This is a genomic window from Acinetobacter sp. V91_7 (assembly GCF_031799075.1).
Taxonomy (GTDB): Bacteria; Pseudomonadota; Gammaproteobacteria; order Pseudomonadales; family Moraxellaceae; genus Acinetobacter; species Acinetobacter calcoaceticus.
Map to the genome: position 1 here is coordinate 1 of NZ_JAVQNT010000023.1, position 42582 is coordinate 42582.

Sequence of the window (42582 nt, forward strand, 5' to 3'; positions counted from 1 at the left end):
ATCTGCATCACCGCCGATGGATGTGCATTATAGAGGATTAATAACCCTTTGCAAGCGAAAATTAAAAACTTATGACTTGAGCGTTCATTTTTAAAACAACAACCACACTAACCAATTGTTTTATATCAATAATTATTTTAATTATTTATTTTTGACTTAAATAAGCCAGTATCATGCTCGATAATTCTTGTTTAAGTTGTTGTTCTGAGATAAGAAAATTGTTCTGACTAACATATCTCATCATTGTAAAAAGCGTACTATTGATGATTACAAAGGATTTATGCTTCACCTGTTCGAAGTCCCATTGATGGGGATTTCTACTAAATGTATATAGTCCAACTTCAAAAAAATGTTTTTCTAAAATCTGAGCAGCTTGCGAATGACTATAGTCATGCCAATGCTTCAGTACCTCTATAAAAAAACCATGATCGGCTTTTAATGCAGCAAATCCTAGTTCTATTGCTAAGGGGATAAGGATATCCAAAGGAATATTTCCTTGCTGCATAACTAATTCTTTGAGTTGTTGCCCCAATAGTTCGCTTTTACGGCGCAACAGTTCTTCTATGATTTGATCTTTATTCTCAAAATATTGGTAAATTGACCCAACACTTACTCCAGATCTCTCTGCAATTTTAGGAGTCGTGGTATGGAGCAATCCATATTGGGCAATACAGTGCTGTGTCGCCTCTAAAATATGGTCAACAATAATTTTTGAACGCTGTTGCTGTGGGGCTTTTCTCATTGGTTTTTTATTCTTTAAATGTGAATTGAATGCGAATAATTATTCATATTAGCCTATTTATTATTCAGCTCAATAAGTAAGTGACAATATGCAAACAAGTAGCCCGACTCGACTTGCCTCTTTTAATGACATGCAAGACAGTAATTTCTTTACTCAGTTTTTAAATGTCTGTTGCGAAAAACCAGCACAGCCAAACTATGCAGAATATGTTTCTTTACAACGTGCTCTTTATGAAGGGGACGTTGAAATGGATAAAGTAATTGATTGGGTTATGCAAAATCCAAAAGATCACCGCATGATTTTTGAGAAGATATTATTTCAAGGCCGTGATGACTTATCTAAGCCCATACCTACTGAGTTAGAAAGTTTCTTTAATTACATTGAACAAAAGCCTGAATGGCTAGATCAACATCAAATTGATGAGGCTATTAAATTTACTCATCGTTTAGGAATAAATAATGGTTTTATTCTTAGAGATTTATCTTTAATGGCGGGATATTTATATCCAGGGTTTAATCAACCTTTAATTTTAACTGGCGCATTGAAGAAACAAGCAGGAACACGTTTAGCAGAGACTACCAAATGGTGGGTTGATATTACTGAACCTCAAGGGCTTTATCGTTTGAGTTCAGGCTTTACCTCAACCATTTATGTTCGCTTTATTCATGCACTTGTTCGCCGACAATTAAAAAAGTCTGATCGTTGGGATAGCGAAGTTTGGGGAATTCCTCTTAATCAGTTTGATTTAGCAATGACCAATTTAGCGTTTAGCAGTGTGGTTTTGTTAGGAATTCGAGCTTTAGGAATATGGCCGACTAAACAGGAAACTAAGAATTTTTTACATTTTTGGCGTTATGTTGGCTGGTTGATGGGTATTGATGAAAAATGGCTTATTCAATCTGAAACTCAAGGCTGGCGCTTACTTTACTGGATGCAGTTTGCTCACCCGCGCTCCGATCACAGCAGTATTGAATTAGGATCGAGCTTATCTAAAGAACCTTTTGAGAGAAAATATCAGCATTTACGTTCTTTGCAGCAGAAGCTTGCTTATCGACAACATTTAGAACTTACTCAATTTTTTATTGGTAAGAAAAGAATGAGATTACTCGGATTACCTCAACAATCTGCTTCGTGGTTTGCTTATTATCTAATTTTGCGTAATTCATTACTTTATAGTGGTGCAAAGCTTTCGCCAAGAATTGAAAACTTCTTATCTAAATCAGGGCGTAATATACAAAAACTTGGTCTAAGTCTTTATCAGAATCAAGGTAAAGCAAAAACCTTAGCGAGTATGCATCAATAATTTCCCAAGCCTAAAAATAAAGAATGGAAGTCTGGATATCAGACTTCCATTTTTAAATGTTAGGAACTTATTGAGGCGATGAACTATGCATTTCAGCGTGGCTCATTTGCTCGTGTGACTCCACCATTTGCTTCTTTTTTTGACTTGGCATGTAGTCAGGCTCGTTGTTGATCGCCAAGTAAAAAATGATCATAAACAATAAACTCAAGATAGAAGCCACAATAAGTAACTTCCATCCCCACCAAGACTGTTCAGGCGATAATTTATTTGTCATTTGATTTCTCTCGTTAAATTAATATTTTCAGTTCATTTAATTCGCTAAAGCTTATTAAAACTTCATACTCATACGAACCCAGTAGTTTCTTCCGATATTATTGAACTGCTCTTCACTCGCAAATCCAAAGCCTGCACTACCCGCTTTGTTTAAGTGTTCGGTATAGGTTTTATCTAATACGTTATCGATGCCGACAGAGACATCAATATCTTTAAGAAGGTTGTAACTTCCGTTTAGAGAAAGAGTTGAAAAACCTTTACTTGGTTTTAGGTCATATCCCACGATGTTACCTTGATGCAGACTCACGCGGTTTTGCTCAGCAACAGCTCGCCACAAGAGACCTAAATTATATTTGTCGGCCACATAGCGAACATTTAGTCGACCTTCTAAAGGTGAAATTTGGGGTAAAGGTTTATCATCTGTGGTGTTTTTACCCCATGCATACATAGCACTTAAATCTGCCTGAATATGGTCGGTAAATTGATAGCCAATACCTGCTTCTGCACCTGCAATGGTCGCATCGACATTTTTGGCACCCGCAGTAATATCATGGCTCATATCATGTCCCCCCATTCCCGTGCTTGGGTGGTGGTGGTAACTCATTAAAATGTAGTCATCTACTAAACCTACATAGGCAGAAGCCCATGTATTTAAAGCGCCATGTTGTTGCTGAAAGCCCAGATCCAACTGTAGTGTTTTCTCAGGATTTACACCGTTAAAGGTATTGGTTGAGCCAGCATTACCATGTTTAGGCGAAAAAAGTTCCCAATAATCAGGCATACGTTCTACATAACCTAAACCGATATAGCTCTTTAAGTCATGCTCAAGATGTTGATTTTCCCAGCGGACAAATGCACTTGGTAAAGTCTTTTCAAGTTTAGTATTAAAGCCTTTTGCTTGAGAATCTGCGCGCTCATCTTCAACTGTTACTCGGTCTAAACGCACACCTGTAACCAGTTTATTGAGATCGTTCCATTGATAACCGAGTTCACTAAAAGCACCATATGATTGAAAACGCATATCTTGACGATATGGGATATTCATAGAAGGCATCGTTGGTGATGACATGCTACCGCCATGTTTATTGAATTGAGAATCTATACCTGTAATCAGGCTCCATTGATTCCATTCAGAGGTCATGGCTAAGCGCGAGTTTAGTGTACGGCGCGTCACTTGCATTGCCATTGGATTCGGCATCAGCATCGTCATACCACCATGTGTCATTTCAACTAATGGCGGTGTACGCAAGCTAAAGTTATCCATAATATGGTCGTTATAGCTGTAGTTCACCTGCCCTTCTATTTTCTTGATGACATTAGTGATGTTTTTCTTTTCAAAACGTAGACCTAAGCTTTCACGCGCAAATTGTGAACCATCCATTGAACGTCCAGCATAAAGCGATTCGCCATCAGATTTTCCACCAGTGAGTTCAACCCAAGTGTTTTCATCTGGAGTGAAACCAATCGCCACATCAGCATTCCATTTTTCCCATGCTGAAGGTACGGTATTGCCGTCACCATCTTGATAACTGTTCGACTCAGAACGATTAGCATTTAAACGAATATATTTCTTTTCATCACCAATTGCAGCTTCAACATTATGGTCAATACGTCCATATGAACCCAACAATACACTCGCTTGCCCTCGATAAGGTTTCTCTGTAGTGAGCTTTTCAGGCTGACGTTCAAAAAGAACAGTCGCTGCCGAACCCGTATTGGCATATTGAACCGTTTGCGGACCTTTAATGACAGAAATACGGTCATAACTTTCTGGTGAAATATAAGAAGTTGGGGCATCCATACGGTTTGGGCATGCGCCTAAATTTTCAGTCCCGTCAGTTAGAATTTTGATGCGTGAGCCAAACATGCCTCGGAATGTTACATCGCCATTTGTTCCACCGCTTTGTATTGAGTTAAAACCCATAATACTTTGCAGGTAATCTGCACCATCTGTAGCAGGTACTGGCTGAATCGGTTGCTTTGGATCTGCATGAACAATCAGACCATTTGCATCATTGCCTTGCTGTGCTGTAACAACGATAGGTGCCAATGAATGAAGTGTTTTGGTAGCGACATCATTTTTTTGGGAATCAGCAAAAGCTATACCCGAATGAGAGACAGCAAACATCGCAACCCATAAAGGTTGTAATAAGAATTTAGAATGTGACATTTTTTATATGCTCTAAAACATAAATAAAGTGATATTGAAGTCAATCAAGACCCCAACAAAAAATTGCTTTTATTTATGCAAATAGAGGTGGTGCACGCCCTTGTGGGAGTAGGAAAAGTCGCTGTAGCGCAAAATAAACATGTTTGAATGCTTGTTGATAGGCGACTAAGCGAACTTGTATGCGAACTAAAACTTCTTTTACGCCGAATTCAGGCGGTAAAACCAGATTGGCATAGACGGTACAATATTGACATTGATGGTTTGCATCATGATGATCATGTTGACTAGCAGTTTGAGCCTGTTCAATATGATGTTCATGATGTGAATGCATGGTATGTGACATGGCTTCCGTCTGTGCTTTGGGCTTCAGCAAAGCACGGGTAATAGTTTCACAGACCGGAGCAATTTGATATTGCTTCGGTAATAGCGGCTGTAGAAATACCGCAACCTGTAAAAATACTGCTGCACATGCAAGCAGTAAACCACTACGAAAAACCAAAAATCACATCCACACTATATTAATATTTGAAGAATAGAAATTTTTAACGTTTTACTGCAACTTTTTCACGCTCACGTTGACGAACAACTTTTTCGACTTTTTCACGCGCACGCTGACGTTTAAGTGGCGACAAATAATCCACAAATAATTTGCCATTTAAGTGATCCATTTCATGTTGGATACAAACAGCGAGAAGTCCATCAGCTTCTATCTCAAATGCTTGACCTTCAAGGTTAATTGCCTCAATTTTCACACGTGACGGGCGCTCAACTTTGTCGTATATTTGTGGCACCGATAGGCAGCCTTCTTCGTACTGCTGCTTATCTTCTGTCAGTGGAGTGATTTTGGGGTTAATAAAAACCAAGGGTTCATCTTTAGCTTCAGATAAATCTATAACGATTAACTGAATATGACGATCTACCTGTGAAGCTGCTAAACCAATACCTGGTGCGGCATACATGGTTTCAAGCATATCTGCTGCAAGTTGACGAATTTCATCAGTAACTTCTTCAACAGGCTTAGCAATGGTACGAAGACGGGGATCAGGAAAACTTAAAATAGGTAATAAGGCCATACTGACGTCCTCACTTATGCCATTGATTGAAAAACCAAATGAAGGAAATACTTCATCGAAAAATTGTGTGTAAGCTGCCTATTATAACGCATCTGCACGCATAATTTTTAGGAATTATCATAATGAAAAAGGTTTTTAACGGCATGGTTGAATTTCATGCTTTGGGGATAAAAAAGCATTTACTTGCTTTCGCACTTTTTACAGGGGTTGCAATGGGTACAGTAGCAGAGGTTCATGCTGCTAGTCCGAACCATAATCCACCCTCTCTAAAAAGTAATGCACCACATGTCTACGTTGTAAAACGAGGAGATACGCTGTGGGATATTTCTGGTCATTTCCTAAGTAAACCTTGGCGCTGGCCAGAAATCTGGGCAAGTAATCAGCACGTCAAAAATCCACACTGGATTTACCCGGGTGACCGCTTATTATTATGCAGTTTAGCTGGTCGACCATTGATAGGTAAAGATGAGGGAGATGGTTGTGTCGGCATTATTCGTCGCTACACAGGCCAAACAGCAAACTTACAACCTCAAGTTCGTGTGGAGTCGCTCAACGATAATGTGCCTGTTATTCCACTTGAACATATCAAACAGTGGTTAGAACACAGCACAATTTTGCCAGCCGATGCAATTGAACATACGCCTTATATTGTTGGCACTGCCGATCAACGTGTACTTGCTGCAAAGGGCCAAACGATTTATGCACGCGGACAAGGTTTAATTGATGGACAACGTTATGCAGTCTACCGTGAAGGTGAACCGTACTATTTCATGGATAGTAAGGGTAAAAAACACAGCCTAGGTATTGAACTACAACAAGTTGCTTCAGGTATTGCGATTTCTTCTGAGAAAGACATAACAACACTTGAGCTAACTGATAGCTACAATTCCGAAGTGCGTCGTGGTGATCGGGTCATGCCAGAAGAAGATGCGACTTTGCCCACTCTATTTTACCCAGTGGATGCTAAACAAGTGACGGATGGTGGCAAGATCATCCGTGTGATGGGTTCAATTGGTAGAGCAGCCAAAAATAGTGTAGTGACTTTAGACCGAGGTACGGCTCAAGGTATTCAGGTGGGTCAAGTCTTTGATATTATCCAACAAGGTGAAACCATTCGAGATCCTAAAACCAAAGAACCAATACAGTTACCTGGTCAACAAATTGGTAGCCTTATGGTATTTAGAACTTTTGATCAGCTCAGCTATGCCTATGTATTAGAAAGTGACTTACCTATTAAAGTAGGTTCAAACATTCAGCCACCTCGTTTTGATGATTAACGCTGGATATACACTTTACAATGCTTACTCAACTTTCTTCACACCATTACCACACCCTTAAAGTGTGGTATTTGGTTCAGCACTCTTTAGTTAGCTTTAAAAAAATTGTCGACTACTTCGGTAGCTGTGAAACGGCTGTCAAACCTGCTGGGTTGGCCCAATGGTCTAATCTCGGTTTACATGCCAATCATTTAAAACGCGTAGATGAATTTCAAACTGCTCAAGGTCAGGCTCATTTTGAAAAACTGATTGAGCAGATCCAGCAATATACTGACTTTATTTTAACGCCAGATGACTCTGGCTATCCTACGCAATTGTTACCTTACACAGATCATCCGCCCATCATTTTTGGAAAAGGCCAAGCTCAAGCTTTGTTGCAACCACAAATTGCGATTGTGGGTAGTCGAAAACCAAGCCCACATGGTCGTCAGGTTGCTTATGATTTTGCCTATTACTTAAGTGAAAAAGGATTTTATGTGAGTAGTGGTTTGGCATATGGAATTGACGAAGCTGCTCACCAAGGTGCATCTGCTCATCAACGAACTATTGCTGTCACAGGAACAGGTCTAGACAGCACCTACCCTGCTCAGAATAAAAAACTTGCAGAACAGATCTTGGCTCAAAACGGCGCCATCATTACTGAGTTTTTACCCGGGACACCACCATTACAGCAGCATTTTCCACGTAGGAACCGAATTGTTAGTAGTTTGAGTTTAGGCGTGTTAGTGGTAGAAGCTACTTTAAAAAGTGGCTCTCTGATTACTGCCAACAAAGCTGCTGAGCAAGGTAAAACGGTATTTGCTATTCCCGGCCATATTTATAGTGAATTTCATCAGGGCTGCCATCAGCTTATTCGTGAGGGTGCAATCTTAGTCGATCATCCTGAACAGATTGTTGAGGACCTTGCTCTTCCAACCCAATGGCAGAGTCAGCAACAAAGTCAAAGTGAGACAGCTGAAACTGGCGCGCCAGAAATTCCTGAACATTTAATTAAACTGTATCAATCTTTAGACTGGGTCGGTCAAGATATTGACCAGCTTGTCGTGCATCACTCACAACCCGTTGCAGAACTCACCTCTTCACTCATGGAACTAGAACTACTTGGTTTATGTATGCAACAATCAGGGCTGTATTTACGTTGTCGCTCTTAGTATGGGAGCACACAATAGCAATTCTGTCTGATTGAAAGGAAGAGTATTACCATGATTACCACCTCAGTTACCGAAGCCGCCGAAAGTTTACATCAAGGTCAAGTCTTGGCGTATCCAACTGAGGCAGTTTGGGGGCTAGGTTGCGACCCTTTTAACGAACAAGCTTTTCAAAAAATTCTAGAGCTGAAACAAAGACCAATTGAAAAGGGAGTCATTTTATTAGCCGGCCATATTAGCCAAGTTGAGCACCTGTTAACCTCTTTACCTCAAACAACCCAACAAGAAATTATTGATTGCTGGACGAATCACCAACCTTCAGAAAGAGCCACAACTTGGCTCTTGCCTGCTGGTGAACATATTCCTTCATGGATTAAAGGTGAACATCCTCTTGTCGCTGTTCGAGTCACCACACATCCTTTGTGTGTGGCATTATGCAATGCTTTTCATGGTTTTATTGTCTCGACTAGTGCCAACCCGAGCGGGCAAGAACCTGCTCATTCACTACAAGATGCCTGCCAATACTTTAGTTCACAATTAAACTATCTCAATGGTGATTTAGGCCAAAGTCAGCAGCCAAGTAGAATTATTAATGCTCTCACAGGCGAGATTATCCGCGCCTAATTTCAGACAAAAAAAAGCTCAGTTATATAGGGATAACTGAGCATAAAAAAGGATGGGTATATACCGCATCCAGAGGGTTTGGATATCTCTGCAACGAAAGATAATTTGCCAAAAAGAGCGTCTTTCGTAGTGGTCGCTATTATGTGGCAATAGACTAAATGAGAGAAATATATAATTTCTCTAAAAAAAGCATGAAAAGTGTAGGGAATTTACGGTTTTTCGCTTAAAAATTAAAATTATATTAATATTTTTATTCGGCTTTTTTAATATTTATATTTCAACCTAGTTTTATAATCTATTTATAAATCATATAGAAAAGCTTTAACTAATAAAAAAATGGCATATTTTCATTAATTTTTTTCAAAATATGCCATAGTTTTTTTAGTGGTCTTAGTTTTGCTCTTGTATCAGCTCACTCTTTTTGGAACTGACCTTCTTTTGAGCCATGATGATACCAATTAAAATTATTACACCACCTAGTGTGTGATAAATGGTCCACTGCTCAGATAACCAGACACTCGCAATAATTGCTGTAAACACAGGAACTAAGTTCATAAAGATACTTGTTCTATTAGGCCCTAATTGCTGAACAGCCAACATCCAAACTAAAGGCGCAATGAGTGAAGCAAATACTCCTGCATAAATAGCACTCGGAGCATTTTGTGCATTTAAAGCATCTAGTCCGAACCAGAAAATCAAAGGAAGGTGAAATATTACAGAAAAACCAATCTGGACATATAAGCTCGTCATGATTGGAAGGGGCAACTGCCATTTTTTAAGAAAAACCCCATAAAATGCATAAAAGAACACAGCGATAATCATTAAGGCATCACCAAGATGTCCACCAGAACTTAATAAGTGGCCAATATCTCCTTGGGACATGACATAGAGCAAACCTGCAAAAGACAAAATACTGCCAAAAACTGCAAAGCGGTTAGGCACATCTTTTAAAATGGCAAGAGAAACGAAAATCGTAAAGATCGGAATAAATGCATTCACAATTCCCATATTAGTTGCACTGGTATAATGGGCAGCCGTATAAGCAAGTCCTTGATAAAGCACCATTCCAAATGCACTTAATACTGCTAATTTAGGCAAATACTGTTTTAATAAGTGTCGCTGTTTCCAAACCGGTAACAACATAAATGGGGTTAAAATAATAAAGGCGATTAACCACCGGTAAAAACTGATACTGACCGGAGAGATATAATCAGAAACATAGCGGGTAACTACAATATTCAAAGACCAAATCAGTACTGCCAAAATGGGAAATATAAATGCCCATTTATGATATTTCATGACCTGACTCATAGTAATACGCCATCTGTAAAAGAGAGTTTATTTTGAAGAATGTCTTAATAAATTGAAATATCGTATTTCCGACATTGATATTGAACTTAGGACATCATCCGTTTTTTAGAATAATGTCCAAGTCTTCATGGCATGTTCCACAACTTTGTGTAATTGCTCGGTACTCGCCCCATCTCTTGCCTGAATCGTTAACCCTTGAATGACAGTTGCATAAAAGTCTGTCATTTCCTGTAACGGTGCATTCGAAGACAAATCACCCTGCTCTACACCTTGTTGAAGACGTTTGAATAATTTTTCTTTGGTTTTTATTCTTTTATCGAGAAGATTTTGCTGCACATTATGAGTAGCGTCAGAACAATTCATAGCTGCAACAACGAGCATACAACCAGCGGGCTTATTTGGCTGGACGAGTCTTTTAACGTTATCGTATAAATAAAGTTCAAAAGCGATTTTTGCTGTTTTTGCTTCTAAAAAGATGGTTTCAATAGGGCATGCTTCATGAGCCAAGTAGTAATCAATACTTTGATAAAACAGCCCAGCCTTATCTCCAAACGCACTGTATAAACTTGGTGCTGTAATTTCCAAAGCCTGTGTTAAATCACTGATCGACGTTGCTTCATAGCCATGCTCCCAAAAAAGCAACATTGCCTTTTGCAAAACCTGCTGTTCATCAAAGCATTTAGGCCGCCCACGCTTTTTTTTCAGCGTGTCTTCTGCAGCGATCAAATTCGTTTCATGCGTATTTGTCATAAAGATCACATCTATTTTTATAACAATCGTTATTAAATTAATTGACGTTCGATTTTTTATCAACTATTTTATTTTCATAATGATCGTTAGTTAATTAATAAATTGCCTTTCCTCACTCCAAATTTAGCCAAGTAAGGATTTCCTATGGACCAATCTTCTATCTCTAAAGCGCGACCCACGACCTCCCCACAGGGAAGCTGGTTTGCCATTTTGGCCGTTGCCATTGCAGCATTTGCATTAGTAACAAGTGAATTTTTACCTGTTGGTGTTTTAAATAGTGTTGCAACAGATTTAAATATTTCTGTAGGTACAGCCGGTCTTATTATTACTGTACCCGGCATTATGGCCGCGATTGCTGCCCCCTTATTACCAGTTTCAGTGAAACAACTTGATCGACGCTATGTTCTCATTTTACTGACAGCAATTATGGTTATTGCCAATACCATTACTGCTTTTGCTGAAAACTTTCATATTTTATTACTCAGTCGCTTAATCTTAGGCATCTCAATTGGCGGGTTCTGGGCCACGGCAATCGCTTTAAGTGGAAAATTAGCTCCCCTCCATCTCCCTATTGCCAAAGCAACTGCTGTTGTAATGGCAGGTGTAACTTTTGCGACAGTTTTGGGTGTTCCTATTGGAACATGGTTAAGTGAATTTTATGGCTGGCGCAGTGCTTTTGGAATTACAGCAGGAATTGGCTTAATTGTTTTAATCTTACAATTAATCTTTTTACCTAAACTTGTTCCAGACTCGCCAATCCATATGAGGGACTTACCAGCATTATTACGCACGCCTAAAGCACGTAGCGGCATGCTGATTGTCTTGCTTATCGGTCTTGCTCATTTTTGTGCATATAGCTATTTAGCACCTTTCTTTAAGAATATTGCAGGCTTTAATGGTACAACGATTAGTTCATTATTATTGCTCTATGGAATTGCAGGTATTTTCGGAAATGCATTTGCTGGATATAGTGGTAATTTGAATGTCCGTTATACGCTTGCCTTTGTTAGTGCTTGCTTTGCAATTGTATTTTTTGGATTCCCGCTTTTTGCCATTCATGAATTTGGTGCTATTGTCCTAACTGCTTTATGGGGCTTCGCATTTGGTGCTTTTCCTACCTCAGCCAATATCTGGATGTTTGTACATGCGCCACATGCAGTTGAAAAAGGTATGCCTCTTTTTGTAGGTATGTTTCAGGTCATGATTGCCACAGGTTCATTATTAGGCGGTTATGTGGTTGATCATTTCAATGAAAATACCTTAATTTATGGCGTATTAAGTTTTGTTGCTTTAGCACTCGTAAGTACTTTTACCTTAGCAAAAGGCTTAAACAATCCTAAAGCGACCTGTGAAAATTAAAATATTAGTCTGAGTACAAAGATGAACAATGAGGACCAACAATTTTCTTTATTGAACAGTATAGTAGTTCATGAATTTCTATATCAAAAAGAAGATATTGTTCGTCCTCATGCCTCGCTCTGGGGAGATTTTAATTTCAGCTTAAATGGTATTTTAGAAATGCAGGTGGAAGAACAGCTATATCTGTCTCCACCTAGTTATGGACTTTGGATTCCACCTCAAACGGTTCATCAATCGACTGATATTGATCACGAAATTCACTATATCTGTATTCGTCTACATCCCCGCCTATGCTCTGTTTTAGGAGATGTCTGTCAGTGTTTTAGTATCCAGCCCTTTTTTCGGACGTTAGTCCTCCAAATTCTGGAACAACAGAAGCAGAATAAAAAACCTGAATATTTAGAACATCTTTTACAAGTTTTATTCGACCAATTACAACAAGCCCCAGCCTATTCGCATTATTTGCCTCAAACGCGGCATCCAGTTTTATTGCCTATTTTAGAAAAGCTTTCCGACCCATTACTTTTTGATCACTCTTTACAACAGTTACTCCAAAATTTCTCGGTAAGTGACCGTCACCTGTTACGTTTGAGTCAACAAGAGCTACAACTCTCTTTATCTGAATGGAGAAATCGAGCCAAAATTGTTTATGCAATTCATCAAATACGACAAGGGACACCCATTAAGCGTTTAGCATATGATTTAGGTTATCAACATAGCTCAAGTTTTATTGAGTTTTTCAAACGTTATACTGGACAAACACCTATTCAAATTAGAAATAACTAGAATTCAGTTTATCTTTTAAAATCTTTTTCTTTTTTGAACACGAATATTATTGCACTACCCCTCAATAGCAGTTAAAACAAATGCGTTACTTGATATCAACTACAATCTTTAGGAAATACTCATGACACAATCTGTATATCACATTCCAGTAAAAGCTATTTCAGGCGAAACGGTTGACCTTGAACAATATAAAGGTAAGGTTTTACTTATTGTAAATACTGCTTCTAAATGTGGTTTAACTCCACAATACGAAGGCTTAGAAAAGCTTTATCAAGCAAAAAAAGATCAAGGTCTTGAAATTTTAGGTTTTCCAGCAAACAACTTTAAAGAACAAGAACCAGGTTCAGATGAAGAAATTCAACAATTCTGTTCATTAAATTATGATGTTCACTTCCCTTTATTCTCTAAAGTGTCTGTTGTCGGTGAAGATAAGCACCCACTCTATGAAACTTTGACAGCAGCTCAACCAGAACGTACTGGTGAAGGACCTTTCCGTGAGCGTTTAGAAGGCTTAGGTATTCCAACTAATCCAGCTCCAGAAGTTTTATGGAACTTCGAAAAATTCTTAATTAATAAAAATGGCGAAGTAGTGGCTCGTTTTGCTCCAAACCTAACTGCGGATGATGAACAAATCGTTAAAGCAGTTGAAGCAGAGTTAGCAAAATAACGTTTAAAAACGTAAAAAAGAGCGTTTTCTACGCTCTTTTTTATTATCTGGTCAAAATGTTGTTTGTTTGCAAAAATACAATCTTTCTCCATATTTTATGCCTATAGTACCTATTTGCTTTATTTGATGTTGTTTGTAGTTATGAAAAAAGTTTTACAGGGTGCATTTCTTCCTTTTGTAATTTTTGCCTCAGGCATGCTTTTACTCGGGTGTGATCAGGCACAAGACCATGCTACTGAACAAGAAAATACTGAAATAACTGAAAAGGCGTCCGATCAAGCTATTGAACGACAAGAGTCAGATATTGCTCCAAGCAAAACTGAACTTAAAAGCGGCAATATTTTTTATATGGTTCGAGATGCTGCTAATTTACAGCTTAAAGCTGGAGATTATGTTGAACAACTTAAAGACACTCAACTTGACGTTGAACAAGCTATTCAAGATAAAAATCAAAATGAATTAAAAACAACTGTTTCAACTTTAAAACAGCAATTACAAGGTTTAAATCAAGCTCTTCTCACCTTAGATATCAAAAGTCAGGAAATTGAGAATATTCGCCAAAGTTTATTACATGCCAATCAACAAGCTCTAAGCATGCCTTTACTAAATGGGAAATTAGATCAAATCAATTTTGAACAAATTGAAAAACAGCTGAATACCATTCAAATGGATATGGTTAAACTCGCAGCTATGATTATGGCTGGAGATGAAAAACCTGATCCAAAAACTGATTCTTAAGTTATATCCAAATAATAAAAAAGCCACCTTACGGTGGCTTTTTTTGATGAACACTGCACAAATTATAATGCGCGGTTCTTCATCTTACGGATAGTTTCAAGCTGACCTGAAATCTCTGATAGAGATGCCAATGCAGCAGCTGAGTCCAAATCGCTCTTTTGGTTCGCAAGCAATTGTTCAGCATTTTTACGTGCTTCTAAAATTGCAGCTTCATCCAAGTTGTCAGCACGGATTGCAGTATCTGCAAGAACCGTTACAACATGAGGTTGAACCTCTAAAACACCGCCAGATACATAGACGATTTCTTCTGTACCATTTTCCAACTGAACACGAATCGGGCCCGGTTGAAGCAAAGTCACAAGTGGTGCGTGTCCTGGCAAAATACCAAGTTCACCACCTGCGCCTTTCGCGATTAACATCGTTACTGCGCCAGAGTAAATAGACTCTTTAACACTTACGACATCACATTGCATAGTCGCCATGAGATGATCTCCTTAAATTAGAGTTTCTCAGCTTTAGCAATCACTTCGTCAATACCACCAACCATATAGAACGCTTGTTCTGGGATGTGATCGTATTCACCAGCTAATAGACCTTTAAAGCCACGAATCGTTTCTTTAAGCGATACTAATTTACCAGGAGCACCAGTAAACACTTCAGCTACGTGGAATGGTTGAGAGAAGAAACGTTGGATTTTACGCGCACGGTAAACAACCAATTTATCTTCTTCAGCTAACTCATCCATACCCAAGATTGCGATGATGTCTTTAAGCTCTTTATAACGTTGCAAAATGTTCTGTACAGAACGCGCAATTTCATAATGCTCTTGACCAACAACTAATGGGTCTAACTGACGTGAAGTTGAGTCAAGTGGATCGATCGCTGGATAGATACCAGAAGATGCGATGTCACGGCTCAATACTACTGTTGCATCTAAGTGAGCAAATGTAGTTGCAGGCGATGGATCTGTTAAGTCATCGGCAGGTACGTATACTGCTTGGATCGATGTGATCGAACCAGATTTAGTAGACGTAATACGCTCTTGAAGAACACCCATTTCTTCTGCAAGTGTAGGCTGGTAACCTACTGCAGATGGCATACGACCTAACAATGCTGATACTTCAGTACCTGCAAGAGTATAACGGTAGATGTTGTCGACGAATAATAATACGTCACGACCTTTACCATTTTCGTCTTTTTGATCACGGAAGTATTCAGCCATAGTCAAACCAGTTAACGCTACGCGTAAACGGTTACCTGGTGGCTCATTCATCTGACCGTAGACCATTGCTACTTTGTCAAGAACGTTAGAATCTTTCATTTCGTGATAGAAGTCGTTACCTTCACGAGTACGCTCACCAACACCAGCAAACACAGATAAACCTGAGTGAGCTTTCGCGATGTTGTTGATCAACTCCATCATGTTAACGGTTTTACCAACACCAGCACCACCGAATAAACCAACTTTACCACCTTTTGCAAACGGGCAAAGTAAGTCAATTACTTTAATACCAGTTTCTAAAAGGTCAGTAGAAGCAGCTTGTTCAGCATAAGAAGGCGCTTGACGGTGAATTGGCAAACGTTCTTCAGTTGCAACTGGACCAGCTTCATCAATTGGGCGACCCAAAACGTCCATGATACGACCAAGCGTAGCTGGACCTACTGGAACAGAAATCGGTGCATTTGTGCTAGTTACATTAAGGCCACGTTTAAGACCTTCTGTAGAACCCATTGCGATGGTACGAACAACACCATCGCCAAGCTGTTGCTGAACTTCTAATGTAGTTTCAGTACCGTCAACTTGGAGAGCGTCATAGATCTTAGGAACGCTATTGCGCTCAAACTCGACGTCGATAACCGCGCCGATGATCTGAATGATACGACCGCTACTCATTGCTGTCTCCTCAATTCAAACTTAATAATGTTAAACGGCAGCGGCACCGCCAACGATCTCAGAAATTTCCTGAGTAATCGCGGCTTGACGCAGCTTGTTGTAAATGAGTTGTAGGTCTTTAATCAGTTGTCCTGCGTTGTCTGTCGCTGCTTTCATCGCGACCATACGAGCTGACTGCTCACATGCAACGTTTTCAATCACACCTTGATAAACCATAGACTCGATATAGCGAACCAACAAACCATTTAACAATTGTTCTGCTTCTGGTTCATAGATATAGTCCCAACCATAAGTACGGTTGAGATCATCGCCTTCTTCTGCTGGTGCTAAAGGAACAAGTTGTTCTACTTTAGGCTGCTGAGTCATTGCATTAATGAAGCCATTTGATACGAGGTAGATACGATCTAATTCGCCCTTATCAAATGCATCAAGCATAACTTGGACTGAGCCAGTTAACTGTTCCAAACTCGGCGCATCGCCAAGTTGGGTAGTTGCACCAAGCACTTTACCGCCGTAATTCTTAAAAAACGAAACCGCTTTTTGACCAATTAAAGCAAATTCAACTTCAATTGACTGCTGTTGTTGTGCTTTGACATGCTGCACAACTTTCTTGAACAAGTTAATGTTCAAGCCACCGGCCAAACCACGATCTGAAGACACTACGATATAGCCAACGCGCTTAACTGGGCGGTCAACCATATAACGGTGTTTGTATTCAGGGTTTGCTTGAACCAAGTGAGCAATTACACGGCGCATATTATCGGCATACGGACGGCCCTGAGCCATGCGCTCTTGCGCACGACGCATTTTAGAAGCAGCTACCATTTGCATCGCGCGAGTAATCTTTTGCGTGCTCTTGATACTAGCTACTTTGGCGCGAATTTCTTTTAAATTTGCCATACGCTTAACCTAGTATTCGAAAGCCCTTTCGAGCTTCCGAAGGTTGATCCGTGAACCAAACTTAACTAAAACTAAACTTAGTAAGTTTGAGTCGCTTTAAAGCTTTCAATACCTGCTTTGATTGCTGCTTCGATGTCTTTGTTGTAATCACCAGTTTCATCGATTTGTTTCATCAACGGAGCATATTCTGAGCGGAAGTAAGAGATTAACGCAGCATCAAAGTCTACGATTTTCTTAACTTCTACGTCAGCCATATAGCCTTCGTTAGATGCATAAACAGAAACAGCTTGGTCAGCAATTGAGTAAGGAGCATATTGCTTTTGCTTCATTAACTCAGTTACACGTTGACCATGTTCAAGTTGCTTACGAGTTGCTTCGTCAAGGTCAGAAGCGAACTGAGCAAACGCAGCCAATTCACGGTATTGTGCTAAAGCAGTACGGATACCACCAGACAATTTTTTGATGATCTTAGTTTGAGCAGAACCACCAACACGAGATACAGAGATACCCGCGTTCACAGCAGGACGAATACCTGCGTTGAATAATGATGTTTCTAAGAAGATCTGACCGTCAGTAATCGAAATTACGTTCGTTGGTACGAATGCAGATACGTCACCTGCTTGAGTTTCAATAATTGGCAATGCAGTTAAAGAACCAGTTTTACCGGTTACTGCGCCATTAGTGAATTTCTCAACGTAGTCAGCAGATACACGAGAAGCACGTTCAAGAAGACGTGAGTGAAGATAGAATACGTCACCTGGATACGCTTCACGGCCTGGTGGACGACGTAAAAGCAATGAAATTTGACGGTAAGCAACAGCTTGCTTAGACAAATCATCATAAATAATAAGAGCGTCTTCACCGCGGTCACGGAAGTATTCACCCATTGTACAGCCAGAGTACGGAGCTAAGTACTGCATTGCAGCAGGATCAGCAGCCGCAGCAGCGACAACAGTTGTATACGCCATAGCGCCAGTTTCTTCTAGCTTACGTACAACGTTTGCAATTGTTGATTGTTTTTGACCAATCGCAACGTATACGCATTTAATGCCAGAATTTTTCTGAGCGATAATCGCATCGATCGCCATCGCTGTTTTACCAGTTTGACGGTCACCAATAATCAACTCACGCTGACCACGACCCACAGGAATCATGGTATCAACTGATTTATAACCAGTTTGAACAGGTTCGTCTACAGACTGACGCCAAATTACGCCTGGTGCTACTTTTTCAACAGCATCAGTTAATTTCGCATCAATTGGGCCTTTACCATCAATTGGGTTACCCAAAGCGTCGACAACACGACCAAGAAGTTCCGGACCAACTGGAACTTCAAGTACACGACCTGTACAACGAGCTTTTTGGCCTTCTTGAAGGCTTAAGTAGTTACCTAAGACAACGGCACCCACTGAATCCTGTTCTAGGTTCAGTGCCATACCAAATAAGCCGCCGTCAAATTCGATCATTTCACCGTACATTGCATCAGCAAGACCGTGAATGCGCACGATACCGTCGGATACCATAACAATGGTACCTTCGTTTTTAGCGGTCGCGCTGGTGTCCAGATCGCTGATACGCTGTTTAATGAGCGCACTGATCTCGGATGGATTCAGTTGTTGCATTGCGCTATTCCTCAATCTTTTAATAGTTCAGTCTTCATCATTTGCATTATGCAAGAAGACGAGTACGCATTTTTTCAAGCTTGTTAAGCGCAGAATCATCTATCACTTGATCGCCTGCACGAATCACAACACCTGCAATAAGCTCAGGTTTAACTTCAACTGAAACAGTTACAGTACTGTTAAAACGCTTTTCTAAAGCAGATTTCAACAATTGCTCTTGCTCAGCAGTTAATGGGAAAGCCGATTCAATCACGACATCCACATTGTTGTTATTCTGTGATTTAAGCTGTTCATATTCTGCTTCAATTTCAGGTAACAACATTAAACGATCGTTATCTGCAAGAAGTGTCAAAAAGTTAGACACTGCTTGAGACTGATCTTCACCTAAAACTTTAGCAAAAAGCTTCACTTGCTCCACAGGAGTAAGTTCAGGGCGATTTAAATAAGCGGAAAATGCTTCGTCTTGCACCGCAGCACTGAGCACTTGTAACGCATTCGACCAATTGTCTGTTGCACCTTGCTCAGAAGCATAAGCAAATGCTGCTTTGGCATACGGACGTGCCAACGTCAAGAGTTCAGCCATGATTCGCCTCTCTTAAAGTTTAGCAGCCAGCTGAGACAGCATGGCGTTATGAGCTTCTGCGTCAACTTGCTGGTTCAGGATTTTTTCTGCGCCAGTTACTGCCAAAGCAGCTACTTGTTGACGTAATTCTTCGCGAGCAGAATTGATTTCTTGATCAACAGCTTCTTTAGCCTGTTGACGAATACGCTCACCTTCAGCCGCAGCTTGTGTACGAGATTCTTCGATCAATTGTGCTGCACGACGGTTCGCTTGTTCGATCAATTGAGCCGCTTGTGCTTTAGCTGCATCAAGCTCTTGCTTTACTTGCGATTGTGCATCGGCAAGCTCAGCTTTCGCTTTTTCTGCTGCATTTAAGCCATCAGCAATTTTACGCTGACGCTCACTAATCGCATTGATTAGTGGTGGCCAAACAAACTTCATGCAGAATGCAACAAAGAATGCAAACGCAATCGCTTGACCAATCAATGTGAGGTTGATATTCATTGCAATTCCTCAAATAGTGGATTTAGGAATTAAGATGATTAACCTACAAATGGATTAGCGAAGATGAAGAACAAGCCAATACCAACACCGATCATAGGCACAGCATCAAGAAGACCCGCGATTAAGAACATACGAGTTTGAAGTTGTGGAGCCAATTCTGGTTGACGAGCAACAGCTTCTAGAAAGCGACCACCCAAAAGACCAAAACCAATCGCAGTACCTAAAGCACCGAAAGCGATCAAGATAGCAGATGCAATTGCAACTAGACCTAAAGTGAGTTCCATGAAAAATTCCTCAGAGGTTAGGTTATTACCAAATTAAATTAAAAAAATTCAGCCCAACCATCGTTTGATAGTTAGGCAATACCATTAATGTTTTTCGCTTGCCATGCTCAAGTAAACGATGGTAAGCATCATAAAGATGAATGCCTGCAACGTGATTACAAGAATGTGGAAGATCGCCCAAGGCACAGATAACGCCCATTGAATCCAGAACGGCAATAAAGCAATTAGGATAAAGATCAGCTCACCTGCATACATGTTACCGAATAGTCGGAGAGCTAATGAAATCGGACGAGCAAGGAATGTTACCAATTCCAAAATCAAGTTCACTGGAATAAGCAACGCTTTTGCAACTGGATTACTTGGGTTAAATGGGTTAAGTGCCAACTCGCCAACGAAACCACTAACACCCTTTTCGCGGATGCTGTAGAACAAGATAAGTACAAATACAGATAAAGACATACCTAAAGTAATGTTTGGATCTGTAGATGGAACGATCTTGAAGTAAACGTGGTGAGGGTTCATACCAAATACGTTTGCACCCACAAATGCTGCAACTTGAGGAATCCAGTCAACTGGGAACAAGTCCATTAAGTTCATGAGGAAAATCCACACGAAAATAGTTAATGCAAGCGGAGCGATTAAACGTGATTTGCCATGAAAGGTGTCACGGACACTTGAGTCAACAAACTCAATGATCATTTCAATTGCAGACTGGAATTTAGTTGGAACACCTGCATTTGCAGCTTTCGCAACCATCCAGAATAACAAACAGAAAATAACACCAAGGCCAATTGACCAACCCATTGAATCCAAGTGAATTGCAGTGAACCCCATCGAATGAGCTTCTTCAGCAGTCTCAGCCAATTTCCATGTACCGTCTGGCATTTTGCCATAGGTCATATTGGTCAAGTGATGCTTGATATACTCTGTCGAAGTGAGGGCATGTTCTTCAGCAGCCATAAATCACACCTGGTCAATGTCAATTACTAAAAAGAAGGGTTACGAACATCGGCGTACTGTCGATATCTCGCCACCCTCCAAAAAATCTTCAATTCTTCTTGTTTCTATACCCGTTTTTCTAGACGTGACACCCAAAATGGAGCGACCCACGACATTGCCTGAACGAGAATAAAACCAAACAGCAATGCTAACGGTGATAAAGGTTTAACATTGCTCAAAATCAAAATAAATCCAACGATCATGATTGCAAATTTGCCTAACATGCCCCTATACATGTTAGACAGCACTTGTTTTGATGCTCTCGCACCTGCTGTTCTGAAGGATTGCCACGAGAAATAACTCATAGCAAGCCAGCAAACCAGTGCACCAAGTGCCGCACTTAATGCTGCTGTCATGTCTTTTATGCTCCACGCCACGAGGGCGGAAACAGGGATCATACATGCTTGTAAGAAGACCAAAGCTTTTGCTAATCGTCGGTCAATCAAGCGACTAGTTCGGCTCATTATTTATCCACTCACAGCATAAATGCTTGACAAGTTTAGCTGATGATCGCTTTTAATCGCAGGCATTATAGAGTTACACCCCTGAACATGCAATCTTTTCCCGACTTTAGTCGGGGTTTTTCATGACCGGTGGTGCTGACGCTACAGTCAGCCTTTGTTTATTTTTTATCTTACTTTTGCGTACTTAATACACATTTATCTGTTTTTATAGCCAGTTTCTTCCATGCAGTGACGAAATCATCCTCGTTATTCATGCTCTCGTCTACTGGCTGAAAAGTAATGTTACCTAATTTTTGATACTGACTTTTAGTGGTAAAACTTTCTGCGAGCAAACACATCTGATTTTTCGGTCGATTATCATTAAGATACTTAATTTGAGCTGCTGTTGGTGCAACATGCGGATCATCCGTCAAAGCACCTGCGAACTTTAAGTTTAACGAGCGCTCTAAATATTGATAGGCATCATGATATGACCAATAGGGCTTACCATTACTTGTACTGTCGTAAACTTGTGCAGCCTGAAACATCTTACGGGCAAAGATATTGGCATTATTCCAATATTTAGCCTTATTTTCAGGATGCTGCTGAGAACGTAAAGCAGCAATAAAGAAACCGATTCGGACTGCGTTGTTTGGTTCTAACCACACATGGGTGTCTACTGTATTAGGTAAAGCTACACCGCGTGTACTACGCAGGGGTAGAACAGAAACTATGCCACTATCTAATAAGGCAATCGCTTTCTTATTATTACCTAACAATTTATTTAGAGGTGCTTCATGAGCCTTACCCAACCAGATCACTAAAGATGCATCATTAATTGCTTTACGGTGAGCCGGAGTCAACTGTACGTCATGACCGGTCTGACCTTTAAGTAAAAGCTGAGGTTCTTCAACACCCTGAGTGATTTCTTTTGCAATCAGATAAATCGGGTGTGTAGAAACCACCAAACCCTGACTCCACCCTAACGTACTCAAAAGCGAGAACATACTGAAAACAAAAAAACGGAACATGCTAGACCATCAATTTAAATTAGCTTGAAGCATGTTATAATATAACAAAGTTACAAAAATACCTAAGATTAATCGAATGAAGCATCGCTTCATGCTAATATTCCGTTAAAAATTCGAGGTTATTTCTATGAGTTCCTGCTCGCATGAACATCATGATTCTTTGCATGGTGTGCATGATCACCATAATGTCGCAAACCGTTTAGCTGAAGCAGAAAATTTATGTTCTGCGACTGGCGCACGACTTACGCCTTTGCGCAAAGAAGTTTTGGAACTCATTTTAAACGCTTCAGGTCCAATGGGTGCATATGACTTACTCGCACGTATAAAAAGTCAAACTGATCGCCCGGCTGCTCCTCCAACTGTATATAGAACTTTAGATTTTTTATTAGAAAAGGGTTTGATCCATCGCCTAACTTCTATTAATGCCTATATTCCCTGTTGCCACCCTCGTGAAGGCCATCAAGCAGCATTCTTGATTTGTACCGAATGCCACATGGTTAAAGAAGCCTCTTCTCAAGGTTTAACTCACCAGCTTGACCAACTTGCAGCGTCAGATGAGTTCGTGGCTCAACACAGCATTATTGAAATTTCGGGGAAATGCCAACAGTGCCGCACAACTCCTTAAATCCTGTATTAATTCAGCTTGAGCAGGTTTCTGTTCATCGCGATAATCGGGATATTTTAAAAAAAGTTGATTTTGCTCTACATCAAAATGAAATTGTGTCTTTGATTGGTCCCAATGGTGCAGGCAAATCAACACTTATTAAAGTTCTACTCGGTATTCTCCAGCCGAGTAGTGGCCGAGTTATCCATCATAAAAAACTTAAAATGGCTTATGTGCCACAAAAGTTCAATCCTTCACACAGCCTACCTTTGCGTGTTCAGGATTTACTTGATTTAGAAAAATGTAACCCTGCCCTGCGTCAGGAAATTATTCAAGACACAGGCATTTCCAAGTTACAACAATCAAAAGTACAACAACTTTCTGGTGGAGAGCGCCAACGGGTACTACTAGCGCGTGCCTTACTTCGCCAGCCAGATATTTTAGTTCTTGATGAACCGATGCAAGGCTTAGATATTCAGTCTGAGGCTGAACTTTATGAGTATGTCCGCAGTTTGCCGGAACGATATAACTGTGCAATTTTAATTGTTTCCCATGACTTACAATGGGTGATGGAAGGAACACACCGTGTAGTGTGTTTAAATAAACATATTTGCTGTAGTGGACTACCCGAGAACATTCAACAACATCCTGAATATCAGGCAATATTTGGAACTCAACGGGTTTTCTATCAACATCATCATGATCACTGTGCTCACGGTGATGCTGCACACCCCTGCCCTCATAATGACCGCCCTCACATCCACCCAGAACCGGAAGCTTAAGCCATGATGGAATGGTTACAATTATTGTTGCCCGCATGGATTATGGGAACCTTGCTGGTGTTTTTGACTGCACCTCTTGGTTGTCTAATGCTTTGGAGACGGATGTCTTTTTTTGCTGACACCATGGCACACGGCACCCTACTTGGGGTCGCTATCGCAGGTGCTTTAAGCCTCCCACTTTGGCTTGGTGTGGCAGGTACTGCCATTTTATTGGTCGCAATTTTATGGGCGCTACATGACAATCGCTTACCCAATGATGCTCTCTTAGCCTTATGTTCAGCGACATTACTGTGTAGCGGTTTATTGTTTATTCAACATGTACCAAGTTTAAGACCAGAGCTTTTAAGTTATTTATTTGGTGATTTGCTGAGTATTGACTGGCCTGACTTACCGGTTTTCACTTTAGTTATTGCGATATCACTCGTAATTCTTTACCGCTTTTGGCAGCCGCAAATACAGTTTGCAATTGATCCAGACATTGCAGTCAGTGAAGGGGTAAATGCGAACTGGCAACGTCTTATTTTTATGCTTTTATTGGCTTTATTTACTGTCTTAGCTTTGCGTGCTGTAGGTTCTTTACTTATGGGTGCATTACTCGTAATACCTGCTTTAAGCGCTCGCTTACTAGCAAACTCACCAAAGCAAATGGTTATTTGGGCATTCGTGTTAGCCCAGCTTGGTGTGAGTGTCGGCCTATGGTCAAGCGCAGCACTGAATATCTCTACAGGCTTGAGTATTGTTTTATGTATGGCGTTAACTTTTGCCATTATTTTTATAACTCAAAAGCTAAAAAATCAAACACAGGCGGCCTGAATTAGGACGCCTGATGAACTGTACTTAATAATAAAGCAGCACAGCTAAACATAACAGCAAACCCCCTATTCAAATATTTTTGCTGTTTAGGGGAGCGAAGTAATCTTAGAACCTTTGATGCTAGCCCTGTATATCCAGCCATGACAACCAAATCAATCGTAATCATTGTTACAGCCATAATCAGGTACTGTATCCATTGAGGCTTACTCAAATCTAAAAACTGCGGCAGCACAGCCAATAGAAATACAATCGCTTTGGGATTACTAATATTGACCACAAAGCCATTTAGCAATAGCGCAAATACAGATTTATCTCTTTTTTCTTGTTGAATTTCTATATCTTTTATAGGTGCTGTCCACTGTAAATAAGCAAGATATAACAAGTAAATCACACCAAACCATTTCACAAACTGAAAAGCCAAAGGTGTCGTTGCAAATAAAACTCCAACACCCGCTGCCACCACCATAATTTGAAGTAACAAAGCAATTTGTAAACCGATTGCATTCCAATAACCATGTCTAAAGCCATAGTTTAAACCACTCGACATTGAAGCAATTGCTCCCGCACCTGGTGAGATACTAATTACCCAACAGGCCAACATATAAGCGAACCAAACTTGCAGAGACATAGCGAAAAATAAACTATAAAAGTGGAATTATACCGTTTTATAAAACTATCTTGGTGAGAATTCAAACAATAAAATCAAGAAACAGACTACTAACAGCTCTGCGCATCAGGCACAATAATTAAAATTCATATCAAATTATAATCGAGGAGATTCTTTCCAATGAGTGCTCAATCTGTCATTTTGCCGTTGCCATCAGACCATGCACGCTTTATTGTTCTTCGTTTAAAAGACTTAACTATTGATGAATTAAAAAACCAACTTAATGCTTTATTTGAAGCACGTGACCGCCTTATTACCCAACATTCAGATGCTCAAATTAAAACAGCAGTCGCTTTTGGCCCTGAACTATGGAAACAACTATATTCTCAAACTCCTGTAGGCTTTAAGCAACTTGCGCCTGAACAAGGCGCATTCAACATGCCCGTTGTGCCAGCTGATGTTCTCATTCATATTGCCAGCATGCGCTCTGATATTTGTTTTGCCTTGAGCCAAGCATTTTTTGAAGGTATTCAAGATAAAGTTGAAGTTCTTGACGAGCGTGTATGCTTCCGCTATTTCGATGGTCGAGATATGACTGGCTTCATAGACGGAACCGAAAACCCTCAATTTCCAGATGACCGAGCTGAAACAGCGCTCTTACCAGAAAGCACTGGGGTATTTGCAGATGGCAGCTTCATTTTCGCGCAGCGCTATGCCCATGATTTAGAAAAGTGGAAAAAATTGAAAGTTGATGCGCAAGAAAATGTTATGGGGCGCACCAAACTTGAATCTATTGAATTAGATGATGACGTTAAACCAGAAAACGCCCATGTTGCCCGTACTGTTGTTGAAGATGACGAAGGCGAAGAAATGGAAATTTTACGTCATAGTCTGCCCTATGGAGATGGTCGAGGTGATCAAGGTCTATTTTTCATTGCCTACACGAAAGATCTCACTATTATTGATGCCATGTTAAAGCGCATGTTCGGTACAAGTGGAGATGGTATTCACGACCGTTTATTGCATTTCGTGACCCCACTTGATGGTGCTTATTATTTTGCACCTAGTGAAGAGTTGCTAGAAGAAATTTTAGAAGACTAAAATAAAAAGAGGAGCTTAAGCTCCTCTTTTTACATTCTCATTCTTAGAAAGGAATACGCTTATATTTGCGGTATTCAGGTTTCCAGAATGACTGATCAATTTTCTGTTTCAACAAATCATCACTAATTGTTACAGCAACGCCATCAGCCATAGCAGCTTTTGCAACTTCGAACGCAATAACTTTAGAAACTTGTTGAATCTCACCCAATGGCGGTAATAAATCAGCTTGTGGATCTTTAAGCAATGGAGAGCAATTTGCTAAAGCACTACTTGATGCCATTAACATATTTTCTGTAACACGCTTAGCACCCGATGCCACCACACCTAAACCAATGCCTGGAAAAATGTACGAGTTATTACACTGCGAAATATTGTAAAGTTTGCCGTGATGATTCACAGGAGCAAACGGACTACCTGTTGCAATTAATGCTTTACCTTCAGTCCACTCCACAATATCAGCAGGTACAGCTTCAACACGTGAAGTCGGATTAGATAATGGCATTACAATTGGTCGTTCACAATTTGCTGCCAAAGTCCTAATAATTTCTTCTGTGAACAAGCCAGGCTGTCCAGAAACACCAATTAACACTGTAGGCTTAGCATTTTTAACAACATCGAGTAATGAAATGACTTCTTCGATATTGCCCCACTGATCAACCACCTCAGCTTTTTGTGCTAACTTACGCTGAAAGTCTAGCAAGTTTGGTTGATTCTCAGTGATCAAACCAAAACGATCTACCATATAAACGCGAGCACGTGCTTCTGCATCGGTTAAACCTTCTGCAATCATTTGTGCAACAATTTGTTCTGCAATACCACAACCTGCCGAACCCGCACCTAAAAACGCAATTTTTTGATCTTTTAATTGCTTGCCCGCTGCACGACTCGCGGCAATCAAGCTACCAACCGATACCGCTGCTGTTCCTTGAATATCATCGTTAAAACAACAAATCTTGTCGCGATATTTTTCTAAAAGTGGCATCGCATTTTTTTGTGCAAAATCTTCAAACTGAATTAATGCTTTTGGCCAACGACGCTTCACAGCTTCAATCACCATATCTACAAATGCGTAATATTCATCGCCACTAATACGCGGCTGACGCCAACCCATATAGATCGGATCATTTAACAATTGTGGATTATTCGTACCAACATCAATTGTAATTGGCAATGTATAGGCTGGGCTAATACCACCACAAGCTGTGTAAAGCGAAAGTTTCCCAATCGGGATTCCCATTCCACCAATACCTTGGTCACCAAGGCCTAAAATACGTTCACCATCTGTAATGACGATAACTTTTACATTGTTTTTATTTACGTTTTGCAAAATATCATCAATCACATCACGATCTGGATATGAAATGAAGATACCGCGGTGACGACGATAGATATCAGAGAAACGCTGACATGCCTCACCTACGGTTGGGGTGTAAATAATCGGCATCATTTCTTCGAGATGATTTTCGATTAAATGATAAAACAAGGTTTCGTTGGTATCTTGGATATTACGCAAATAGATATGTCGATTGATATCATCAGTGAAAGCGCAATATTGCTGATAAGAGCGCTGGCTTTGCTCTTCAATAGTTTCAATAATATGGGGGAGTAAACCGTGTAAGTTAAAGTTACTTCTTTCTTCTTCAGTGAAAGCCGAACCTTTATTTAAAAGTGGTAACTCTAAAAGTGTAAAACCTGCATATGGGATATAAAGGGGATGTTTACTTGGGTGTCCTGATATCATTGCCTATCTCATTTTCCAGCTTAGAGTAGAGAAAAACACGTTTTGTATGGTCTCTAAAACTCTTTGTGCGTATAAGCTTAAGCCTAATTCGTTCAAAATAGATATTTTAAACCGTGATGTTAAAATTGAAGACTATTTAGTTAAAACATGTTTAAAAATAATTAATAAATATCAATACTTTAATAATTTTATATTTTTAAAAATTCTTTTATTTATCTAATTTAAAAAGCTTTTAATATATATTTTTACTTACATAGCCATTTTTATAAGAAATAATGGTGGGATTAAAAGCTAATCTACTTTTTAAAACTTCTTAGAAGGCTTGTATTTGTTTGTTTTTAGAATAGTGAAGTGATTCACCCTGAAATATTCATTTAAAAAATAATCCTCAGTAAATTGCACAAAAAGAATTACTGGAATATTAAATCCACTCCCCTAACTCATAGGAAATTTGCTATATTTGACGTTTTTCTGCGACATCTATTTTCGATTGATATGAATACGGCAATACAAGCAGCTCTCGACCATGCAGTGCAAACTCTTCAACAAGAAGGGGTGCTTCCTTCCAACTGGAATAACACAAGCAACTTAACACGCACCAAAGACCGAAGCCATGGCGACTTTGCTTCTAATATTGCCATGATCGGCTCGAAAGCTGCTGGTATGAAACCACGTGATTTAGCTGAGAAAGTTCTAGCTGCATTACCAGAAGTTGCAGATATCAGCAAAGCTGAAATCGCAGGACCTGGTTTTATTAACTTCTTTTTAAATGCAGACCAGCGCTTTGCTATTCTTGACCAGATTCAAGCACAAAAAGAATTTTTTGGTCGCAGTCAGGCAAATGCAGCGAAAAAGATCCAAGTAGAATTCGTTTCTGCAAACCCAACGTCTAGTCTACATGTAGGACATGGTCGTGGTGCTGCATATGGTATGACTGTTGCCAAATTACTTGAAGCAACAGGTGCTAAAGTTGACCGCGAATACTATGTGAATGACGCTGGCCGTCAAATGGATATTTTGGCGACATCTACTTATTTACGTTATTTAGAATTACTAGGTCAAAACCTTGTATTCCCTAAAAATGCTTATCAAGGCGATTACGTTAAAGAAATAGCACAGACTATTATTGATAAAGATGGCGACGCATACCTTCGTGAAGTGGCTGATGTCTATAAAGATGTGCCAGAAGACGTGCAATATGCAGAAGAACTAGATAGCGACGGCAATAAAGTCGTTTTATCTGGCGACAAAGAAAAACATATTGATGGTCTTATTGCCAACTCTCAACAATTACTAGGTGAAGGCTACCGCGTATTCCACCAAGCAGCACTACATGCCATTTTAGATGACATTAAAGATGACCTTGCTGACTTTGGTGTAACGTTCAACCAATGGTTTAGTGAAGCATCTCTTAGCGAAAAAATTGACGAAGCTTTAGAAACACTTGATCAACGTGGCTTCCTTTATGAAAAAGATGGCAACATCTGGTTTAAATCGACTGAATTTGGCGATGAAAAAGACCGTGTTGTTAAGCGTCGTAATGGCCAAACGACTTACTTTGCATCAGACATTGCTTACCACTTAAATAAATTACAACGTGGTTATACCGACCTGATTGATATCTGGGGTTCTGATCACCACGGCTATATTTCTCGCGTAAAAGCCGCAATCGATGCAATGGGTTACGACTCTAAAAAATTGACTGTGCTTTTGGTTCAGTTTGTAAGTTTATGGCGTGGCGGAGAGATGGTTCAAATGTCATCTCGTTCAGGTCAGTTCGTGACTTTACGTGACTTGCGTAAAGAAGTGGGCAACGACGCGGCTCGTTTTTACTACGTGATGCGTAAGAGTGAACAACACATTGACTTCGACCTTGACCTTGCTGTGTCACAAAGTAAAGACAATGCTGTGTATTACATTCAATATGCACATGCACGTATTTGCCGTATGTTAGAAAAAGCGTTAAGCACAGGCTTACAATTCGATGTAAATGCTGCACGTACACATGCTACTCGCCTATCTCTTGATGCTGAAACTGAGATTCTTGCTAAACTGGCAGCTTATCCAGATGCAGTGTTGCGTGCTGCAAATGCGTATGAACCACATCAGGTGGGTAACTACTTAAAAGAATTAGCTGCCTTGTTCCACGCTTGGTACAATGAACATAAAGTATTAGGCGATGATGCTGAGCTTACACAAGCACGTTTATTGCTTTCAATCAATGTACAACAAGTGTTGCATAATGGTTTAGAATTACTTGGTGTATCTGCACCAGACTCTATGTAAAAATTATATTGCATGGCAGTAAAATAAAGGTCATGCAGCATATAGTAAGCTGTGGTTTGTAGAGTTAAAATAGCTTATACAAGCCACTGTTTTAGCATCGTAATACGAGAATCAAACTCGAATTAAAACAATCAAAATACAGAGGAATAATCCACGTGTTTGGCAAAACGCAACGCGGTGTATCTGAAAGACCTAACAAGCCTAAAAAGCCCCTAATTCCCAAATGGTTAGGGACACTTGTCGCTATTTTGGCGGTCTTATGTATCGCTGTAATGCTTATGCTTTGGAAACCTTGGCAACCTGTTCCTGCAAAAAATCAGATTACTTCTGAACATTATCAAGAAGAAGATACCAATAAAGACTATCGTTTCTACGATCTATTACCCCAACAGCAAGTAACGCCTATTCCGGAACAAGCGATTCCTGAAAGCAAAAATCAAGGTACAGCCATGATTGTTGAGGCACCAAGTGCAACTCAACCAGCTGCTTCAGAAAGTGTAGGAATTGATACGAATCCATCAGCCACCGCTCCTCAGCAACCTACTTATATTTTACAGGTTCGCAGCTATAATGACCCAGATCAAGCTGATGCTCGCCGTGCAGAAATCATTTTAAATGGCTTATCTGCAGATGTAGTTAAGAGTACTGAAAATGGGCAAATATGGTACCGTGTTATTTCTGGACCTTATGACACTCAAGACGCTGCATTGGCTGCTCAACAGACTTTACAACACAGCGGCATTGACTCCATCGTGATCAAACGCAAGTAAAATACAAATAAAAAGGAACAAATATTTGTTCCTTTTCTTTTAAATATCAGCACAATTCCTTTCATTAGAACCAATTCCCTTTTTTTTCGCTTTTTGAAACGCTACCCTTCGTCGAATACGATGTAAAAAAGCCTGAATATTAGGGTATTTCCCTTGCAAGCGTGATTGCAAGGCTTCTAGAGGGAAACTCATTTGAATATCTGCAAATGAAAAATCGCCTGCAAAATATTCATGCTCTGCCAAATAGTTTTCTAAAAAACTAATATGATCTTTCATACGTGGGCGGACAAAATTTGCCTTCACCCCTTCCGTGATTTTTTTTGCTACTGGTTGAATTAACCACGGCACATGCTTATTTACACTATTCATGACCAAAGTCATGACTAAGAGTGGCATGAGTGAGCCTTCTGCATAGTGCATCCAATAAATATACTGCTGTAAATTTTGAGCTTGCGTAGGTTTAAATTGTTGATTCTGATCATAACATTGCTGTAGATATTCCAAGATTACAGCAGATTCTGCGATGACTTGCTCATCATCTGTCAAAATTGGAGCCTTACCCAAAGGATGAATACATTTCAATGTTTCTGGAGCGGAATAGTTAGGTAGGCGCTGATAATAATGAATATCATAATCTAAGCCTAATTCTTCTAAAGCCCATAAAATTCGAAACGATCGCGAACATTCCAGGTGGTGTAAACTAATCATGTTATTGCCTGCTTTTATTTTTCTTTTTACATAAAAAACAGCATGTGAACATGCTGTTTTATTCCATTTGTGGGATGGATATAAAATCATCCACCTCCACAAAATAGCATTTTTACACTGTAACAAGCACAGTATGAATGTCTAAACTACGTAACAAAGTTTTAGTGACTGGTGTTTTACCACATACCGCTAAGATTTTTTGCTGAAGTTCTTCATCTGGTAAGTCTTTAAAAACAATACGACGTTCTATATGTTCTTCATGCTCTCTATTGGTATGAAAATCAATTTCAACTGAGAACTCACCAAAATCATAACCTTTATGCTTCGCATACATTCTTAAAGTAATGAGTGTACAAGCTGCCAAACTTCCAGTAAGCAAATCATAAGGTGCTGGGCCTTGATCTTGCCCTTCTAGCTTTTCAGGCTCATCACAAAAATATTGATGGCGACCACTGGTAATTTCGCCCTTCCATTGCTCGGCAAGGGGCTTTGCTTTACTACTTGCGATTACTACTGTCATTTTGATGCTCTCATTTGATCTGGAAGAACAGGGGCTTCTAAGCGTGCACCAACATAATCTGGGATTTCACCAAAACGCGCATCATGATTAATCCATTGCTCACGAGCTTCTTTTAAATCATCCATTGTACGTGCAACAAAGTTCCACCAGAGCAAAATTGGCGTTTCAAACGGTTCACCACCAATTAAAAGAACACGATTGCCTTTTTTTACTTCAATCTCAATTTCACTTAGTCCAGTATCTAATACAACCATGTTATCAGCTGTTAATTCATGGCCATTCACATGAGCAATACCTTCTAATGCCATAAAACCATATTCATAATTAGGATTTAATGGAATACGGGTTTTCGTATCTTCGGTAGCAATTAAGTCAACACCCACTAATGGCGTATGTACCACTACTGGAGAAGTAGTTGCCAAATATTCACCCACAAGAACGGTAAATTCTAGACCGTCCTTTTCAACAACAGGCAACTCAGGATAATGTTCAAATTTCGGATCCATATTGCGCTTATGGTCAGGCAAAGCAATCCAGAGCTGAGCAGCGTGCATTTGAGTTTCTGTATCAGGTGCAACTTCTGTATGTGAAATGCCGTGACCTGCCGTCATTAAGTTCACTTGCTTAGGACGAATAAGTTGTTTTGAACCTAAACTATCGGTATGCATCATGGTCCCTTCAATCATCCAAGTGAAGGTTTGCAAACCAATATGAGGATGAGGGCCAACATCTAAACCATCACCCGCAGGAAAAGACACTGGGCCTGCATGATCTAGAAAACACCACGCACCTATCATTCGCTTTTGTCTGCTAGGCAAAGCCCGCTTAATCACTGTCCCCTGTCCAATTTCAGCAGAGCGAATTGGAAATTCCTGAATAAACTGATTGGCAAATTTTTCGCAATCGTTTGAATCAGAAATATCGTAATCATTATTATTGCTCATGATATTACTCTCTTTTACCTATGCTTTTGCAATGAGTTGTTGTACTGATCTTAACAATACACTCATTATTCAATATAGTCTTTTAGTAATACACAGGGTGTTATGAATGAGACAATCCATTTTTAATTATAGAAAAATTAAAGCTGCATGATGCAGCTTACGATGATTGTGTTTTAACGAGCTGTTTTAGGTTTTTCATGAACAATCCAAATTGTGGGAAAAACTCTTGAAATAGAGGGTGGTCTCGATTTTCCAACATAACTTCACTAAAAAGTTTTAGTCCAACCCCAAAAGATTTTGTAGTTTCATCATCAAAAAAATTTGCTTTTTTTAAGCGTTCGACAATTTCAAAGATATCGTCATGATTACCCACATAGAACTCAAGACGCTCTGTATATGTAGAGGCCTCTCCTTTCGCATTTTTTAGATGTTGTACAGTGACATGATATTGATGTTGTTTCATATATAAATTCTCTATTAAAAATTTAATGACTTTGGATGATTTCGACCTGTTTAAGATCGATTTGAAATTGTGTAAATACTGACTGTAACGATGCTAAAAATTGCTCTTGTTTAGCGGCTGTTAGATCTGTACAACGAATTTGCAATAATTGATTATTCTTGACTGCTGGTAAGTTAAATTTAGCTTCATCCCGTTGTGGTTGACGATTTGAAATTAAACCCGCTCCCGCCAAGTCGTTCACTACCCGATAAACTGTGGCTAAACTTAATTTCTGTTTTTGGGCATATAACTTTTGGTAAATCTGTTTGACAGTTAGATCTTCTGCTTGCTGTTGAATTAAAGACAAAACAGCAAGTCTTGGATGAGTGACTTTTAGGCCCGTTTCTTTGATTTTATGTTGTAGCTCTAACATTTCGATTTCCAACTTATAATCGCCCAATCGAAACCGCAGCTTGATCAATTTTTTCGGCAATTTGATAAATCTGCTCTTGCTGTAAACTCGCCGAGTTCAACTTCAAACGTAATGCTGTTTTTAAGTTTTCCATTGCACGGTGAATTTCAATTAGTTCATCATTACTGTGAATTTCACGTCTAAGTCGTAATTTTTCTAATAGCTCAGTCAGCTTGTCTTGTTGTTCGGTTAAGTAAGCTTTACCCAATTCTGTGATTTGATACTGCTTACGTTCCACGTCTAACAAAGTAATGAAATTCATTTCTTCCAGACTAGTTAAAGTTGGGTAAATGGTACCTGCACTTGGTGTATAGCCGTCGCCCACCAAATCACTTATTTCTTTAATAATTTCATAGCCATGCTTTGGGCTTTGCTGAATGAGATGAAGTACTAAAAGTTTCATTCTACCCGCTTCAAAAAGCCTCCCACGACGCCCTGAACGGTGATGACCGCCATGATGTTCGTGGTGTTCAGCATGATGATGTTCTGATTGCTGTCTCATCTTTAAAGTTTCTCTAATATGTTTAATTTATACCTATTAAGATATATCTTAATATATCTTTTATCAAGTATAAGTAACAAGATCAGATCTATTGTTTTGATATTTATTAAAATTAATTTTAATCGTTAAAATTTAAGTAATAAAAAAGGACGCTAACGCGTCCTTTTCTTTACCAACAAGCAGAGGAAAATTATTCCCACTCAATCGTTGCTGGTGGCTTAGATGACACGTCGTATACAACACGTGATACATCTTTAATTTCATTCATGATACGTGTTGAGATTTTATCAACTAACTCGTATGGTAAATGTGCAAAACGAGCTGTCATAAAGTCAACTGTTTCAACTGCGCGAAGTGCAATAACCCATGCATAACGACGGCCATCACCTACTACACCAACAGACTTAACAGGTTGGAACACAGCAAATGCTTGAGCTGTTTTGTCATACCAACCGCTATCGCGAAGCTCTTGCATAAAGATGTCATCAGCAAGACGAAGAATATCTGCATATTCTTTTTTCACTTCACCCAAAATACGAACACCTAAACCTGGCCCTGGGAATGGGTGACGGTAAATCATGCTGTGTGGCAAGCCAAGTGTTGTACCTAATTTACGTACTTCATCTTTAAACAAGTCACGTAAAGGCTCAACCAATTCAAACTCTAAATCGTCTGGTAAACCACCCACATTGTGGTGAGATTTAATGACGTGTGCTTTACCTTGTTTGCTTGCAGCAGATTCGATCACATCTGGGTAAATCGTACCTTGTGCCAAGAATTTCACGCCATCAAGTTTACGTGCTTCTTCAGCAAAAACTTCAATAAACTCACGACCAATGATTTTACGTTTTTTCTCTGGATCAACTTCACCAGCTAATGCAGTTAAGAAACGTTCTTCAGCATCTGCACGAATTACACGGATACCCATGTTTTCAGCAAACATTTGCATTACTTGGTCGCCTTCGTTTAAACGAAGTAAACCGTTATCAACAAATACACATGTCAACTGGTCGCCAATTGCTTTGTGTAAAAGCGCAGCAACTACAGATGAGTCAACACCACCAGAAAGACCTAAAAGAACTTTTTCATCACCAATTTGCTTACGTAACTGTTCTACACGTAAATCAATGATGTGTTCAGGTGTCCAAAGGCCACCACATCCACAAATTTTATGAACAAAATTTGCAAGTAATTCTTCACCTTTTGCCGTGTGCGTTACTTCTGGGTGGAATTGCACACCATAGAAACGGCGTGTTTCGTCACTTACAGCAGCAACTGGACAACTTGGCGTGCTTGCAGTAATGCTAAAACCTTCTGGAATCTGGCTCACTTTGTCGCCATGACTCATCCAGACATGAAGTTGGTCTTCACGGTCTTGTAGGTTGCCAATCAGTTGATCGCGTTTAACGATATCAACTTCGGCATAACCAAATTCATGTACAGTACCCGGCTCAACTTTACCGCCTAACTGTTCAGACATGGTTTGCAAACCATAGCAAATACCCAATACTGGAACACCCAATTCAAACACCACTTGCGGTGCACGTGGGCTGCCTTCTTCATGCACACTCTCAGGTCCACCTGACAAAATAATGCCATTTGGCTTAAAAGCGCGAATGTCTTCTTCAGACATATCAAAAGCATACATTTCAGAGTAAACACCGGCTTCACGTACACGACGTGCAATGAGCTGGCTATATTGAGAGCCGAAATCCAGAATCAGGATACGATCTTCAGTAATTTGAGTATTGGTAGTCATGACAAACCACTAAATGGCAAAAGAATTAAGCGCGCCATTTTAACATTTTTCACGCTTCGGCGCACCGCAAATCATCATATATCTTATTTTTTTCATTTCTGAATCATTTCTATAGCTAGATTCTGTGACATAAATCAATATTTAATTATATTTATCAATAATCTGAGTCAATCTTAAAAACTTCACACGTATTGATAAATTCATCACATTCTATGCAGCATCACCATGAATTTGATGTTAAGATGACCCGATAAAACAGGCATTACCATGGAAAGGTAAATACCATAAGCGATATTTGTCTGTGTTTAAACAATTATCCATTTTTATGGCTTGTTGCCCCCTATCAAAATCAATAGAAATCCAAGGAACAACAATGCTTCAAACTATGATTGCAGATTTCCAGCAACATTTTTGGTTGTATATCTCTATTCCTTTTATGAGTGGTTTAATTGGCTACATCACCAAGGTGATTGCCATTCAGATGATGTTTTCGCCACTTGAATTTAAAGGCATTAAACCATTTCTAGGTTGGCAAGGCATCGTGCCACGCAAAGCCGAGAAAATGGCAACAATCGCTGTTGAACTGATGACAGCCAAGCTCATTAAACCTGAAGAAATTTTTGCCCGCCTAGATCCTAAACGTATTGCTAAAGAAATAGAAAAACCATTGCTGGCCGCAGCTGAAGATATTACCCGTGATGTTGCGCAAGAATATCAGCCTGGGTTATGGGAAGGCATGCCAGAGTTTGCCCGCCAAAGACTGATTCGCCGTGTGCAATCAAAAGCACCCGAGATTGTTGAACATATCATGGGTGAAGTACAACGTGATGTGAACCGATATTTTGATATTAAACATCTGGTTATTAGTAACTTGCTTAAAGATAAACGCCTACTCAACAACATTTTTAAACGAGTAGGAAAACAGGAATTTAAATTTTTCAGTAATGTCGGATTTTTCTTCGGTTTTGGTATTGGTGTGATCCAAATGTTTTGCTGGATCGTCACACAAGGAAAATACCCGTGGATGCTTCCAATGTTTGGCGGCTTTGTGGGTTTTTTTAGTGACTGGATTGCATTACAAATGATGTTTAGACCACTTTATCCTAAAAAAATATTGGGTTATACATGGCAAGGTTTATTCATTAAACGTCAAAATGAAGTTGCGGCCGATTATGCTGCGCTCATTTCTAAACAGCTTCTGACTTCACGTCATATGATGGAAGAATTATTTTCTGGTACACATTCTGATCGTGTTATTGATCTGGTTAACCGTCATGTAAAACAAGAAATTGATATGCAAGCAGGCGTCATTCGCCCGTTGGTCGTATATGCAATTGGCGGAGAAAAATATCAGGATATGAAATCGCAAGTTGCTGAACGCATTATGCAACGGCTTCCAGAGACTATGAAATACGTAGAGTCTTATGCAGAAGATGCCATGAATATTCGTAGTACTTTAATTGAACGCATGCAGAAATTAACGCCTTCTGAATTTGAAGGCATGTTACGCCCTGCATTTAAAGAAGATGAATGGGCACTCATTGCAGTTGGTGCAGTACTTGGTTTTGTTGTTGGGGAATTACAAATCCAGTTCATGCTCTAATTTTCAAATCATAGAAATAAAAAAACCGGATGAATTGATCATCCGGTTTTTTATTGTTGTCTTAAATATTATTTCTCGATTGCATGATCCAGACTAATACGACCAGCACCATGAAGCATCAAGAAGAATAAGCCACCTGCCATTGCAAGATTTTTCATAAAATGAATGCCATTGTTATATTGCGCCGCTGCATCAGCACCACCTTGGTGGAATAAAAATGCAGTAAGAATACTAAAGATCCCAAGCCCAAAAGCCGCAAAGCGTGCTTGAAAACCAAATAACAAGGCTAAACCACCACCGAACTCAACCAAGATAACTAAAGGAAGAATTCCAGCTGGAACTCCCATTGCTTCCATATATCCAGCAGTTGCTGCATAACCGGTAATTTTCCCCCAACCAGCAACAAGAAAGATATAGGCAATAAGAAGACGCGCAACGAGGCTAATGAAACTATCTGCGCCTGATTGCGTTACGATATTTTTAACAACTACATTTGGATTAAACATATTGCCACCTTTATTTAAATGCTTATTTATTGATGAGCTCATTCTAGGTTTGAGACATTGATAATTAAATACTCAAAATCCATATATATCGTTGCATAAATGAGATGATCAATTTGTATTTTTTTGATGTTTTATACTGACTTTCTATAGGCTCACTGCTAGGATTTGAGCACGGTTTACCACTTGCTCTTATCATGGAACTTCTTGATTTTATTCTACACGTTGATCAACATCTCTCCGAATTTATTATAAATTATGGGACGTGGATTTATGGCATTCTATTTTTAATTATTTTTGTTGAAACCGGTTTAGTGGTTATGCCGTTCTTGCCGGGAGATAGTTTGCTATTCGCGGCAGGTGCTTTAGCTGCATCTACAGGTGCGATGGATCCATGGGTATTAGGCACTCTACTCTTCATTGCCGCTGTTTTAGGTGACACGGTAAACTACCATATTGGACGTTTTATTGGTCCACGTGTGTTTGAAATGAATTCTCGATTCATCAATAAACAGCACTTAGTTAAAACTCAAGAATTCTTTGCTCGTCATGGCGGCAAAACCATTATCTTTGCTCGTTTCATACCATTTGCCCGTACCTTTGCACCTTTTGTTGCTGGGGCTGGTAGCATGAACTATAAGTTTTTCCTAACTTATAACATTATTGGCGCATTCTGTTGGGTCGCTTCTTTTGTAACTCTAGGCTACTTATTTGGAAATATGCCAATCGTTAAAGATAATTTTACCCATCTTATTTTTGGCATCATTATTATTAGCGTTTTACCAGGCATCATCGCATTTATACGTGAAAAACTAAAAAATCGAAAAGCCAACGTTTGAGATTAATTTAGAAAAACCGGAATACTACTGGAAGCATACATAAAATAAGTAACATGGCCGATCCTTTATATAAATGATCGGCTTTTATTTTTTTGATTGGACCCGTTAACAATGCTCGTCCAAAAATCATCCAGAAACTTGCAGCCGGAATTAGGATTAATGTAAAAACACCAAATACGATAAGAAAATTTTCAGGCGAATTCCATGCTTCAGCAGGAAAAATCCCCGCTGCAAACAACAAAGCTTTAGGATTTTTTAAGGTAGATAAGAATAATTGGCGGGGGCGAATATTACGGTGACTTTGACTGAACTGTTGTAAATGGGTGTTCTTCCATAAGTGAAAAGCAAGCCAAAATACATAGAACACACTCGTAATATGCAAAATAAGTAGCAGTGCTGGCCAAATTGGAGCGGCTAAATGAATAAATACAGCCCAAAAGCTAATCCCGTAGGCATAGCCTAACCATTCCATTGGAATAAGCCAGAATGCTTTAGATAAACCTTGAGAATGAGCAGCGGTTGCAAGTAAAGCATTTGTCGGACCCGGAATAAGCAACACAGCCAACATTGCCAATACAAAAAACCAACTCTCAATCATAAAATTTCCACAACATCCAAGATGGGGCCACCTTAAACGAAATAGGCAAAATATAGCAAGTTAATGAGGGCTTTTGATTATAGAAAATACAAGATTTATGAAGCTTGAAAATTCAAAATGTATTGATTTATATTCATTTTATTATGAAACATTTTGCTAAACTTTATTCATCACAATACGCCTTAACTAGCATATTGTGATGCAAAATTGGCTATTAATTGGTCTTTTTTCGAACAATAATCGGGCAATTCTTAAACTGGGCAGCCTGAACTATTGCTTCTTGCTGACCTAAAACACGTGAAAGTTCAGTATTTTTGGTTGAAGAAGATTGTCCCATATTTACAGAGATGGATGGACCGAATCCCCAACCGCCTCGTCCCCAGCCGCCACCGAGTCCAAGTCCAACACCCATACCGGTACTTTTGGGAGTTTGGACACCATTGTCGATATATTGTTGGATACGGTTATATTCACTTTGTAGCTGCTGACAGCCCAAAGATTGATATTGAGTCGGAGACACGTAAGTCGGTTTTACCGTCGTCGCACAAGCGCCTAGTAATAAAGTGGCTGCCACCAAAGGCGCAATATATAAGCCTTTCATCATTTTTCTCTTATCGTTTTGGCTCAATTTCACCAAACAATGTCTCATAAGCTTGAGTCAATTTATGTTCTGGTGCCAAATGAGCCAAAGGTAAATTTTTCTGATGCGATTCTTTCATTAAAACCGAAGGCGGTAACATGCTATTAAGTACAGGCAACCCTTCATCTTTCAACTGCTGAACCACTTCCCGAGGTAATTTTGCTTGAGCTTGAAATTGGTTGACGACAATTCCTTCAATTTCCAAGCGATCATTATGATCATCTTGCGTTTCGAGAACATTTTCAATCAATGTTTGTAACGCGCGCTTTGAAAAGACATCACAATCGAAGGGAATTAAGACTTTATCTGCTGCTATCAGTGCTGACAAAGTAAAAAAGTTAAATGCAGGTGGTGTATCTATATAGATACGATCATATCGTCCAATTAAGTTTTGAATTGAATCACGTAATTTATAAATTTTATGTTTACTTTCAAGTGCGTGTTCAAGAGCACCAAGTGTTGGGCTGGCAGGAAGCACGTCTAATTTTGCAAAAGGAGTTGAGTGTACAAAGCTATCAATATCTTTATTTCGTGGGGCTTTTAAAATCGAACCTAATGCATTACCGATTAAACCCTTTTGTTGATTGTTTCCCAACACATCATCAAAGAAATTTTCGATATTTGGTTCTATAATTGATTTTTCAGCAGAATAGGTTGCGTCATCCCCTAAAAGGTACTGACTAGAATTGGCTTGAGGATCAAGATCAATGACCAATGTCCTTAAGCCATGCTTGGCACTAATTGCGGCCAAATTTACAGTAATACTTGATTTCCCTACACCGCCTTTTTGGTTAAACACCACACGAGTTAACATGTTTCCCTCTGCATATTTTTTTACTGTACGCAGTTTAACCTAGAGCTTAAGCAAAAAGGCAAAGAATGTAGAACAATTAAGCAAAAACAGGCTTCACAATCACTAAAATAATAATAGCAATAAATGCGATAGCACTAATCATTAAACCCGCCCTACGTTGCGCCAATAAAAGAGTGTTATCTTTTTTAAAGGCTTTCATAAGGGAAGATAATAAGACTAAAAATAGAATAATTTTAGCGTAAAACCACGGCTGTACATGAAAGTCTTTCATGACCAATAAAATTGCGCCAGTAATAAAAACTACGGTAAATGATAGATGTTGTAAGGCAACTAATATTTTACGTCCCGCCGGATTTGGTTGTTCGCCTTGCACACCCACAAAAAGAGTCGAAGCGCGTAATACAAAAACCATAAGGGCGGCAGCCACCGCGGTCATGTGAATAATTTTAGTCAGTAAATGTGCATCCATGAAATTAGCCCTTAACTTTTAGGTGCATGTGCACATTCTGGGCTAGCAGGCGCCTGACCTTGCCACTCACTTGGTAAATAAGCATGAATTGCTAAAGCATGAATTTGCCCTGGATTCATTAAGTCTGAAGCTAAGGCATAAACTTTTTGATGACGTTGAACCAAACGTAATCCATTAAATTCATCACTCACCACAATCACTTTAAAATGTGATTCTTTACCCGGGAAATAACCACCGTGTCCGGCAGATTCATTGATGACTTCCAAATGGCTGGGTGCAAGGGTCTGTAACCGTTCAATCAATTGTTGTTCAAGGCTCATAGCTTTTCCTTTTACGATTATTCGTATATTTGAACCTAGTATACCCTGTCTGCACACAAACAAAAGTTGCTCTTGTACGCTTTGGCTTCAAACAAAATGTCTATTTATTCGGCAACTTATCGATAAAAATACTTCTAAATACTCATTTCTGTTTTTATTTTATGCAATCAGCATAATTATTTGCATAAAGTTGTTGACCCATGTTTCGCTTAATGTATTATAAGCGGCACGCGGGAATAGCTCAGTTGGTAGAGCATAACCTTGCCAAGGTTGGGGTCGCGAGTT

47 protein-coding genes and 1 pseudogene are annotated in these 42582 nt (G+C 39.5%); 16 read left to right on the forward strand and 32 right to left on the reverse strand.

Translation table 11 applies throughout. From position 1 onward, the window contains the following. Positions 1-171 precede the first annotated feature (171 nt). Positions 172-742: pseudogene (locus tag RMB03_RS03490) on the reverse strand (TetR/AcrR family transcriptional regulator). A gap of 88 nt (positions 743-830) precedes the next feature. Here RMB03_RS03490 and RMB03_RS03495 point away from each other — a divergent pair. Beyond that, positions 831-2045, forward strand: a complete 1215-nt coding sequence (locus RMB03_RS03495) for an oxygenase MpaB family protein (RefSeq protein WP_311073917.1) — start codon at positions 831-833, stop codon at positions 2043-2045. Between the two features lie 67 nt (positions 2046-2112). On the opposite strand, the gene RMB03_RS03500 is transcribed toward RMB03_RS03495, so the two are convergent. The 4 genes from RMB03_RS03500 to def all read right to left on the reverse strand — a co-directional run bounded on the left by RMB03_RS03500 (position 2113) and on the right by def (position 5561). Further along, the gene (locus RMB03_RS03500) at positions 2113-2319 is read right to left on the reverse strand and encodes a hypothetical protein (protein ID WP_311073919.1); all 207 of its coding nucleotides are present in this window, start codon (positions 2317-2319) and stop codon (positions 2113-2115) included. A gap of 54 nt (positions 2320-2373) precedes the next feature. After that, complete coding sequence (locus tag RMB03_RS03505) at positions 2374-4488, reverse strand: TonB-dependent copper receptor (protein ID WP_311073922.1); 2115 nt, start codon at positions 4486-4488, stop codon at positions 2374-2376. Positions 4489-4561: 73 nt separating this feature from the next. Continuing rightward, a complete protein-coding gene (locus RMB03_RS03510; RefSeq protein ID WP_092710596.1) occupies positions 4562-4987 on the reverse strand; it encodes a DUF2946 family protein in 426 nt (141 codons plus the stop codon). Between the two features lie 43 nt (positions 4988-5030). Then, positions 5031-5561: a peptide deformylase gene (gene def / locus RMB03_RS03515; protein WP_004795267.1), complete on the reverse strand. Its 531-nt coding sequence runs from the start codon at positions 5559-5561 to the stop codon at positions 5031-5033. A gap of 122 nt (positions 5562-5683) precedes the next feature. Here def and RMB03_RS03520 point away from each other — a divergent pair, with 122 nt between their 5' ends. Genes RMB03_RS03520 through RMB03_RS03530 form a run of 3 tightly spaced genes read left to right on the forward strand, consistent with a single transcriptional unit; the run spans position 5684 to position 8610 of the window. Next, the gene (locus RMB03_RS03520; protein WP_311073928.1) at positions 5684-6838 is read left to right on the forward strand and encodes a LysM peptidoglycan-binding domain-containing protein; all 1155 of its coding nucleotides are present in this window, start codon (positions 5684-5686) and stop codon (positions 6836-6838) included. A gap of 20 nt (positions 6839-6858) precedes the next feature. Next, positions 6859-7989, forward strand: coding sequence for a DNA-processing protein DprA (dprA, locus tag RMB03_RS03525; RefSeq protein ID WP_311073929.1), 1131 nt, complete (start codon positions 6859-6861; stop codon positions 7987-7989). Between the two features lie 51 nt (positions 7990-8040). Next, positions 8041-8610, forward strand: a complete 570-nt coding sequence (locus RMB03_RS03530; protein WP_311073932.1) for a Sua5/YciO/YrdC/YwlC family protein — start codon at positions 8041-8043, stop codon at positions 8608-8610. A gap of 390 nt (positions 8611-9000) precedes the next feature. Here RMB03_RS03530 and RMB03_RS03535 read toward each other — a convergent pair whose 3' ends face one another. Then, complete coding sequence (locus RMB03_RS03535; RefSeq protein ID WP_003655508.1) at positions 9001-9921, reverse strand: DMT family transporter; 921 nt, start codon at positions 9919-9921, stop codon at positions 9001-9003. A 105-nt stretch (positions 9922-10026) separates the two neighbouring features. Further along, complete coding sequence (locus tag RMB03_RS03540) at positions 10027-10680, reverse strand: TetR/AcrR family transcriptional regulator (protein ID WP_281834429.1); 654 nt, start codon at positions 10678-10680, stop codon at positions 10027-10029. 135 nt (positions 10681-10815) lie between these two features. Here RMB03_RS03540 and RMB03_RS03545 point away from each other — a divergent pair, with 135 nt between their 5' ends. The 4 genes from RMB03_RS03545 (at position 10816) to RMB03_RS03560 (ending at position 14221) form a co-directional block, all read left to right on the forward strand. Next, positions 10816-12030 carry an MFS transporter gene (locus tag RMB03_RS03545; RefSeq protein ID WP_281834427.1) on the forward strand — a complete coding sequence of 405 codons (1215 nt, stop codon included), beginning with the start codon at positions 10816-10818 and terminating at the stop codon, positions 12028-12030. A 21-nt stretch (positions 12031-12051) separates the two neighbouring features. Then, positions 12052-12816, forward strand: coding sequence for a helix-turn-helix transcriptional regulator (locus tag RMB03_RS03550; RefSeq protein WP_311073938.1), 765 nt, complete (start codon positions 12052-12054; stop codon positions 12814-12816). Between the two features lie 121 nt (positions 12817-12937). Next, complete coding sequence (locus RMB03_RS03555; RefSeq protein WP_004640554.1) at positions 12938-13483, forward strand: glutathione peroxidase; 546 nt, start codon at positions 12938-12940, stop codon at positions 13481-13483. A gap of 141 nt (positions 13484-13624) precedes the next feature. Next, entirely contained in the window at positions 13625-14221 is a 597-nt protein-coding gene (locus RMB03_RS03560; protein WP_205470031.1) for a hypothetical protein, read from the forward strand. A gap of 62 nt (positions 14222-14283) precedes the next feature. Here RMB03_RS03560 and RMB03_RS03565 read toward each other — a convergent pair whose 3' ends face one another. The 10 genes from RMB03_RS03565 to RMB03_RS03610 all read right to left on the reverse strand — a co-directional run bounded on the left by RMB03_RS03565 (position 14284) and on the right by RMB03_RS03610 (position 22460). After that, complete coding sequence (locus RMB03_RS03565; protein ID WP_003655525.1) at positions 14284-14703, reverse strand: F0F1 ATP synthase subunit epsilon; 420 nt, start codon at positions 14701-14703, stop codon at positions 14284-14286. A 17-nt stretch (positions 14704-14720) separates the two neighbouring features. Continuing rightward, positions 14721-16115 carry a F0F1 ATP synthase subunit beta gene (atpD, locus tag RMB03_RS03570; protein ID WP_003655528.1) on the reverse strand — a complete coding sequence of 465 codons (1395 nt, stop codon included), beginning with the start codon at positions 16113-16115 and terminating at the stop codon, positions 14721-14723. Between the two features lie 30 nt (positions 16116-16145). After that, positions 16146-17015: a F0F1 ATP synthase subunit gamma gene (gene atpG, locus RMB03_RS03575; protein ID WP_003655530.1), complete on the reverse strand. Its 870-nt coding sequence runs from the start codon at positions 17013-17015 to the stop codon at positions 16146-16148. 77 nt (positions 17016-17092) lie between these two features. Further along, positions 17093-18637 (reverse strand): F0F1 ATP synthase subunit alpha, encoded by a 1545-nt coding sequence (gene atpA, locus RMB03_RS03580; protein ID WP_005037448.1) that lies wholly within the window; start codon positions 18635-18637, stop codon positions 17093-17095. Between the two features lie 46 nt (positions 18638-18683). Beyond that, complete coding sequence (locus RMB03_RS03585; protein ID WP_003655534.1) at positions 18684-19220, reverse strand: F0F1 ATP synthase subunit delta; 537 nt, start codon at positions 19218-19220, stop codon at positions 18684-18686. Between the two features lie 12 nt (positions 19221-19232). After that, positions 19233-19703 carry a F0F1 ATP synthase subunit B gene (locus RMB03_RS03590; RefSeq protein ID WP_003655537.1) on the reverse strand — a complete coding sequence of 157 codons (471 nt, stop codon included), beginning with the start codon at positions 19701-19703 and terminating at the stop codon, positions 19233-19235. Between the two features lie 38 nt (positions 19704-19741). Continuing rightward, positions 19742-19987, reverse strand: a complete 246-nt coding sequence (gene atpE, locus RMB03_RS03595) for a F0F1 ATP synthase subunit C (RefSeq protein ID WP_000424060.1) — start codon at positions 19985-19987, stop codon at positions 19742-19744. A gap of 84 nt (positions 19988-20071) precedes the next feature. After that, the gene (gene atpB / locus RMB03_RS03600; protein ID WP_005037450.1) at positions 20072-20947 is read right to left on the reverse strand and encodes a F0F1 ATP synthase subunit A; all 876 of its coding nucleotides are present in this window, start codon (positions 20945-20947) and stop codon (positions 20072-20074) included. A 104-nt stretch (positions 20948-21051) separates the two neighbouring features. Next, complete coding sequence (locus tag RMB03_RS03605) at positions 21052-21450, reverse strand: ATP synthase subunit I (RefSeq protein ID WP_003655545.1); 399 nt, start codon at positions 21448-21450, stop codon at positions 21052-21054. Between the two features lie 170 nt (positions 21451-21620). After that, positions 21621-22460: a metal ABC transporter solute-binding protein, Zn/Mn family gene (locus RMB03_RS03610; RefSeq protein ID WP_199991063.1), complete on the reverse strand. Its 840-nt coding sequence runs from the start codon at positions 22458-22460 to the stop codon at positions 21621-21623. Between the two features lie 127 nt (positions 22461-22587). Here RMB03_RS03610 and RMB03_RS03615 point away from each other — a divergent pair, with 127 nt between their 5' ends. Genes RMB03_RS03615 through znuB form a run of 3 tightly spaced genes read left to right on the forward strand, consistent with a single transcriptional unit; the run spans position 22588 to position 24659 of the window. Further along, on the forward strand, positions 22588-23085 hold the full coding sequence (locus tag RMB03_RS03615) for a transcriptional repressor (RefSeq protein WP_003655556.1): 498 nt from the start codon (positions 22588-22590) through the stop codon (positions 23083-23085). Then, entirely contained in the window at positions 23058-23846 is a 789-nt protein-coding gene (znuC, locus tag RMB03_RS03620) for a zinc ABC transporter ATP-binding protein ZnuC (RefSeq protein ID WP_080026135.1), read from the forward strand. Before RMB03_RS03615 ends, znuC begins: the two co-directional genes overlap by 28 nt. 3 nt (positions 23847-23849) lie before the next feature. After that, on the forward strand, positions 23850-24659 hold the full coding sequence (gene znuB / locus RMB03_RS03625) for a zinc ABC transporter permease subunit ZnuB (RefSeq protein ID WP_026057177.1): 810 nt from the start codon (positions 23850-23852) through the stop codon (positions 24657-24659). A gap of 1 nt (position 24660) precedes the next feature. Here znuB and RMB03_RS03630 read toward each other — a convergent pair whose 3' ends face one another. Further along, a complete protein-coding gene (locus tag RMB03_RS03630; RefSeq protein ID WP_026056167.1) occupies positions 24661-25287 on the reverse strand; it encodes a LysE family transporter in 627 nt (208 codons plus the stop codon). A gap of 159 nt (positions 25288-25446) precedes the next feature. On the opposite strand from RMB03_RS03630, the gene RMB03_RS03635 reads away from it, so the two are divergent. After that, on the forward strand, positions 25447-26367 hold the full coding sequence (locus RMB03_RS03635) for a Dyp-type peroxidase (RefSeq protein WP_080026132.1): 921 nt from the start codon (positions 25447-25449) through the stop codon (positions 26365-26367). Positions 26368-26410: 43 nt separating this feature from the next. Here the strand turns inward: RMB03_RS03635 and RMB03_RS03640 are convergent, their stop codons facing one another. Continuing rightward, positions 26411-28108 carry an NAD-dependent malic enzyme gene (locus RMB03_RS03640; protein ID WP_004640531.1) on the reverse strand — a complete coding sequence of 566 codons (1698 nt, stop codon included), beginning with the start codon at positions 28106-28108 and terminating at the stop codon, positions 26411-26413. A 495-nt stretch (positions 28109-28603) separates the two neighbouring features. On the opposite strand from RMB03_RS03640, the gene argS reads away from it, so the two are divergent. Both argS and RMB03_RS03650 read left to right on the forward strand, forming a co-directional pair. Then, positions 28604-30394 (forward strand): arginine--tRNA ligase, encoded by a 1791-nt coding sequence (argS, locus tag RMB03_RS03645; RefSeq protein ID WP_311073958.1) that lies wholly within the window; start codon positions 28604-28606, stop codon positions 30392-30394. Between the two features lie 155 nt (positions 30395-30549). Beyond that, the gene (locus tag RMB03_RS03650; protein WP_045437057.1) at positions 30550-31164 is read left to right on the forward strand and encodes an SPOR domain-containing protein; all 615 of its coding nucleotides are present in this window, start codon (positions 30550-30552) and stop codon (positions 31162-31164) included. Between the two features lie 39 nt (positions 31165-31203). Here the strand turns inward: RMB03_RS03650 and RMB03_RS03655 are convergent, their stop codons facing one another. From RMB03_RS03655 to guaA, 7 genes are all read right to left on the reverse strand, one after another. Next, the gene (locus RMB03_RS03655; RefSeq protein ID WP_198077949.1) at positions 31204-31872 is read right to left on the reverse strand and encodes a glutathione S-transferase; all 669 of its coding nucleotides are present in this window, start codon (positions 31870-31872) and stop codon (positions 31204-31206) included. Between the two features lie 112 nt (positions 31873-31984). After that, positions 31985-32392 carry an OsmC family protein gene (locus RMB03_RS03660; RefSeq protein ID WP_311073963.1) on the reverse strand — a complete coding sequence of 136 codons (408 nt, stop codon included), beginning with the start codon at positions 32390-32392 and terminating at the stop codon, positions 31985-31987. Then, positions 32389-33336: a pirin family protein gene (locus RMB03_RS03665; RefSeq protein WP_311073965.1), complete on the reverse strand. Its 948-nt coding sequence runs from the start codon at positions 33334-33336 to the stop codon at positions 32389-32391. Before RMB03_RS03665 ends, RMB03_RS03660 begins: the two co-directional genes overlap by 4 nt. A 157-nt stretch (positions 33337-33493) precedes the next feature. Further along, the gene (locus RMB03_RS03670; protein WP_311073967.1) at positions 33494-33799 is read right to left on the reverse strand and encodes a DUF3861 domain-containing protein; all 306 of its coding nucleotides are present in this window, start codon (positions 33797-33799) and stop codon (positions 33494-33496) included. Positions 33800-33821: 22 nt separating this feature from the next. Next, entirely contained in the window at positions 33822-34211 is a 390-nt protein-coding gene (locus RMB03_RS03675) for a transcriptional repressor (RefSeq protein ID WP_311073969.1), read from the reverse strand. A 13-nt stretch (positions 34212-34224) separates the two neighbouring features. Next, positions 34225-34752: a PadR family transcriptional regulator gene (locus RMB03_RS03680; protein WP_311073972.1), complete on the reverse strand. Its 528-nt coding sequence runs from the start codon at positions 34750-34752 to the stop codon at positions 34225-34227. A gap of 190 nt (positions 34753-34942) precedes the next feature. Further along, positions 34943-36511 (reverse strand): glutamine-hydrolyzing GMP synthase, encoded by a 1569-nt coding sequence (gene guaA / locus RMB03_RS03685; protein ID WP_004640513.1) that lies wholly within the window; start codon positions 36509-36511, stop codon positions 34943-34945. A 385-nt stretch (positions 36512-36896) separates the two neighbouring features. On the opposite strand from guaA, the gene RMB03_RS03690 reads away from it, so the two are divergent. Further along, a complete protein-coding gene (locus RMB03_RS03690) occupies positions 36897-38114 on the forward strand; it encodes a DUF445 domain-containing protein (RefSeq protein ID WP_171058524.1) in 1218 nt (405 codons plus the stop codon). Positions 38115-38182: 68 nt separating this feature from the next. On the opposite strand, the gene RMB03_RS03695 is transcribed toward RMB03_RS03690, so the two are convergent. Next, positions 38183-38620: a DoxX family protein gene (locus RMB03_RS03695; RefSeq protein WP_003655588.1), complete on the reverse strand. Its 438-nt coding sequence runs from the start codon at positions 38618-38620 to the stop codon at positions 38183-38185. Positions 38621-38814: 194 nt separating this feature from the next. On the opposite strand from RMB03_RS03695, the gene RMB03_RS03700 reads away from it, so the two are divergent. Continuing rightward, a complete protein-coding gene (locus RMB03_RS03700) occupies positions 38815-39456 on the forward strand; it encodes a DedA family protein (RefSeq protein WP_042898425.1) in 642 nt (213 codons plus the stop codon). 7 nt (positions 39457-39463) lie between these two features. Here RMB03_RS03700 and RMB03_RS03705 read toward each other — a convergent pair whose 3' ends face one another. The 5 genes from RMB03_RS03705 to RMB03_RS03725 form a co-directional block, all read right to left on the reverse strand. Next, the gene (locus RMB03_RS03705; protein WP_017391531.1) at positions 39464-40054 is read right to left on the reverse strand and encodes a LysE family translocator; all 591 of its coding nucleotides are present in this window, start codon (positions 40052-40054) and stop codon (positions 39464-39466) included. 214 nt (positions 40055-40268) lie between these two features. After that, entirely contained in the window at positions 40269-40655 is a 387-nt protein-coding gene (locus tag RMB03_RS03710) for a hypothetical protein (RefSeq protein ID WP_004795328.1), read from the reverse strand. Positions 40656-40665: 10 nt separating this feature from the next. Next, complete coding sequence (locus RMB03_RS03715; RefSeq protein ID WP_003655596.1) at positions 40666-41508, reverse strand: ParA family protein; 843 nt, start codon at positions 41506-41508, stop codon at positions 40666-40668. A gap of 76 nt (positions 41509-41584) precedes the next feature. After that, entirely contained in the window at positions 41585-41977 is a 393-nt protein-coding gene (locus tag RMB03_RS03720; protein WP_311073979.1) for a SirB2 family protein, read from the reverse strand. A gap of 11 nt (positions 41978-41988) precedes the next feature. Continuing rightward, a complete protein-coding gene (locus RMB03_RS03725; RefSeq protein ID WP_004640501.1) occupies positions 41989-42297 on the reverse strand; it encodes a BolA family transcriptional regulator in 309 nt (102 codons plus the stop codon). Positions 42298-42582 lie beyond the last annotated feature (285 nt).

Coding starts and splice junctions, on each gene's coding strand:
- RMB03_RS03495 (WP_311073917.1), top strand. CDS start 831: ATGCAAACAAGTAGCCCGACTCGACTTGCCTCTTTTAATGACATGCAA.
- RMB03_RS03500 (WP_311073919.1), bottom strand. CDS start 2,319: ATGACAAATAAATTATCGCCTGAACAGTCTTGGTGGGGATGGAAGTTA.
- RMB03_RS03505 (WP_311073922.1), bottom strand. CDS start 4,488: ATGTCACATTCTAAATTCTTATTACAACCTTTATGGGTTGCGATGTTT.
- def (WP_004795267.1), bottom strand. CDS start 5,561: ATGGCCTTATTACCTATTTTAAGTTTTCCTGATCCCCGTCTTCGTACC.
- RMB03_RS03520 (WP_311073928.1), top strand. CDS start 5,684: ATGAAAAAGGTTTTTAACGGCATGGTTGAATTTCATGCTTTGGGGATA.
- dprA (WP_311073929.1), top strand. CDS start 6,859: ATGCTTACTCAACTTTCTTCACACCATTACCACACCCTTAAAGTGTGG.
- RMB03_RS03530 (WP_311073932.1), top strand. CDS start 8,041: ATGATTACCACCTCAGTTACCGAAGCCGCCGAAAGTTTACATCAAGGT.
- RMB03_RS03535 (WP_003655508.1), bottom strand. CDS start 9,921: ATGAGTCAGGTCATGAAATATCATAAATGGGCATTTATATTTCCCATT.
- RMB03_RS03545 (WP_281834427.1), top strand. CDS start 10,816: ATGGACCAATCTTCTATCTCTAAAGCGCGACCCACGACCTCCCCACAG.
- RMB03_RS03550 (WP_311073938.1), top strand. CDS start 12,052: ATGAACAATGAGGACCAACAATTTTCTTTATTGAACAGTATAGTAGTT.
- RMB03_RS03555 (WP_004640554.1), top strand. CDS start 12,938: ATGACACAATCTGTATATCACATTCCAGTAAAAGCTATTTCAGGCGAA.
- RMB03_RS03560 (WP_205470031.1), top strand. CDS start 13,625: ATGAAAAAAGTTTTACAGGGTGCATTTCTTCCTTTTGTAATTTTTGCC.
- RMB03_RS03565 (WP_003655525.1), bottom strand. CDS start 14,703: ATGGCGACTATGCAATGTGATGTCGTAAGTGTTAAAGAGTCTATTTAC.
- atpD (WP_003655528.1), bottom strand. CDS start 16,115: ATGAGTAGCGGTCGTATCATTCAGATCATCGGCGCGGTTATCGACGTC.
- atpG (WP_003655530.1), bottom strand. CDS start 17,015: ATGGCAAATTTAAAAGAAATTCGCGCCAAAGTAGCTAGTATCAAGAGC.
- atpA (WP_005037448.1), bottom strand. CDS start 18,637: ATGCAACAACTGAATCCATCCGAGATCAGTGCGCTCATTAAACAGCGT.
- RMB03_RS03585 (WP_003655534.1), bottom strand. CDS start 19,220: ATGGCTGAACTCTTGACGTTGGCACGTCCGTATGCCAAAGCAGCATTT.
- RMB03_RS03590 (WP_003655537.1), bottom strand. CDS start 19,703: ATGAATATCAACCTCACATTGATTGGTCAAGCGATTGCGTTTGCATTC.
- atpE (WP_000424060.1), bottom strand. CDS start 19,987: ATGGAACTCACTTTAGGTCTAGTTGCAATTGCATCTGCTATCTTGATC.
- atpB (WP_005037450.1), bottom strand. CDS start 20,947: ATGGCTGCTGAAGAACATGCCCTCACTTCGACAGAGTATATCAAGCAT.
- RMB03_RS03605 (WP_003655545.1), bottom strand. CDS start 21,450: ATGAGCCGAACTAGTCGCTTGATTGACCGACGATTAGCAAAAGCTTTG.
- RMB03_RS03610 (WP_199991063.1), bottom strand. CDS start 22,460: ATGTTCCGTTTTTTTGTTTTCAGTATGTTCTCGCTTTTGAGTACGTTA.
- RMB03_RS03615 (WP_003655556.1), top strand. CDS start 22,588: ATGAGTTCCTGCTCGCATGAACATCATGATTCTTTGCATGGTGTGCAT.
- znuC (WP_080026135.1), top strand. CDS start 23,058: ATGCCAACAGTGCCGCACAACTCCTTAAATCCTGTATTAATTCAGCTT.
- znuB (WP_026057177.1), top strand. CDS start 23,850: ATGATGGAATGGTTACAATTATTGTTGCCCGCATGGATTATGGGAACC.
- RMB03_RS03630 (WP_026056167.1), bottom strand. CDS start 25,287: ATGTCTCTGCAAGTTTGGTTCGCTTATATGTTGGCCTGTTGGGTAATT.
- RMB03_RS03635 (WP_080026132.1), top strand. CDS start 25,447: ATGAGTGCTCAATCTGTCATTTTGCCGTTGCCATCAGACCATGCACGC.
- RMB03_RS03640 (WP_004640531.1), bottom strand. CDS start 28,108: ATGATATCAGGACACCCAAGTAAACATCCCCTTTATATCCCATATGCA.
- argS (WP_311073958.1), top strand. CDS start 28,604: ATGAATACGGCAATACAAGCAGCTCTCGACCATGCAGTGCAAACTCTT.
- RMB03_RS03655 (WP_198077949.1), bottom strand. CDS start 31,872: ATGATTAGTTTACACCACCTGGAATGTTCGCGATCGTTTCGAATTTTA.
- RMB03_RS03660 (WP_311073963.1), bottom strand. CDS start 32,392: ATGACAGTAGTAATCGCAAGTAGTAAAGCAAAGCCCCTTGCCGAGCAA.
- RMB03_RS03665 (WP_311073965.1), bottom strand. CDS start 33,336: ATGAGCAATAATAATGATTACGATATTTCTGATTCAAACGATTGCGAA.
- RMB03_RS03670 (WP_311073967.1), bottom strand. CDS start 33,799: ATGAAACAACATCAATATCATGTCACTGTACAACATCTAAAAAATGCG.
- RMB03_RS03675 (WP_311073969.1), bottom strand. CDS start 34,211: ATGTTAGAGCTACAACATAAAATCAAAGAAACGGGCCTAAAAGTCACT.
- RMB03_RS03680 (WP_311073972.1), bottom strand. CDS start 34,752: ATGAGACAGCAATCAGAACATCATCATGCTGAACACCACGAACATCAT.
- guaA (WP_004640513.1), bottom strand. CDS start 36,511: ATGACTACCAATACTCAAATTACTGAAGATCGTATCCTGATTCTGGAT.
- RMB03_RS03690 (WP_171058524.1), top strand. CDS start 36,897: ATGATTGCAGATTTCCAGCAACATTTTTGGTTGTATATCTCTATTCCT.
- RMB03_RS03695 (WP_003655588.1), bottom strand. CDS start 38,620: ATGTTTAATCCAAATGTAGTTGTTAAAAATATCGTAACGCAATCAGGC.
- RMB03_RS03700 (WP_042898425.1), top strand. CDS start 38,815: ATGGAACTTCTTGATTTTATTCTACACGTTGATCAACATCTCTCCGAA.
- RMB03_RS03705 (WP_017391531.1), bottom strand. CDS start 40,054: ATGATTGAGAGTTGGTTTTTTGTATTGGCAATGTTGGCTGTGTTGCTT.
- RMB03_RS03710 (WP_004795328.1), bottom strand. CDS start 40,655: ATGAAAGGCTTATATATTGCGCCTTTGGTGGCAGCCACTTTATTACTA.
- RMB03_RS03715 (WP_003655596.1), bottom strand. CDS start 41,508: ATGTTAACTCGTGTGGTGTTTAACCAAAAAGGCGGTGTAGGGAAATCA.
- RMB03_RS03720 (WP_311073979.1), bottom strand. CDS start 41,977: ATGGATGCACATTTACTGACTAAAATTATTCACATGACCGCGGTGGCT.
- RMB03_RS03725 (WP_004640501.1), bottom strand. CDS start 42,297: ATGAGCCTTGAACAACAATTGATTGAACGGTTACAGACCCTTGCACCC.